The sequence below is a fragment of the Aeromonas sp. DNRA1 genome (assembly GCF_963888745.1).
Taxonomy (GTDB): Bacteria; Pseudomonadota; Gammaproteobacteria; order Enterobacterales; family Aeromonadaceae; genus Aeromonas; species Aeromonas hydrophila.
Genome location: NZ_CAWPKQ010000008.1, coordinates 56,611 through 111,762 on the forward strand (window position 1 = coordinate 56,611; position 55,152 = coordinate 111,762).

54 protein-coding genes (2 of these 54 cut by a window edge) are annotated in these 55,152 nt (G+C 61.6%); 31 read left to right on the top strand and 23 right to left on the bottom strand.

Annotated elements, in window-relative coordinates; all coding sequences use genetic code 11:
* The 5 genes from AACQ43_RS20120 to def form a co-directional block, all read right to left on the bottom strand.
* Positions 1 to 592 carry the 5' end (the start) of a TrkH family potassium uptake protein gene (locus AACQ43_RS20120; protein WP_024944658.1) on the bottom strand. The gene continues 851 nt to the left of window position 1, outside the view, so the window shows 592 of its 1,443 coding nt (coding positions 1-592); its start codon is at positions 590 to 592; its stop codon lies beyond the left edge, outside the window.
* 96 nt (positions 593 to 688) lie between these two features.
* A complete protein-coding gene (gene trkA, locus AACQ43_RS20125) occupies positions 689 to 2,065 on the bottom strand; it encodes a Trk system potassium transporter TrkA (protein ID WP_011704263.1) in 1,377 nt (458 codons plus the stop codon).
* Between the two features lie 147 nt (positions 2,066 to 2,212).
* Positions 2,213 to 3,505 (bottom strand): 16S rRNA (cytosine(967)-C(5))-methyltransferase RsmB, encoded by a 1,293-nt coding sequence (gene rsmB / locus AACQ43_RS20130; RefSeq protein WP_168968510.1) that lies wholly within the window; start codon positions 3,503 to 3,505, stop codon positions 2,213 to 2,215.
* A gap of 56 nt (positions 3,506 to 3,561) precedes the next feature.
* Entirely contained in the window at positions 3,562 to 4,506 is a 945-nt protein-coding gene (gene fmt / locus AACQ43_RS20135) for a methionyl-tRNA formyltransferase (protein ID WP_168968512.1), read from the bottom strand.
* 12 nt (positions 4,507 to 4,518) lie between these two features.
* Positions 4,519 to 5,031, bottom strand: a complete 513-nt coding sequence (def, locus tag AACQ43_RS20140) for a peptide deformylase (RefSeq protein WP_017766226.1) — start codon at positions 5,029 to 5,031, stop codon at positions 4,519 to 4,521.
* Positions 5,032 to 5,139: 108 nt separating this feature from the next.
* Here def and AACQ43_RS20145 point away from each other — a divergent pair, with 108 nt between their 5' ends.
* From AACQ43_RS20145 to AACQ43_RS20185, 9 genes are all read left to right on the top strand, one after another.
* Positions 5,140 to 6,228, top strand: a complete 1,089-nt coding sequence (locus AACQ43_RS20145) for a LysM peptidoglycan-binding domain-containing protein (RefSeq protein ID WP_168968514.1) — start codon at positions 5,140 to 5,142, stop codon at positions 6,226 to 6,228.
* A 1-nt stretch (position 6,229) separates the two neighbouring features.
* A complete protein-coding gene (gene dprA, locus AACQ43_RS20150; RefSeq protein WP_168968519.1) occupies positions 6,230 to 7,345 on the top strand; it encodes a DNA-processing protein DprA in 1,116 nt (371 codons plus the stop codon).
* A complete protein-coding gene (locus tag AACQ43_RS20155; protein WP_011704269.1) occupies positions 7,338 to 7,811 on the top strand; it encodes a DUF494 family protein in 474 nt (157 codons plus the stop codon). The genes dprA and AACQ43_RS20155 overlap by 8 nt, the downstream gene beginning before the upstream one ends.
* A gap of 55 nt (positions 7,812 to 7,866) precedes the next feature.
* A complete protein-coding gene (locus tag AACQ43_RS20160) occupies positions 7,867 to 8,424 on the top strand; it encodes a DNA topoisomerase family protein (protein WP_011704270.1) in 558 nt (185 codons plus the stop codon).
* A gap of 74 nt (positions 8,425 to 8,498) precedes the next feature.
* Positions 8,499 to 9,002, top strand: a complete 504-nt coding sequence (purE, locus tag AACQ43_RS20165; protein WP_011704271.1) for a 5-(carboxyamino)imidazole ribonucleotide mutase — start codon at positions 8,499 to 8,501, stop codon at positions 9,000 to 9,002.
* A gap of 133 nt (positions 9,003 to 9,135) precedes the next feature.
* On the top strand, positions 9,136 to 9,696 hold the full coding sequence (locus AACQ43_RS20170; protein WP_168968521.1) for a Sua5/YciO/YrdC/YwlC family protein: 561 nt from the start codon (positions 9,136 to 9,138) through the stop codon (positions 9,694 to 9,696).
* A 94-nt stretch (positions 9,697 to 9,790) separates the two neighbouring features.
* The gene (gene hemF / locus AACQ43_RS20175) at positions 9,791 to 10,699 is read left to right on the top strand and encodes an oxygen-dependent coproporphyrinogen oxidase (protein ID WP_168968523.1); all 909 of its coding nucleotides are present in this window, start codon (positions 9,791 to 9,793) and stop codon (positions 10,697 to 10,699) included.
* 103 nt (positions 10,700 to 10,802) lie between these two features.
* The gene (gene aroE / locus AACQ43_RS20180; RefSeq protein WP_076362595.1) at positions 10,803 to 11,624 is read left to right on the top strand and encodes a shikimate dehydrogenase; all 822 of its coding nucleotides are present in this window, start codon (positions 10,803 to 10,805) and stop codon (positions 11,622 to 11,624) included.
* On the top strand, positions 11,621 to 11,881 hold the full coding sequence (locus tag AACQ43_RS20185; protein WP_168968525.1) for a DUF1488 family protein: 261 nt from the start codon (positions 11,621 to 11,623) through the stop codon (positions 11,879 to 11,881). Before aroE ends, AACQ43_RS20185 begins: the two co-directional genes overlap by 4 nt.
* Before the next feature lie 790 nt (positions 11,882 to 12,671).
* Here AACQ43_RS20185 and yihA read toward each other — a convergent pair.
* Positions 12,672 to 13,322, bottom strand: a complete 651-nt coding sequence (yihA, locus tag AACQ43_RS20190; RefSeq protein ID WP_168968527.1) for a ribosome biogenesis GTP-binding protein YihA/YsxC — start codon at positions 13,320 to 13,322, stop codon at positions 12,672 to 12,674.
* 142 nt (positions 13,323 to 13,464) lie between these two features.
* On the opposite strand from yihA, the gene AACQ43_RS20195 reads away from it, so the two are divergent.
* The 4 genes from AACQ43_RS20195 (at position 13,465) to hemN (ending at position 17,337) form a co-directional block, all read left to right on the top strand.
* Positions 13,465 to 14,082, top strand: coding sequence for a c-type cytochrome (locus AACQ43_RS20195; protein ID WP_016349084.1), 618 nt, complete (start codon positions 13,465 to 13,467; stop codon positions 14,080 to 14,082).
* A gap of 824 nt (positions 14,083 to 14,906) precedes the next feature.
* Positions 14,907 to 15,485: a Der GTPase-activating protein YihI gene (yihI, locus tag AACQ43_RS20200; protein WP_168968529.1), complete on the top strand. Its 579-nt coding sequence runs from the start codon at positions 14,907 to 14,909 to the stop codon at positions 15,483 to 15,485.
* An 11-nt stretch (positions 15,486 to 15,496) separates the two neighbouring features.
* Entirely contained in the window at positions 15,497 to 15,937 is a 441-nt protein-coding gene (locus AACQ43_RS20205; protein WP_168968561.1) for a DUF2489 domain-containing protein, read from the top strand.
* 26 nt (positions 15,938 to 15,963) lie between these two features.
* Positions 15,964 to 17,337 carry an oxygen-independent coproporphyrinogen III oxidase gene (gene hemN / locus AACQ43_RS20210; protein WP_043126552.1) on the top strand — a complete coding sequence of 458 codons (1,374 nt, stop codon included), beginning with the start codon at positions 15,964 to 15,966 and terminating at the stop codon, positions 17,335 to 17,337.
* Between the two features lie 69 nt (positions 17,338 to 17,406).
* On the opposite strand, the gene add is transcribed toward hemN, so the two are convergent.
* The 5 genes from add to glnA form a co-directional block, all read right to left on the bottom strand.
* Positions 17,407 to 18,408, bottom strand: a complete 1,002-nt coding sequence (gene add / locus AACQ43_RS20215; RefSeq protein WP_168968530.1) for an adenosine deaminase — start codon at positions 18,406 to 18,408, stop codon at positions 17,407 to 17,409.
* 141 nt (positions 18,409 to 18,549) lie between these two features.
* Positions 18,550 to 19,968 carry a nitrogen regulation protein NR(I) gene (gene glnG / locus AACQ43_RS20220; protein WP_168968532.1) on the bottom strand — a complete coding sequence of 473 codons (1,419 nt, stop codon included), beginning with the start codon at positions 19,966 to 19,968 and terminating at the stop codon, positions 18,550 to 18,552.
* A gap of 9 nt (positions 19,969 to 19,977) precedes the next feature.
* Positions 19,978 to 21,033, bottom strand: coding sequence for a nitrogen regulation protein NR(II) (gene glnL / locus AACQ43_RS20225; protein WP_011704282.1), 1,056 nt, complete (start codon positions 21,031 to 21,033; stop codon positions 19,978 to 19,980).
* An 80-nt stretch (positions 21,034 to 21,113) separates the two neighbouring features.
* Entirely contained in the window at positions 21,114 to 21,695 is a 582-nt protein-coding gene (locus AACQ43_RS20230) for a DUF4124 domain-containing protein (RefSeq protein ID WP_168968534.1), read from the bottom strand.
* A gap of 91 nt (positions 21,696 to 21,786) precedes the next feature.
* A complete protein-coding gene (gene glnA, locus AACQ43_RS20235; protein ID WP_011704284.1) occupies positions 21,787 to 23,196 on the bottom strand; it encodes a glutamate--ammonia ligase in 1,410 nt (469 codons plus the stop codon).
* Between the two features lie 351 nt (positions 23,197 to 23,547).
* Between glnA and typA the strand changes: the two genes are divergently transcribed.
* The 4 genes from typA to dtd all read left to right on the top strand — a co-directional run bounded on the left by typA (position 23,548) and on the right by dtd (position 27,064).
* On the top strand, positions 23,548 to 25,359 hold the full coding sequence (typA, locus tag AACQ43_RS20240; RefSeq protein ID WP_011704285.1) for a translational GTPase TypA: 1,812 nt from the start codon (positions 23,548 to 23,550) through the stop codon (positions 25,357 to 25,359).
* A 173-nt stretch (positions 25,360 to 25,532) separates the two neighbouring features.
* Positions 25,533 to 26,405 carry a virulence factor BrkB family protein gene (locus tag AACQ43_RS20245; RefSeq protein WP_017410593.1) on the top strand — a complete coding sequence of 291 codons (873 nt, stop codon included), beginning with the start codon at positions 25,533 to 25,535 and terminating at the stop codon, positions 26,403 to 26,405.
* A gap of 3 nt (positions 26,406 to 26,408) precedes the next feature.
* Positions 26,409 to 26,546, top strand: a complete 138-nt coding sequence (locus AACQ43_RS20250) for a ribonuclease BN (protein WP_408756036.1) — start codon at positions 26,409 to 26,411, stop codon at positions 26,544 to 26,546.
* 80 nt (positions 26,547 to 26,626) lie between these two features.
* Positions 26,627 to 27,064 carry a D-aminoacyl-tRNA deacylase gene (gene dtd / locus AACQ43_RS20255; protein ID WP_168968536.1) on the top strand — a complete coding sequence of 146 codons (438 nt, stop codon included), beginning with the start codon at positions 26,627 to 26,629 and terminating at the stop codon, positions 27,062 to 27,064.
* Here dtd and AACQ43_RS20260 read toward each other — a convergent pair.
* Positions 27,053 to 27,730, bottom strand: a complete 678-nt coding sequence (locus AACQ43_RS20260) for a spermidine synthase (RefSeq protein ID WP_168968538.1) — start codon at positions 27,728 to 27,730, stop codon at positions 27,053 to 27,055. The genes dtd and AACQ43_RS20260 overlap by 12 nt on opposite strands.
* Before the next feature lie 417 nt (positions 27,731 to 28,147).
* On the opposite strand from AACQ43_RS20260, the gene AACQ43_RS20265 reads away from it, so the two are divergent.
* Positions 28,148 to 29,056: a bifunctional GNAT family N-acetyltransferase/hotdog fold thioesterase gene (locus AACQ43_RS20265; protein WP_043126567.1), complete on the top strand. Its 909-nt coding sequence runs from the start codon at positions 28,148 to 28,150 to the stop codon at positions 29,054 to 29,056.
* A 62-nt stretch (positions 29,057 to 29,118) separates the two neighbouring features.
* On the opposite strand, the gene AACQ43_RS20270 is transcribed toward AACQ43_RS20265, so the two are convergent.
* From AACQ43_RS20270 to gntU, 4 genes are all read right to left on the bottom strand, one after another.
* Positions 29,119 to 31,185 (bottom strand): AsmA-like C-terminal region-containing protein, encoded by a 2,067-nt coding sequence (locus tag AACQ43_RS20270; RefSeq protein ID WP_168968540.1) that lies wholly within the window; start codon positions 31,183 to 31,185, stop codon positions 29,119 to 29,121.
* Between the two features lie 30 nt (positions 31,186 to 31,215).
* Positions 31,216 to 33,285, bottom strand: a complete 2,070-nt coding sequence (gene recG, locus AACQ43_RS20275; RefSeq protein WP_168968542.1) for an ATP-dependent DNA helicase RecG — start codon at positions 33,283 to 33,285, stop codon at positions 31,216 to 31,218.
* A 179-nt stretch (positions 33,286 to 33,464) separates the two neighbouring features.
* On the bottom strand, positions 33,465 to 34,814 hold the full coding sequence (pssA, locus tag AACQ43_RS20280) for a CDP-diacylglycerol--serine O-phosphatidyltransferase (RefSeq protein WP_016349097.1): 1,350 nt from the start codon (positions 34,812 to 34,814) through the stop codon (positions 33,465 to 33,467).
* Between the two features lie 146 nt (positions 34,815 to 34,960).
* Positions 34,961 to 36,301: a gluconate transporter gene (gene gntU / locus AACQ43_RS20285; RefSeq protein ID WP_168968544.1), complete on the bottom strand. Its 1,341-nt coding sequence runs from the start codon at positions 36,299 to 36,301 to the stop codon at positions 34,961 to 34,963.
* A gap of 245 nt (positions 36,302 to 36,546) precedes the next feature.
* Between gntU and AACQ43_RS20290 the strand changes: the two genes are divergently transcribed.
* The 3 genes from AACQ43_RS20290 to AACQ43_RS20300 are packed head-to-tail and all read left to right on the top strand — an operon-like array spanning position 36,547 to position 39,511.
* The gene (locus AACQ43_RS20290; RefSeq protein ID WP_005307862.1) at positions 36,547 to 37,056 is read left to right on the top strand and encodes a gluconokinase; all 510 of its coding nucleotides are present in this window, start codon (positions 36,547 to 36,549) and stop codon (positions 37,054 to 37,056) included.
* Positions 37,053 to 38,849, top strand: a complete 1,797-nt coding sequence (gene edd / locus AACQ43_RS20295; RefSeq protein ID WP_168968546.1) for a phosphogluconate dehydratase — start codon at positions 37,053 to 37,055, stop codon at positions 38,847 to 38,849. Before AACQ43_RS20290 ends, edd begins: the two co-directional genes overlap by 4 nt.
* Before the next feature lie 20 nt (positions 38,850 to 38,869).
* Complete coding sequence (locus AACQ43_RS20300; RefSeq protein WP_102989663.1) at positions 38,870 to 39,511, top strand: bifunctional 4-hydroxy-2-oxoglutarate aldolase/2-dehydro-3-deoxy-phosphogluconate aldolase; 642 nt, start codon at positions 38,870 to 38,872, stop codon at positions 39,509 to 39,511.
* Between the two features lie 97 nt (positions 39,512 to 39,608).
* Here the strand turns inward: AACQ43_RS20300 and AACQ43_RS20305 are convergent, their stop codons facing one another.
* Positions 39,609 to 40,616, bottom strand: a complete 1,008-nt coding sequence (locus tag AACQ43_RS20305) for a substrate-binding domain-containing protein (RefSeq protein ID WP_168968563.1) — start codon at positions 40,614 to 40,616, stop codon at positions 39,609 to 39,611.
* Positions 40,617 to 40,705: 89 nt separating this feature from the next.
* On the opposite strand from AACQ43_RS20305, the gene AACQ43_RS20310 reads away from it, so the two are divergent.
* Entirely contained in the window at positions 40,706 to 41,356 is a 651-nt protein-coding gene (locus AACQ43_RS20310; protein WP_168968548.1) for a Qnr family pentapeptide repeat protein, read from the top strand.
* A 110-nt stretch (positions 41,357 to 41,466) separates the two neighbouring features.
* On the opposite strand, the gene envC is transcribed toward AACQ43_RS20310, so the two are convergent.
* Both envC and gpmM read right to left on the bottom strand, forming a co-directional pair.
* Positions 41,467 to 42,813 carry a murein hydrolase activator EnvC gene (gene envC, locus AACQ43_RS20315; RefSeq protein ID WP_168968550.1) on the bottom strand — a complete coding sequence of 449 codons (1,347 nt, stop codon included), beginning with the start codon at positions 42,811 to 42,813 and terminating at the stop codon, positions 41,467 to 41,469.
* Positions 42,814 to 42,822: 9 nt separating this feature from the next.
* Positions 42,823 to 44,352 carry a 2,3-bisphosphoglycerate-independent phosphoglycerate mutase gene (gene gpmM / locus AACQ43_RS20320; RefSeq protein WP_029305011.1) on the bottom strand — a complete coding sequence of 510 codons (1,530 nt, stop codon included), beginning with the start codon at positions 44,350 to 44,352 and terminating at the stop codon, positions 42,823 to 42,825.
* Positions 44,353 to 44,677: 325 nt separating this feature from the next.
* Here gpmM and AACQ43_RS20325 point away from each other — a divergent pair, with 325 nt between their 5' ends.
* Genes AACQ43_RS20325 through gpsA form a run of 3 tightly spaced genes read left to right on the top strand, consistent with a single transcriptional unit; the run spans position 44,678 to position 46,634 of the window.
* On the top strand, positions 44,678 to 45,109 hold the full coding sequence (locus AACQ43_RS20325) for a rhodanese-like domain-containing protein (protein ID WP_005307875.1): 432 nt from the start codon (positions 44,678 to 44,680) through the stop codon (positions 45,107 to 45,109).
* A gap of 47 nt (positions 45,110 to 45,156) precedes the next feature.
* Positions 45,157 to 45,627: a protein-export chaperone SecB gene (gene secB, locus AACQ43_RS20330; RefSeq protein ID WP_011704300.1), complete on the top strand. Its 471-nt coding sequence runs from the start codon at positions 45,157 to 45,159 to the stop codon at positions 45,625 to 45,627.
* Between the two features lie 2 nt (positions 45,628 to 45,629).
* Complete coding sequence (gene gpsA / locus AACQ43_RS20335; protein ID WP_039215255.1) at positions 45,630 to 46,634, top strand: NAD(P)H-dependent glycerol-3-phosphate dehydrogenase; 1,005 nt, start codon at positions 45,630 to 45,632, stop codon at positions 46,632 to 46,634.
* A gap of 83 nt (positions 46,635 to 46,717) precedes the next feature.
* Here gpsA and nfuA read toward each other — a convergent pair whose 3' ends face one another.
* Complete coding sequence (nfuA, locus tag AACQ43_RS20340) at positions 46,718 to 47,296, bottom strand: Fe-S biogenesis protein NfuA (protein ID WP_011704302.1); 579 nt, start codon at positions 47,294 to 47,296, stop codon at positions 46,718 to 46,720.
* An 80-nt stretch (positions 47,297 to 47,376) separates the two neighbouring features.
* A complete protein-coding gene (locus tag AACQ43_RS20345; protein WP_168968552.1) occupies positions 47,377 to 48,105 on the bottom strand; it encodes a ComF family protein in 729 nt (242 codons plus the stop codon).
* A 36-nt stretch (positions 48,106 to 48,141) separates the two neighbouring features.
* On the opposite strand from AACQ43_RS20345, the gene bioH reads away from it, so the two are divergent.
* The 4 genes from bioH to AACQ43_RS20365 all read left to right on the top strand — a co-directional run bounded on the left by bioH (position 48,142) and on the right by AACQ43_RS20365 (position 50,384).
* Positions 48,142 to 48,906 carry a pimeloyl-ACP methyl ester esterase BioH gene (gene bioH / locus AACQ43_RS20350; RefSeq protein WP_168968554.1) on the top strand — a complete coding sequence of 255 codons (765 nt, stop codon included), beginning with the start codon at positions 48,142 to 48,144 and terminating at the stop codon, positions 48,904 to 48,906.
* 71 nt (positions 48,907 to 48,977) lie between these two features.
* Positions 48,978 to 49,211 (top strand): flagellar basal body rod C-terminal domain-containing protein, encoded by a 234-nt coding sequence (locus tag AACQ43_RS20355; RefSeq protein WP_011704305.1) that lies wholly within the window; start codon positions 48,978 to 48,980, stop codon positions 49,209 to 49,211.
* A gap of 1 nt (position 49,212) precedes the next feature.
* The gene (locus AACQ43_RS20360) at positions 49,213 to 50,010 is read left to right on the top strand and encodes a putative metalloprotease CJM1_0395 family protein (protein WP_168968556.1); all 798 of its coding nucleotides are present in this window, start codon (positions 49,213 to 49,215) and stop codon (positions 50,008 to 50,010) included.
* Positions 50,011 to 50,105: 95 nt separating this feature from the next.
* On the top strand, positions 50,106 to 50,384 hold the full coding sequence (locus AACQ43_RS20365; RefSeq protein WP_016349110.1) for a hypothetical protein: 279 nt from the start codon (positions 50,106 to 50,108) through the stop codon (positions 50,382 to 50,384).
* A gap of 55 nt (positions 50,385 to 50,439) precedes the next feature.
* On the opposite strand, the gene AACQ43_RS20370 is transcribed toward AACQ43_RS20365, so the two are convergent.
* Both AACQ43_RS20370 and greB read right to left on the bottom strand, forming a co-directional pair.
* Positions 50,440 to 52,746, bottom strand: a complete 2,307-nt coding sequence (locus AACQ43_RS20370) for a Tex family protein (RefSeq protein WP_168968557.1) — start codon at positions 52,744 to 52,746, stop codon at positions 50,440 to 50,442.
* A gap of 269 nt (positions 52,747 to 53,015) precedes the next feature.
* Positions 53,016 to 53,489 carry a transcription elongation factor GreB gene (greB, locus tag AACQ43_RS20375; RefSeq protein WP_011704309.1) on the bottom strand — a complete coding sequence of 158 codons (474 nt, stop codon included), beginning with the start codon at positions 53,487 to 53,489 and terminating at the stop codon, positions 53,016 to 53,018.
* A gap of 236 nt (positions 53,490 to 53,725) precedes the next feature.
* Here greB and ompR point away from each other — a divergent pair, with 236 nt between their 5' ends.
* Together ompR and envZ are read left to right on the top strand one after the other, a co-directional pair.
* Complete coding sequence (gene ompR / locus AACQ43_RS20380; protein ID WP_005307934.1) at positions 53,726 to 54,445, top strand: osmolarity response regulator transcription factor OmpR; 720 nt, start codon at positions 53,726 to 53,728, stop codon at positions 54,443 to 54,445.
* Positions 54,442 to 55,152, top strand: the 5' portion of a protein-coding gene (gene envZ, locus AACQ43_RS20385) for a two-component system sensor histidine kinase EnvZ (protein WP_168968558.1). 600 nt of this gene lie beyond the right edge of the window; the window shows 711 of its 1,311 coding nt (coding positions 1-711); the start codon lies at positions 54,442 to 54,444; its stop codon lies beyond the right edge, outside the window. The genes ompR and envZ overlap by 4 nt, the downstream gene beginning before the upstream one ends.

Genomic DNA, 55,152 nt, shown 5'->3' on the forward strand with positions numbered 1-55,152 from the left:
AGTAGGCCAGGAAGCAGAGCATGGAGAGCACCAGGTAGACCAGCACTATGTTGTTGGCCACAGTCTTGGCACGCGGCGCACTCTTGTCGGACCAATCCGAGCTCTCGGTCTGGAACAGCTTCATGCCGCCCACGTTGAGGTAGGGCAGCACCGCCACCGCCATCACGATGAAGCCTACCCCGCCCAGCCACTGCAGGATGGAGCGCCACAGCAATATGCTGTGGGCCATGCCGTCGAGCCCCGACAGCACGGTGGAGCCGGTGGTGGTGACCCCCGACATGGTCTCGAAGTAGGCGTCGGTAAAGTCGATGTGGTTGATGAAGAAGAAGGGCAAGGCGCCGAAGATGCAGGCCACCACCCAGACCGAGGTAGTGAGCAGGAACATCTCCCGCACGCCGAGGTGGAACACCGCCTTGCGGCCGTAATGCAGGCAAAGCAGGGCCGCACCGTGAGTGATCAGCACCGACTTGAGAAACTCGACGAACCCCTCGGAGCCGGTCAGCAGGGCCAGCAGGGTGGGCAGCCACATGAACAGGGCCAGCTTGGAGAGCACCAGCCCGAGGGTGAAGATGATGGGACGCAGCTTGATCATGCAAGATAACCTGGTCGTTGATTGACAAAAGACCCGGACAATCCCTGGTAGAGGTTGTGCCGGGTCTGGGTTGTGCTGCCTGAATGCATGGGCAGATTACAGGAAGAAGGGACTGGGCTGGAACAGACGCTCCACTTCCGGAATGTACTTCTTGTCCACCAGGAACATCACCACGTGGTCATCCTGCTGGATCTGGGTCCGGTCGTGGGCGATCAGCACCTCGTCACCGCGCACGATGGCGCCGATGGTGGTGCCGGGCGGCAGCTTGAGCTCGCCCACCGTCTTGCCGACCACCTTGGAGGTGTTCTCGTCCCCGTGGGCGATCGCCTCGATGGCCTCGGCCGCGCCGCGGCGCAGGCTGTAGACGTTGGCGATGTCGGCCCGGCGCACGTGGGTCAGCAGGGCCGAGATGGTGGCCTGCTGCGGCGAGATGGCGATGTCGATGGAGCCGCCCTGCACCAGATCCACGTAGGCGCTGCGCTGGATCAGCACCATGGTCTTCTTGGCGCCCATCTTCTTGGCGAGCAGGGCCGACATGATGTTGGCCTCGTCCTCGTTGGTTACCGCGATGAAGACGTCGATCTGGTCGATGTGCTCCTCCGCCAGCAGCTCCTGATCCGCCGCGTCGCCGCAGAAGACGATGGTGTTTTCCAGCACCTCGGAGAGCTGCTCCGCCCGCTTCTGGTTGCGCTCGATAAGCTTCACGCTGTAGCGCTTCTCCAGCTGGCGGGCGAGGCCGGCACCGATGTTGCCGCCGCCGACGATCATGATGCGCCGGTAGGGGCTCTCGAGCCGCTGCAGCTCCGACATCACGGCGCGGATATGGCCCGCCGCCGCCACGAAGAACACCTCGTCATCGGCCTCGATGATGGTGGTGCCCTGCGGACGGATGGAGCGGCCCTGACGAAAGATCGCCGCTACCCGGGTCTCGATGTTGGGCATGTGATCGCGTAGGGTGGAGAGGGCGTTGCCCACCAGCGGGCCGCCGTAGTAGGCCTTGACCGCCACCAGACCCACCTTGCCGCCGGCGAAGTCCACCACCTGCAGGGCGCCCGGGTACTCGATCAGCCGGCGCACGTAGTCGGTCACCAGCTGCTCGGGGGCGATCAGGTGATCCACCGGCACGGATTCGGGCAGGAACAGCCGGTCACGCTCCACCAGATAGGCCGGCGAACGGATCCGCGCCACCTTGTTGGGGGTGTTGAACAGGGAGTAAGCCACCTGGCAGGCGACCATGTTGGTCTCGTCGCTGTTGGTGACCGCGACCAGCATGTCGGCATCCTGGGCGCCCGCTTCGCGCAGCACTTTCGGATGGGCGCCGTGGCCGTTGACCACCCGCAGGTCGAACTTGTCCTGCAGCTCGCGCAGGCGGTCACTGTCGGTGTCGACGATGGTGATGTCGTTGTTCTCACCGGCCAGGTTCTCGGCCAGGGTGCCGCCAACCTGACCGGCGCCCAGAATGATGATCTTCATAGAACGGTCTCATGAGCGTCGCCGTTGCAACGGCGGCCAGGGGGCGTGGGGGCTGTCATCAACAGGATGAATCTCATAGGAAAAGCGCGCTCGATATTGGGCAGTAATGGGTGCCGCAAGCGGCACCCGTCGTGATTATGATCCTGCTTACCGCTTGATCAGCTTGGCATAGTAGAAGCCGTCCATCTCGACCTCGCCCGGCAGGAACTGGCGACCCGGGCACTCCGGGGTGTCCTGCGCATGCAGCGGCACCAGAGTGGCATCCGGGGTGGCCGCGAGGAAGGCGCGGATCTGGTCGCGGTTCTCTTCCGGCAGCACGGAGCAGGTGGCATACAGCAGAGTACCGCCGCTTTTCAGTTTCGACCAGAGGGCGCCGAGGATGCGGTGTTGCAGCTCGGCCAGCTCGCGGATGTCCTGATCCCGGCGCAGCCACTTGATGTCGGGATGACGGCGGATGACGCCGGTGGCGGAGCAGGGGGCATCCAGCAGGATGCGGTCGAACTGACCCTCCGGCCACCACAGATCCGGGGTGCTGGCATCGCCGTGGATCACCTTGGCAGTGAGGCCGATGCGATCCAGGTTCTCCTGCACCCGCTTGAGGCGGTTGTCGTCGGCATCGACCGCCACTACGCCAGCCAGCGCGGGCTGGCGCTCCAGCAGATGGGCGGTCTTGCCACCGGGGGCGGCGCAGGCATCCAGCACCCACTCGCCCGGCTGCGGGTCGAGCAGCGCGGCGGCCTGTTGTGCTGCGCCATCCTGTACCGAACAGTCGCCGACCTCGAAGCCGGGCAGCTTGGTCACGTCGCAGGGACGTTCCAGCAGGATGCAATCCTCACCCTCTTCACCGGCCATCGCATTGATGCCGGCCTCGGCCATGCGGGCCAGCATCTGCTCGCGGCTCTGGCGCTGGCTGTTGTTGCGAATCCACATCGGCGGGCGCTGGTTGTTGGCCTCCATGATGAATTCCCACTCATCCGGATAGGCCTGGCGCAGCCGCTTGGTGAGCCACTCCGGGTGGCCGAGACGAATGCTGGGGACACGGTCGATGCGCAGCAGAATGACTTCGGCGCTGCGCTGGAAGTTGCGCAGTACACCGTTGATGAGGCCGCGCAATGAGGTGCCCTTGAGCAGCTTGACGGCATTGACGGTCTCGGCCACCGCGGCGTGAGCCGGAATGCGGGTGTAGATGAGCTGGTAGAGGCCGACCAGGATCAGGTAGTGGAAGATGCGGCTCTTGTTCTTGAGCGGCTTGTCCATCATCTCGCCGACCGCCGCATCGAGGCGGGGTAGCCAGCGCAGGGTGCCGTAGCAGAGTTCTTGCAGGAGGGCGCGATCGCGGGGCGCAACCTTCTCCTGGGCAGCAGGCAGAACGGCGGAGAGGGACTGGCCCTGATCCAGCACCTGTTGGATGACGAGAGCAGCCTGTGCGCGTGTTTTCATAGTGTTACCTTAGATGCACAAGTCGGGGCCTGGGCACCGCCTTGTGTCAATTCAGTTCAATTCAATTGCGTGCCGGGTTCAAACCAGTCGCGGCGAGAGTTGAGCAGGTCCGTCACGGACATGGCCTTCTTGCCGGGCGGCTGCAGGGTCAGCAGGCGCAGCACGCCCTTGCCGGTGGCGATGTCGATCCCCTGTTTGTCAGCCTTGAGCAGGGTACCGGCCGCCTGGCCGTGATCCTGTGCGACGACTTCGGCTTGCCATACCTTGACGGTCTGGCCGGCGACTTCAAACCAGCTGATGGGCCAGGGGTTGAAGGCGCGGATGCAGCGCTCGATGGCGACGGCTTCCATCGACCAGTCGATACGGGCCTCCTCCTTGGAGAGCTTCTCGGCGTAGTTGGCCTGTGCATCGTCCTGCGCTTCGGCGGCGGTGTTGCCGGCAGCCATGGCATTGACGGTGTCGACCAGCGCCTGCGGGCCCAGTCCGGCCAGCTTGTCATAGAGGCTGGCAGAGGTTTCGTTGGCGGCGATGGGGCAGCTCACCTTGCGGATAATGGCGCCGGTATCCAGCCCCACATCCATCTGCATGATGGTGACGCCGGTTTCGGCATCGCCCGCCCAGATGGAACGCTGGATCGGGGCGGCACCGCGCCAGCGCGGCAGCAGGGAGCCGTGCACGTTGATGCAACCCAGCCGCGGAGTGTCGAGCACGGCCTTGGGCAGGATCAGGCCGTAGGCCACCACCACCATCAGGTCGGCGCCAAGGGTGGCCAGCTCGGCCTGGGCCTCTTCCTTGCGCAGGGAGGCGGGTTGATAGACCGGCAGACTGTGGGCCAACGCCAGCTCCTTGACCGGGCTGGCGGTAAGCTTCTGGCCGCGGCCGGCAGGCTTGTCGGGCTGGGTATAAACGGCGACGACCTCGTGGTCGGAAGACAACAACGCCGCCAGGTGACGGGCGGCGAAGTCGGGAGTACCGGCAAAAATCAGTTTCAGCTTATTCAATGGGGCAGATCCTCAGAGGACTTTGCGATCTTCACGGGCCATCTTTTCCAGCTTCTGGCGAATGCGCTGGCGCTTGAGCGGGGACAAGTAATCCACAAACAGCTTGCCGACCAGATGGTCCATCTCATGCTGGATGCAGATGGCGAGCAGATCGTCTGCTTCCAGCTCGAATGTCTTGCCGTGGCGATCCAGGGCGCGCACCTTGACCCACTCGGCGCGGGGCACCAGGGCACGGCTGCCGGGCACGGAGAGGCACCCTTCCTCGATGCCGGTGCTGCCGGCCTGTTCGATGATCTCGGGGTTGATCAATACCAGAGGATCTTCACGGTTTTCAGAGACATCGATCACTATGATGCGCTGATGAATGTCGACCTGAGTGGCGGCGAGGCCGATGCCTTCCTCCGCGTACATGGTTTCGAACATATCATCTACAATGTGTTGTAACTCGGGTGTAAAGGTCTCGACAGGGGCTGCGACTGTACGCAGACGCTCATCGGGGAAACGCAATACATCTAGAATGGCCATAGTTTTTTCTTTAGTTTCGTATAAATGCAGTCAATATTGGCGTAATTCTAGTCATTTACGCCGACAAAAAACAGCAACACTTTGCGCGCAGAAGTAACAGGGAGTGTTATGTATCTGAAGCAAACCATCCTCGCCTGTATGTTGGCCACCCTGAGCCAGGGCGTGCTGGCCGACCAGCTGAAACTGAAAGCGGGTTATCCCGAGACCTATGTGGTGCAAAAAGGCGATACCCTCTGGGATATTTCCGGCCAGTATCTGGCGGAGCCCTGGCTATGGCCAAGGCTCTGGAACATCAACCCGCAGATCGCCAATCCGCACTGGATCTATCCGGGCGACGTGCTGCATCTGAGCTGGGTCAACGGCGAACCGCGGCTTGGCAAGGCGATGCAGGGCGGCAAGCAGGTTGTTCATCTCTCTCCCAAGAGCCGCTACGAGAACAAGGCCAACCCCATTCCTACCCTGCCGCTCAGCGAGATCGGCCCTTTCTTGCAAACCGACCATATTCTGGCTGACAGCCAGCAGGCAAAGCAGCTGCCTTATGTGCTGGGCAATGATGAGGCACACATCGGCATGCTGGAGGGGGATACCCTCTACGTACAGGGCTCGCTGATTCCGGGTCAGGACTATGGCATCTATCATCCGGGGACCATCTACAAAGACAAGAAGAGTGGCGAACAGCTGGGGCAAGAGGCGGTCTTCGTCGGCACGGCCAGGGCGGAAGCCCTGCTGCCGGACGGCCGCACCCGGGTTACCCTCAGCCACAACCAGCGCGAGGTGTATCAGGGCGACAAGCTGATGCCGTTCCCGCCGCAGGAGAGCCTCTCCGCCGTGTTCACTCCCAAGGCTGCCCCCGTCATCTCGCCCGGCTATATCGTCGATTTGCCGAGCAAGGCTCGCGGCGGTGGCAAGTTCGACGTCGTGCTCATCAACAAGGGCATGCGTGATCAGGTTGCCCCCGGCGATGTGCTGGAGATATTGCGGCCCGGTGCCCGGCTGGTGAGCAAGAATGGCAAGGTCGCCTATCGGGAGTACTCCTCCGTCTATGACAAGACCTTCTATTCGTCCGGCAAGCCACCCCTGCCGTCGGAGGCCGTGGCCCGGGTCATGTTGTTCAAGGTGTACGACAAGCTGAGTTATGGCCTGATCCTGCAGAGTCAGGACATGGTCAGCACCGGTTATCAGGTCAGCAACTTCTGACGTGCCTCTTCCATCCGGGCGACTCGCGCTGTGGTTGACGCTGGATGCCGTCACCGGTATCGGTCCGGTCACCGCCGCTCGCCTGCTGGCCCATTTTGGCGGTGACATTGTCACCCTGTTCGACGCCGACGACGGCACCTTGCGAGCTCTTGGTCTGCAGAGCGCTCAAATCCAGCAGTTGAGGTGGCCCCAGCCGGTTGCCGAGCAGGCGCTGAGCTGGGCCGCCGAGCCCGGCAATCACCTCCTGTGTCCGGATGACCCCGTCTATCCCGCTTTGCTCAAAGAGATCCCCGCCACCCCGCTGCTGCTCTACTGCCGTGGCAACCTGGCTGCCCTGTCTGTTCCTTCGCTGGCGATGGTTGGCACGCGCCATCCCACCTATGCCGGCAAGGACAATGCTGCCCGCCTCTGTGGTGAGCTGGTCGCCTGCGGGCTGGCCATTACCTCCGGACTGGCGCTTGGCATCGACGGGGTGTGTCATCAGCAGGCGCTGGCGGCAGGGGGGACTACCCTGGCCGTGCTGGGCTCAGGGCTCGACTGCCTATATCCGAAGCGCCATCAGGGGTTGGCTATGGAGATCCTGGCGCAAGGCGGCTTGCTTATCTCCGAGCTGGCGCCCGACAAGGGGCCGCTGGCCGAGCACTTTCCACGGCGCAATCGCATCATCAGTGGCTTGTCGCTGGGTACCCTGGTGGTAGAGGCGGCCGAGCAGAGTGGTTCGCTCATCACGGCCCGTTATGCATTGGAGCAGGGGCGAGAGGTCTTTGCTGTACCTGGTGCCCCGCAAAACGTGCAGGCACTGGGTTGCAACAAATTAATCCAGCAGGGGGCCAAACTTGTATTGAGCGCGGCCGATATAGTGGAAGAGCTGCCCGGATTTGTCGGTCTGCTGCAGCAAGTGGCTGACTTGTCTGAGCATTCGAATAATAGCGAATTGCCTTATGCCGATTTGTTGGATAACGTAGATTATGAGACCACGAGCGTGGATACCGTTGCCGAACGGTCCCAGCTTCCTGTCGAAGTGGTATTGGGCAGGTTGGTAGAGCTGGAGCTGGCCGGTGCAGTGATGGCGGTAGCCGGTGGATACGTCAGAGCGAGGAGGGCGAATCATGTTTGATGTATTGATGTACCTTTTCGAGACCTACATCCACAGCGATGCAGATGTGATGGTCGAGCAGAATGAACTCACCGACGAACTGAGCCGGGCAGGTTTCGACAAAGACGAGATCGAGAAGGCGCTCAACTGGCTGGAGAGACTGGCCAACCTGCATGACAGTGAGCGGGAGGTCTACGTGGCCGCCAGTGCGCAAGGCTCCATGCGTATCTACGCTCCACAAGAACTGGCACGCCTCAGTACCGAGTGCCGCGGTTTCCTGCTGTTTCTGGAACAAGCCCAGGTACTCAATGCCGAAACCCGCGAAATCTGCATCGAGCGCCTGCTCGAGCTTGATAAACCGGATATCGAGCTGGACGATCTGAAGTGGGTAGTCATGATGGTGCTGTTCAACGTACCGGGCAGTGAAAATGCCTACCAGCAGATGGAAGAGCTGGTGTTTGACGAGTCAGACGGTGTCATCCACTGACAGCCCGGTGCCGCGCTGGTAGAATTCAGGTCATCTGGATTTCAAGGCGCGGCCCATGTCAAAAATCGATCATCACCTCTTTTCAGCCCACGAACATGCCTTCGAGCGCGAACCGTGCCCGCAGTGTGGGGCCGAGCTGGTGATCCGCCAGGGCAAGCATGGTCCCTTCCTCGGTTGCTCCGCCTATCCTGTCTGCGATTACATCCGCTCCCTGACTCCATCCGGTCGTGATATCGAGAAGGTGCTTGAAGGCTCGGCCTGCCCGGATTGCGGCCAGCCACTGGCGATCAAGAAGGGGCGTTATGGTCTGTTTGTTGGTTGCACCCAGTATCCGGCTTGCCAGCACATCGAATCCCTGCAGGAGAGCGACGATACCCAGATCCTCTGCCCAGAGTGTGGCAAGGGGCACCTCATCAGCCGAACCTCCCGCTATGGCAAGCAGTTCTACTCTTGCGACGGCTACCCCCATTGCAAATATGTGGTGAATGACAAGCCGGTCCCCATGCCTTGTCCGCAATGTGGCTGGGGTATCATGGTCGAGAAAAAGGTGAGGGGAGCCCTGCGCTGGATCTGCCCGCAAAAGAAATGCGGCCACCAGAGCGAGCAGGTATAATCCGGCCGCCACAAGCGTATTGAAACGTTTTCGGCGAACTTCAACCCCCCACTTGGAGTAAGGAAATTCCCACCATGAATAAACCCTTTGTTGCCGTATTGATGGGCTCTGATTCTGATTTTCCGGTGATGCAGACCACTCTAGAGGTGCTCAAGTCATTCGATATCGCGGTAGAAGTGAAAGTGACCTCTGCACACCGTACCCCGGCTGCGACGCATCAGTACGTGACCGACGCCGAAGCCCGTGGCTGCAAGGTCTTTATCTGTGCCGCCGGTCTCGCCGCTCACTTGGCGGGCGCCGTGGCGGGTATCACGACTCGTCCCGTGATCGGTGTGCCCATCGATGGTGGCCCGCTCAAGGGGCTGGATGCACTGCTTTCCACCGTGCAGATGCCAGGTGGGGTGCCGGTGGCGACCGTGGCGATCGGCAAGGCCGGCGCCAAGAATGCAGGCTATCTGGCAGCTCAGATGCTGGCAGTGGCGGATGATGAACTGGCGGCCAAGGTGCAGGCAGAACGCCAGAAAAATGCCGACGAGGTACTGGCCAAGGACGCTGCCTTACAGGCCCTGCTCAAGTAAGCTCCGAGACGGCAACCACCAGCCCGTTCGTCATCAACTTCTCGCTGGTCAATGAAGGGGACCGTCAGGGTCGCCGTTTCGTAGGCTCAATATTAATCAATGATGAGGCGACAGCCCGGCTGTCGCATTTTTTATGCCCAATGAATTTGAACTTGCAGTTGCCGCCCTCCAGCGCGATGGGGTGATTGCCTATGCAACCGAGGCGGTATTTGGCCTGGGTTGTGATCCTGACTCCGAGTCGGCGGTACACCGTCTGCTGGCGATCAAGCAACGCCCGGTGGAGAAGGGGCTGATCCTGATCGCTGCCGATCTGGCTCAGTTGCAGGATTACATCGATCTGGACCAGCTTACTGACGAGCAGCTGGCCCGAGTGAAAGCGAGCTGGCCTGGTCCCTTCACCTGGATCATGCCGGCGCGCAGCAATACCCCGGCCTGGCTGACCGGTCAGTTTACCACCCTGGCGGTGCGTGTGACGGCCCATCCGCAGGTGCAGGCCTTGTGCCGCGCGTTTGGCAAGCCGCTGGTCTCTACCAGTGCCAACCTGACGGGTGAAGAGCCTGCCCGGCAGGTGGCGGACATCGGTGAATTGCTGGCGAGTCAGCTGGCCTATATCTTGCCCGGCGAAGTGGGGGGGCAAGCCAATCCGTCCGAGATCAAGGATGCCAGAACCGGCGCCATCATCCGCCCCTCTTGAACCGCTCGGAGAGCGGCAATGCGGATCGGCTTAGCCCATCCGGCGACATCACAATAATAGGGTCAGGCGACGATCCTGGCTGACTGGAGACAAGATGAGCAAACCGGATGTGGCCCAGGTCAAGGCCTTCCTGCTGCAGTTGCAGGACGAGATCTGCCGTGGTCTGGAACTGGCCGATGGCGGCGGACACTTTGTTGAAGATGCCTGGCGCCGCGAAGGAGGTGGCGGTGGCCGCACTCGCGTGCTGCGTCACGGTGCCGTGATCGAGCAGGGAGGGGTCAACTTCTCCCACGTTCATGGCGACGCCATGCCAGCCTCGGCGACGGCCCATCGGCCGGAACTGGCGGGCCGCCGGTTTGAGGCCATGGGGGTGTCGCTGGTGATCCACCCACACAATCCGTACGTGCCGACCAGCCACGCCAATGTGCGCTTCTTCATCGCCGAGAAAGAGGGGGAGGCGCCGATCTGGTGGTTTGGTGGCGGCTTCGATCTCACCCCGTTTTATCCGTTCGAAGAGGACGTGCGGCATTGGCATCAGGTCTCCTTCGATCTTTGTCAGCCGTTCGGCACCGATATTTATTCCGAGTTCAAATCCTGGTGCGATCGCTACTTCTTCCTCAAGCACCGGGACGAGACGCGTGGTGCCGGCGGCCTTTTCTTCGATGATCTGAATCGCTGGCCGTTTGCCGACTGTTTCGCCTTTATGCAGGCGGTCGGCAAGGGCTATCTCGATGCCTACCTGCCGATTGTCGAGCGCCGCAAGGCGCTGGCTTATGGCGAACGGGAGCGGGAATTCCAGCTCTATCGACGTGGCCGCTATGTGGAGTTCAATCTGGTGTATGACCGTGGCACCCTGTTTGGTTTGCAGACTGGCGGGCGTACCGAGTCGATTCTGATGTCGATGCCGCCGCTGGCGCGCTGGGAATATGACTGGCAGCCGCCAGCGGGCAGCCCGGAAGCATTGCTCTACAGCGACTACCTCAAACCACGCGAGTGGTTGTGACCTGAGGGGCCATGATGGCCCCTTCTTATTGGCCGATATTCGGCTTGTTCCTGAGTGCGAAAACCCGTTAAATCGGGAGATTGCCCTCTGAAGGAACTCTTTGATGGATCGTTATCTGGTTTTTGGCCACCCGGTGCGCCACAGCAAGTCTCCCTTTATTCATACCCTGTTTGCCAGGCAAACCCAGCAGGAGCTGGAATATGGTCTGGCTGAGCCGGCCGTCGAAGAGTTCGCCACCAGTCTGAGAGACTTCTTTGCCCAAGGTGGCAAGGGATGCAATGTCACCGTCCCCTTCAAGGAGCAGGCATTCGCCCTGGTCGATCGACTGAGCCCTCGGGCCCGGCGGGCGGGGGCAGTCAACACCATCAAGCTGACCGATGATGGCGTACTGCTCGGTGACAACACCGATGGTGCCGGGTTGGTGGCCGACCTCAAGGCGCATGGTGTGGCACTTGCCAGCAGCAGGATCCTGCTACTAGGGGCGGGTGGCGCTGCGCGCGGTGCGCTGGCTCCGCTGCTGGCCGAGCAACCCGAGGCATTGGTTATCGCCAACCGTACTCACGCCAGGGCGGAGCAGCTGGCTGCCGAGTTTCGTGATCTGGGGGCGGTCAGTGCCCAGACCTATGAACAGCTGGGTGGCCATTTCGATCTGATCATCAACTCCACCTCCGCCAGTCTGCAGGGGGAGTTGCCGCCGCTCCCTCCGGCGCTGATCCATACCGATATCGCCATCTACGACATGATGTATGGCGCGACCGATACCCCCTTTATCGCCTGGGCCAAGGGGCAGGGGGCTCGCCAGACCCTAGACGGTCTCGGCATGCTGGTGGAACAGGCGGCAGAAGCCTTTACCGTGTGGCGCGGAATCCGGCCAGGGACTAAACAGGTATTGAGAGAACTGAAACGAAATCTGGGGACCCTATGAACCAAGGCATCTTGTTTCCCGAGCTGGCCAACTGGCAAGCGCACGAACAGCGGATCCACTTTCCTGCCCAGCAGATGGGGGCGCTGGTGGATTGCTACATCAGTCGCCGGCGTCTGGAGAAAATGACCGGGCTCTCCCTCGCCAGAGAGGAAGACATCCTGCGAGCCTTCGAAAGCGTGCGTTTTGACATCGAAGAGATTGCTGAAAAACTCATTGAGGAACAGGAGTTTGCAGAAGATGGCGCCATCTACCTCTGATTTTTTCAAGTTTTTTCTCAAAGCAGCGGAACTTGCGCCAAGTTGTGCTGACTAACTAGATAGTTGAGGAAGTGCTAGCTAGTCACCTTTATAACTCCCCGGTATTCGTACTGGGGATTTTTTTATCTATATGAAAAATAACATGATTTATGTAATTCATTTTTCGTGAAACTTAATTACATAAATTACTTTCACTTTCTGCTGCTTTGCTATACAGTTAGCAACGTAGGGTACAGAGGTAAGATGTTCTATCTTTCAGACCTTTTATTTCACGTAATTGAATGTGGCTGAATAGCGACCCCGGTGAGTCATCATCGGGGTGTTTTTTTATGGCTTGCATTTAGAGTAAATGCTTTAATGTTGGCGAATGTTTGTTAGAATGAAGGGGCTTCTTGAGGAAAACCAGTCGTCTTTGTTCTCAAGATTTAGCTTCTTCCCAATTTTTGAACTGATTGTTTAAGGCCGGTACTGCGTTTGCAGAACCGGCCTCATTTTTATCCGTTCCATTGACTGTTTTGTAATAAAATTTCACTTTGGTACTTATTTGGTGAGGGAACGCCCCCGCCGGCATCTATTTTTGAAAACGTTGCCAATGGGATGAAAAGTTAATTGTTATATAGAATTAACTATTTATCCCATTGATAAAAATAGTGTTTCAAGAACTCATCGTAGGGAGTGGGCGATGTCACTGGCGAGAGGGGTTATGGCAAGCAGACTGAAAGCCTTTCAATCAGCGGAGGAGCTGCTCCGCCAATTGCAGGGGTTGGTTGTGGTGTATACAGGACGTAGCTTACTCCTCGAGCGGTGCTTGCTCACCGTCAGTCATGTCATCGGCGCCTGCGAGATACCAGCCAGTCAGCGTCTGTGCCAGTTTTTCGACCCCGATCTGGGTCAGTGAAGAGAAGGCTTCCACCTGGATCTGCGGACCCAGCTCGGCTACGGCCTGACGTACCTTGATGACCTGAGTGTTGCGCGGACCCGGGCTCAGCTTGTCGGCCTTGGTCAGCAGCAGCATGACTGGCAGTTTGCGGTGAGAGCTCCACTCCAGCATGTTCATATCGGTATCTTTGAGCGGATGGCGGATGTCCATCAGGATCACCAGACCTTTCAATGACTCACGACGCTGCAGATATTCCGCCAGCGACTTTTGCCACTTGAGCTTCATTTCCAGCGGAACCTGCGCATAACCGTAGCCCGGCAGGTCGACCAGACGCTTGCCCGGTTCCAGCTCAAACAGGTTGATCAGCTGGGTACGTCCCGGCGTCTTACTGGTGCGGGCCAGGTTCTTGTGCTTGGTCAAGGTATTCAATGCAGATGACTTACCGGCGTTGGAACGGCCGGCAAACGCAATCTCGACACCCCCATCATTTGGCAGGTGACGGATGTCGGGTGCGCTGGTCACAAAATGCACCTTATTGAAATTCAGAGTTTGTGTATCCAACGTAAATTCCCCATAGAGATAGAGGGTTATAGAGTTACTTTTTTGTGAAATCGTGTAAAATGGCGTCGCTTAAACGCGTTTATTTTAACATGCCTTCAGCGGCATGGGATCTGGAAGCCTAATAACGAGAAGTTGGAACGCCATGAAGAACCTAGTCATTACTCTTGCTCTGATGGTTGGCGTAACGGGGATGGCACAAGCCAAGGGCGATGCCGCTGCGGGACAAACCAAGGCTGCCGTTTGCGCGGCTTGTCATGGACCGGACGGCAACAGCCTAGTCGATATGTACCCCAAGATTGCTGGTCAGCACGCATCATATATCAAAAAGCAGTTAGTTGAACTGAAGGCTGCAGCTTCTGGTCAAACTGGCCGGGTTGCACCCATCATGGGGCCGATGGCGCTTCCTCTGTCTGAACAGGACATGGAAGACCTGGCAGCCTACTTCTCCAGTCAGAAGGTGACGCCGCTCGCGGTACCAGATGACGCCGTCGCTGCAGGCAAGGCGCTGTACATGGGAGGGGACATGAGCCGTGGTCTGGCTGCCTGTACTGCCTGCCATGGTCCGCGCGGTTCGGGCGTCGAGCAGGCCAAGTATCCGAGCCTGTCCGGCCAGCATCCTGCCTACATCAAGGCCCAGCTCACGGCTTTTAGGGCCGCAGCCCGTGACAACGACCCGAACAGCATGATGCGGGACGTTGCCAAGAAGCTGACCGATCAGGATATCGAAGTACTGTCCAAATATGTGGCAGGTCTGCACTGATCAAGCAGGATGATATTATCTCATTGATATTGACGAGGAGCCGCAGGCTCCTCGTTTCTTTTCGGCCTTTAACACCATTTGGCCAATTTTTTCTCGCATTGTTGTAAGAGATCTACCATTCCTCAGCCTGGCCAGGGCTTAAACATTTTTAGAAAAATGCTTAGTAATTCATTAATTTCAATATGTTAAATGACAATAAGTCGTTTATCTCCGTTTGAAAACGTTCCCGATGGATTGAGCCACTTTATTAAATTGATACAGTGGATGCATGGAATGACCCACGTGGTGGTTCACGACCGGGATGTCGTGAAGACAGGATGTCGATGAGGCGGGATGCCAAGGGCCACGTGAGTGGCCGGCAATGGATTGAAAGACCAGGATGGTGACCGTTCAGGAAGAGCGGGGCTGCGGGAAGCAACCACCCCAGAAGATGACCGGACGTCGTCTGCATGGGTCAGGCAAGCACACGCACATTCAGGATCGACCAATTAAGGTCAGGATGACCATACACAAAGATATGATGCGCAGAGGTATCACCACGGACAGGGTGATTTGCAGCCAGGGATGGGACTCGCATAAACATATCAAGGCAGCTTCGGCTGCCTTTTTTCTTTTGGGTCATTAACCCGCTTGGTCATTCTGTGTCAAAATACCAGCAACATGCCCAGAGGATGCCGATCCTGCGGTATTCGAAGGCCATTTATGGCCGGATTGGTGCAGAATCCCGCTCTGTTTCTAATCCATCGTTCCCCGTGTCAGCATCCTCTTCCGGACCTTTTCGAACCGGAAACGGGTTTCAATCCAGTTATTTGTCGGAGTCATTCATGTCGGCTAAACAACCCAATCGCAAACCTGCCGGTAAGCGCAAAGAATCAGATGCCAGTGCCCAGGAAGGCCGTGAGCGCAAACGCGCCGCCAAGCGCAAGGGCTTGAAGGCAGGATCCCGCCAGCAGGTCGAGCAGGCCGGCAAGAAGAGTGGAACCAAGCAGGCCAAGGATCCGCGCATCGGTTCCCGCAAGCCAGTTGTTCTTATCGTGGAAGAGAAGAGCAGCAAGCCGGTCGCGCCCAAGCAGGTCAAAGAGAAGAAGCTGGTGATGACGCCGGAGCAGGAGCTGGCCTCCATCGAGAATGATGATCGCCTGAATGACCTGCTGGATCGGCTCGATGCCGGTGAGACCCTGGAAGTAACCGAGCAGGCCTGGGTCGATCAGCGGGTTGACCGCTATCAGGAACTGATGGACGAGCTTGGCATCATCGACACTGATGATGACGAAGATGAAGCTGACTTTGATGAGGTCGACTTTGACGAGCCGGGGCAGCCAGCCTCCGAAGAGGAGCTGTGGGATCGTTTCACCCAGGTCGACTATCAGCCAGAGCCCAAGCCTGAGCCGAAGAAAAAGTGATGAGTGGATGGATGCTGGCCGCCTTGCTGGGCGGCCTGATTTTGTTGGGACTGGCCTGGTATGCCGGTACCCTGCTGGCACGTCTCAAGCGCCAGCACGACAGCCAGCAGCAGGCTATCGCGGCCCGCAATGAACGGATCCTCGAGAGTGTCAGGGTGATAGCCCATGCGGTACGGGATGGTCAGTGCGATTACTCCGAGGGTGCCATCCGGTTGACCAATCTGCTGGATGCGTTGCAGATCAAGGGCGGTCGCGCCTTTGCCGGCGAATTTCCGGGGTTGTACGGTCTCTACGAGAAGGTGAAGGAGATGCCGACTCATGAGGCGAGACGGGCCCTCAAACGCAATGAAGTCATGAAGATGGATCTCGAACGCAGTGGCTATGAGGCCGAGCTGGAGGCGCAGATCCTCGAGGATGTGGCCAGACTGAAGGATTTTCAGTTTAGCCGGTGAGCCGATAACAAAAAGAGGAAGCAAGCGTGCAAGCAGAACAGATTGTGTGGGATCAGGCCCTGATCGAAAAATATAACTACAGCGGTCCGCGTTACACCTCCTATCCCACTGCGCTGGAGTTCAACGAGGGTTTCGGTTATCCGGACTTCGTCCAGGCCGCGAGCCAGTATCCGGCGCGCAACCTGTCGCTCTACGTGCATATCCCCTTCTGTCACAAGCTCTGCTACTACTGCGGCTGCAACAAGGTGATCACCCGTCACCGCCACAAGGCCGATCAGTACCTCGATTTCCTCGAGCAGGAGATCAAGGCGCAGGCTCCGCTGTTCAAGCAGCGGCTGGTGACCCAGCTGCACTGGGGCGGCGGCACACCCACCTATCTGGATGAACCCCAGACTCGCCGACTGATGGCCATGTTGCGGGAGCATTTCCACTTCGCCGAAGAGGGCGAAATCAGCATCGAGGTGGATCCACGGGAGATCGAGCTCTCCATGCTGGACGTACTGCGGGAGATCGGCTTCAACCGCATCAGCCTCGGTGTGCAGGATTTCAACAAGGAGGTCCAGGTCGCGGTCAACCGCGAGCAGGACAACGACTTCATCCGCGCCATGCTGGAGCGGGCTCGCGAACTGGGCTTTCGTTCCACCAACCTGGATCTCATCTACGGTCTGCCGCACCAGAACCGGGAGAGCTTCCATCACACCTTGGAGGAGGTGCTCAAGACCGATCCGGCCCGCCTCTCCATCTTCAATTATGCCCACCTGCCGAGCCGTTTTGCCGCCCAGCACAAGCTGAAAGAGGCGGATATGCCGGCGCCGCAGGAAAAACTGGCCATGCTGCAGGACACCATTGCCTTCCTGACCGGCCGTGGTTATCAGTTCATCGGCATGGATCACTTCGCCAAGCCGGACGACGAGCTGGCGGTGGCCCAGCGTGAGGGCAAGCTGCACCGCAACTTCCAGGGCTATACCACCCAGGGGGATTGCGATCTGCTGGGGCTGGGGGTCTCCTCCATCAGCATGATCGGTGATGCCTATTCCCAGAACCAGAAAGAGCTCAAGGCCTACTATGGCCAGGTGGAAACGCTGGGGCATGCCCAGTGGAAGGGGTGCTCTCTCAATCAGGATGACCTGATCCGCCGCGAGGTGATCAAGCGCCTCATCTGCGATTTTCGCCTGAACTTTGCCGCCGTCGAGCAGGCCCATGGCCTGGTGTTCAGAGAGTACTTTGCGGAGGATCTCAAGCTGCTGCAGACCTTCATCGATGACGGCCTGGTGCGGATGACCGAAGAGGGGCTGGAAGTGGTCTCCACCGGTCAGCTGCTGATCCGCAACATCTGCATGTGCTTCGATGTCTACCTGCGCAACAAGGCGCGCCAGCAGCAGTTCTCCCGGGTGATCTGATGCCCTGAGTCGTGCAGACAATAAAAAACCGCCTCTCGGCGGTTTTTTATTGGGCGCGGAGCCAAGTGCTTAACGCTGGGCGGCGCGGGCGCTCAGCTCGGCCTTCTCGGCCTCGCTCAGGAAGGCCAGGGTCAGGCCATTCTGCTGGGCGGTGCAGATCTCGCTCACCGTCATGCCGGCAGCCGGGGCCGCCACCTCGTATTCGTGGGGCAGGTCGATGCCTTCCACCGCCGGGTCGTCGGTGTTGAGACAAGCCAGCACGTCGGCGGCCAGGAACTGGCGGATCGGGTGTTCGGTCAGGCTCGCCACCGTGGTGGTCTGAACGTTGGAGGTGAGGCAGGACTCGATGCCGATGCGGTGCTCGGCCAGATAGGCCATCAGGGCCGGATCCTGAATGGCTTTGACGCCGTGGCCGATACGTTCGGCACCCAGCTCGCGAATGGCCTGCCACATGCTCTCGGGGCCGGCGGCTTCACCGGCGTGCACGGTGACGCGCATGCCCGCATCACGCACCCGGCGGAAGTGGTCGGTGAACAGTTCGCCCGGGAAGCCCAGCTCGTCGCCGGCCAGATCGATGGCAACCAGCCGATCGCGATGGGCCAGACAGGCATCCAGCTCTTGCTTGCACTGTTCGGTGCCGAAGGTGCGGCTCATGATGCCGATCAGGTTGGTCTTGATGCCGAAGTGGCGGCTGCCGGCCGCCACGCCGTCGATGATAGCCTCTACCACACCCTGCGGGTGCAGCTTGTGGGCCATCGCCATGTAGGCCGGACTGAAACGCAGCTCGGCATAGTCAATGCCGGCGCGCAGCAGATCTTCCACGTTTTCGTAGGCGACCCGGCGGCAGGCGTCATAGTCGGCCAGCACGGCCACGCCCCAGTCCAGCTTCTTGAGGAAGGCGACTAGGCTCGGCTCATTCTCGACGATCTGCACATGGGGGCGCAGCGCCTCCAGCTCGAAGGCGGGCAGTTGAATGTTGTGCTGACGGCCCAGCTCGAGGATGGTCTGCGGGCGGATGTTGCCGTCCAGATGGCGGTGCAGGTCGGTCAGGGGAAGAGATCTGTCAATCATGATGGCGCCTTCTTCGAGTCGGGTGTGAAAGCCTGCCATTCTAGGCAGGGATCTCAAAAAAGATACCCCGTTTGAAATCAAACGGGGTCTTATTGGTCGGTGATTTGCCAAGGCGTGATGGGAATCGTTTTTCCCAAGGACTCAGGAGAGGTCGAGTTCCTTCAGCTTGCGGGTGAGGGTGTTGCGCCCCCAACCGAGCAGCCGTGCCGCCTCCTGTTTGTGACCATGGGTATGGTCCAGTGCGGTTTCCAGCATGATCCGCTCGAACTGGGGCAGGGCATCGGCCAGGATGTCGGTCTCCCCCAGCGCCAGTTTGGCGGCGACCCAGTCCTGCAACTGCTGCTGCCAGCCGCCGGACAGGGCCGGCTGACCCGGTTCGGCGCTGCTGGTGATGGGGGTGAGCAGCTCGGTGGGCAGATCGCTCACCAGCACCTCCTGGCCCGAAGCCATCACGGTAAGCCAGCGGCAGACGTTTTCCAGCTGGCGTACGTTGCCAGGCCAGGGCAGGCGGCTGATGTAGGCCTGGGTATCCGGATGCAGGCTCTTGGCCTCCACGTTCAGTTCCTTGGCTGCCCGCAGCAGGAAGTGCTGGGCCAGCTGGGGAATGTCCTCACGCCGCTCCTTGAGAGCAGGAATATGAATCCGTATGACGTTGAGGCGGTGGAACAGGTCTTCCCGAAATTCACCGTCGGCCACCCGCTTCTCCAGATTCTGGTGGGTGGCGGCGATGATCCGCACATCCACCTGCACCGGCTGATGGCCACCGACCCGGTAGAACTGGCCATCGGCCAGTACCCGCAGCAGCCGGGTCTGCACATCCAGCGGCATGTCGCCGATCTCGTCGAGAAACAGGGTACCGCCGTCGGCCTGTTCGAAGCGGCCGTGGCGAATGTTGTTGGCGCCGGTGAAGGCCCCTTTCTCATGGCCGAACAGTTCCGATTCGATGAGATCTTTCGGGATGGCGGCCATGTTGAGGGCGATGAAGTTCTTGTGGGCGCGCGGGCTGTGCTTGTGCAGGGCGTGGGCGACCAGCTCCTTGCCGGTACCGCTTTGGCCGTTGATCAGCACCGAGATGCTGGAGCGCGACAGCCGGCCGATGGCGCGGAACACCTCCTGCATGGCTGGTGCCTCGCCGATGATCTCCGGGCTGCTGGCCGGATTCTGCTGGCGTGCCTTGCGTTTGGTGCGCTGCTCCTTGAGGTGATTCTCGGCGCGGCGCACCAGGGTGACCGCCTCGTCGATGTCGAACGGTTTGGGCAGGTATTCGAAGGCACCGCGCTGGTAGGCATTGACCGCGCTGTCGAGATCCGAGTGGGCGGTCATGATGATGATGGGCAGATCGGCCTGGCGGCGATGGATCTGCTCAAGCAGGCTGAGGCCGTCGATGCCGGGCATGCGGATATCGGAGAGGATCACGTCCGGTGAGCGCATTTCCAGCGAGCTCAGCAGCGCCTCGCCATCGGCGAAACTCTCGCACTCGAAACCTTCACTGCCGAGGGTGCGCTCCAGCACCCAGCGGATAGAACTGTCGTCATCGACGATCCACACTTTTGCTGTCATGACGTTCCCTTATTTGCGAAGCGGTAAAAAGATGGTGAATTCGGTGTGGCCTGGCCAGCTGATGCAGTCGATCCGCCCCTTGTGCTGGTCGATCAGGTTCTGGGCGATGGAGAGGCCGAGCCCGGTGCCCCCCTCCTTGCCAGTGATCATGGGATAGAACAGGGTGTCGCGGATGGCATCCGGGATGCCGGGGCCGTTGTCGATGATCTTGATCTCGGCCGCCAGCCGGTAGCGCTGGCCGTGGATGGTGATCTGGAAGGCCGTGCGGGTCTTGATGCGGATTAGGCCGGTCTGCTCGCCGATGGCCTCGGCGGCGTTGCGCACCATGTTGAGAAAGGCCTGCTGCAGCTGGTCCGGTTCCATCTCGAATTCCGGGATGCTGGGATCGTAATCCCGCTCGATGCGCACCGTCGGTGGCAGCTCCAGCTCTACCAGCCGACGCACCTGCTCCAGTACCGAGTGGACGTTGTGCATCTGGTGACGACCTGGGCGCTGAGGGCCGAGCAGGCGATCGACCAGCACTCGCAGCCGGTCGGCCTGTTCGATGATGATGCCGGTATATTCGCGCAGGGCGGGGTCGGGCAGCTCCTTTTGCAGCAGCTGGGCCGCGCCGCGCAGACCGCCGAGGGGATTCTTGATCTCGTGGGCCAGGCCGCGTACCAGCTCCTTGGCCGCCTGCTGCTGGGCATGCTGCTGCAGCTCCTGGCTGATCTTCTTCTGCTGGTCGATCTTGCGCAGCTCCACCACCATCAGCCGCTGCTCATGATCGGCCAGCGGGCTGACGCTCATCTCCACCAGTCTGGGCTCTCCTTCCACCACCAGGGTGACTTCACTGTCGGTAAAACCCTGCCCCGAGCTGAGGCACTGCTTCAGCCGCTGCAGATCGAGGGAGATGTGTTCCAGCAGGTGGGGCAGTTCGATACCGATCAGCCGGCGCTGACTGAGGGAGAGCAACTGCTCGGCGGCCGGGTTGACGAATTGTATGCAGAGCCGCTCATCCATCAGGATGACGGCGGTCAGCAAGTTATCGAGCAGTATCTTGGCTTGATCCGGGCGGGTTGGCACAGGTTTCTCCCTAAAACGGTGCTACACACCAGCAATGCACCAATGTGGTGCATCTAGTCTACCCGTATCGAGGCACAGGATCACCCCTTGTTGTTGAGGGGGGTCACTTTGGGTGCAGGATTGATGCTGGCCCGGTGCAGGTAGAAGGTGACTGGCTTGGATTTAGCAAGGATCGTACCGTCTTTGGCGAGCAGCTCGAGCTGGGCCTCATGGGCACCGCGATCGAGGTTTTCGACCCGGATGGCGAGCGAGTTTTTAACGATGGGGGCTGCCTTGCCGTCCAGGGTCAGGCGCACATCGTACTGGGTTGGCGGTTGCGGGCTGATCTGACCCTGAAACACCACGTTGCCGGTGTTGTCACGCAGGGTGCTGCCCTGTTCCGGGGAGAGTAGTTCGATCACCAGCTTGGCCGCCTCCTTCTCTTTCTTGGCATCGACGCCGGTGAGGCTGTTGAAGTTGTCCACTTGCACCGAGCGGGGTGAACTGCCGATGAAGGGGGCGACGCGCAGATCGACCTCTTTGGCTTTCTGGCCGGGGGGAGGGGCATCCGTGTAGTGAACGACTCCCTGGCTGTCGGTCCAGGAGTATACCTTTGCAGCCTGGGCGCCGGTGGCGGCCAGCAGCAACAGGCTCAGCATCCATACTGGGTCGGCGTTTTTCATCCATCTCTCCTTGACGGGATTTTGCTTAATCCTATCAGAGAAAAAACCCGCCTGTCGGCGGGTTTGGTCAAGTTCTGAGCTGGCTTCCGGATTAAACGGAGTAGTACAGTTCGAACTCCAGCGGGTGCGGGGTCATGCGCACGCGGTCAACGTCCTGCTGCTTCAGCTCCAGGTAGGAGTTGATGAAGTCGTCGCTGAACACGCCACCGCGGGTCAGGAACTCGCGATCCGCATCCAGCGCGGCCAGGGCTTCATCCAGAGAGCCGGCCACGGTCGGCACTTCGGCAGCTTCTTCCGGCGGCAGGTCATACAGGTTCTTGTCCATGGCATCGCCCGGATGGATCTTGTTGATGATGCCGTCCAGACCGGCCATCAGCTGGGCTGCGAAGGCCAGGTACGGGTTGGCAGCCGGATCCGGGAAGCGCACTTCGATGCGGCGAGCTTTCGGGCTCGGCACGACCGGGATACGGATGGAGGCAGAACGGTTGCGGGCAGAGTAGGCCAGCATGACCGGTGCTTCATAACCCGGTACCAGACGCTTGTAGGAGTTGGTGGTCGGGTTGGCGAAGGCGTTGATGGCCTTGGCATGCTTGATGATGCCGCCGATGTAGTGCAGCGCCATCTCGGACAGACCGCCGTACAGGTCACCGGCGAACAGGTTGACGCCGTTCTTGGCCAGGGACTGGTGGCAGTGCATGCCGGAGCCGTTGTCACCGAACATGGGTTTCGGCATGAAGGTGACGGTCTTGTTGTAGGCGTGGGCCACGTTGTGGATCACGTACTTCAGCACCTGCACTTCATCCGCTTTCAGGGTGAGGGTGTTGAAACGGGTCGCGATCTCGTTCTGGCCTGCAGTCGCCACTTCGTGGTGGTGAGCTTCAACGACCTGGCCCATCTCTTCCAGCACCAGACACATGGCGGCACGGATATCCTGAGAGGAGTCAACCGGTGCAACCGGGAAGTAGCCACCCTTGACGAAAGGACGGTGACCCTTGTTGCCGTGCTCGTAATCGGTACCGGAGTTCCAGGCGGCTTCTTCGGATTCGATCTTCACGAAGCTGTGGCCCATGGTGTTCGAGAAGGTGATGTTGTCGAACATGAAGAATTCCGGCTCCGGCCCGAACAGCACGGTGTCGGCGATGCCGCTGGACTTCAGGAAGTCTTCGGCACGCTTGGCGATGGAGCGCGGATCGCGGTCGTAGCCCTGCATGGTGGCCGGTTCCAGCACGTCACAGACGATGTTCAGGGTGGTCTCTTCAGTGAACGGATCCAGTTTGGCGGAGGCCGCATCCGGCATCAACACCATGTCTGATTCGTTGATACCCTTCCAGCCGCCGATGGAGGAACCATCGAACATCTTGCCGTCTTCGAAGAAATCTTCGTCAACCTGATGGGAAGGGATGGATACGTGCTGCTCTTTACCCTTGGTGTCGGTAAAGCGCAGGTCGACAAACTTGACTTCGTGTTCCTGGATCAGGGCCAAAACGTTCTGGGCTGACATGCTAAGTAACCTCCGGTGTTAAAACTCTTAGGGTGAATGCGTCATCGCATTCACATAAGCCAGTATCGTGCCAAGTTTGTGACAGCTTGATTTCAGGGCATTTGGGGCTATAAGCCAGCCCTGAGACCCGCCATCTCAGCGCGTTACGCCTCAAAGTAGTGCATCCATGGATCGTTTTGGTGCACTAAAATGGTGCGCGTTATACGGTCAGCCCCCATCTAAGCAGGCTTTGATCGGAAGGTCTATGATCCTGATCCCCTGTTGTGCGCGAATGTACTGCAATTCTGCTAGGCAGATCACAAAGGCGAGAGTACAATTAGCGCCCAATTTTACCCGGTGATTGAGGCGAGAATGTTAGAGAATTTACGCAATATTGCGATTATTGCGCACGTTGACCACGGCAAAACGACTCTGGTTGATAAGCTGCTGCAGCAGTCCGGCACCCTGGACCGCTCCACGGAAGGCCAGGAACGGATCATGGACTCCAATGATCTGGAACGGGAACGTGGCATCACCATTCTCGCCAAGAACACTGCGATCCGCTGGAACGACTACCGCATCAACATCGTTGATACCCCGGGTCACGCCGACTTCGGTGGTGAGGTAGAGCGCGTACTGTCCATGGTTGACTCCGTGCTGCTGCTGGTTGACGCCGTTGACGGCCCGATGCCGCAAACCCGTTTCGTGACCCAGAAGGCATTCGCCCAGGGTCTGAAGCCGATCGTGGTCATCAACAAGATCGACCGTCCGGGTGCTCGTCCTGACTGGGTAATGGATCAGGTATTCGATCTGTTCGACAACCTGGGTGCCACCGACGAACAGCTGGACTTCAAAGTTGTTTACGCCTCTGCACTGAACGGTTGGGCCACCATGGATCAGGACGTTGAGTCCGATAACATGGAACCCCTGTTCCAGGCCATCGTCGATAACGTGGAAGCGCCCAAGGCTGATGCCGACGGTGGTTTCCAGATGCAGATCTCCCAGCTGGACTACAACTCCTATGTTGGCGTCATCGGTATCGGCCGCATCACCCGTGGTCGCGTCAAGACCAACCAGCAGGTCACCATCGTCGGTGCCGACGGCAAGTCCCGTACCGGCAAGGTCGGTCAGGTGCTGGGTTATCTGGGTCTGTCCCGTACCGAAGTGGCCGATGCGCAAGCTGGCGACATCATCGCCATCACCGGTCTGGGCGAGCTGAAGATCTCCGACACCATCTGTGACAACGGCGCCGTTGAAGCGCTGCCGCCGCTCTCCGTTGACGAGCCGACCGTGAACATGACCTTCCAGGTCAACACCTCACCGTTCGCCGGCAAAGAGGGCAAGTTCGTGACCTCCCGCAACATCCTGGAGCGTCTGAACCAGGAGCTGGTCCACAACGTGGCCCTGCGCGTGGAAGAGACCGATGATCCGGACAAGTTCCGTGTCTCCGGCCGTGGTGAACTGCACCTGTCCATCCTGATCGAAAACATGCGTCGCGAAGGTTACGAGCTGGCGGTATCCCGTCCGGAAGTTATCCTGCGCACCGTAGACGGCGTTTTGCAAGAACCGTTCGAAACTGTAACCGTGGACGTGGAAGAAGCACACCAGGGTTCCGTGATGGAGCAACTCGGCCTGCGCAAGGGCGAGATGACCAACATGACTCCGGATGGCAAAGGCCGTGTTCGCCTGGACTTCATGATCCCGAGCCGTGGCCTGATCGGCTTCCAGACCGAGTTCATGACCCTGACCTCCGGTACCGGTCTGCTGTACCACACCTTCGACCACTACGGTCCGCACAAGGGTGGCAGCATCGGCGAGCGTCAGAACGGCGTGCTGATCTCCAACGCTACCGGCAAGGCGCTGACCTATGCCCTGTTCGGTCTGCAAGACCGCGGTCGTCTGTTCATCGGTCACGCGACCGAAGTGTACGAAGGCCAGGTGATCGGTATTCACTCCCGTTCCAACGACCTGACCGTAAACTGCCTGAAGGGCAAGCAGCTGACCAACATGCGTGCCTCCGGTACCGACGAAGCCCAGGTGCTGACTCCGCCGATCCGCATGTCGCTGGAACAGGCTCTGGAGTTCATCGACAACGACGAACTCGTTGAAGTCACTCCGAAGAGCATCCGTATCCGCAAGAAACTGCTGACCGAGATGGATCGCAAGCGCGCCGGTCGTGCTTGATATCTGTTCATCGACAGACAGAGAGAGGCCTTCGGGCCTCTTTTTTTATGCCTGCTCGCCGCGGGCAGGCGGCTGCAGGTGCCGGTGCGAGTCGCACCCGGCTGGCCCATGGGTGGTCAAATGACCATGCTATCTGACACAATGTCTGCACTATGAAGACGTTGGGAGCGACAATGCAGCAGAAATTCGGCGGCCGTCTTGGCCATGCCCTCTCTTTTTTACGCCACGATGGCGGCCACTTCGCCCAGTTTGTCTGGGGCCGTTTCCAGCAAGACAGGTTGACGGTCACTGCCGGCTATCTGGCCTATGTGACCCTGCTCTCCTTGGTGCCGATGATCGCTGTGGTATTCGGCATGATGTCGGCCTTTCCGGTATTCCAGAGCTTGAAGCAGGCGATGGAGCAGTTCGTCTATCACAACTTCGTGCCTACCGCCGGCGAGATGCTCAAGGAGTACATCGACGGCTTCGTGGCCAACGCCACCAACACCACGGCAGTCGGTATCGGCGCTCTGATCGTGGTGGCACTGATGCTGATCTCGGCCATCGACAAGAACCTCAACTATATCTGGCGCTCCACCCAGAGCCGGCCGCTGGCCCAAGCATTCGCCATGTACTGGATGATCCTGACACTGGGGCCGGTGCTCATCGGGGCCAGCATCGCCATCTCCTCCTACATTTTCTCGCTGCGGCTGTTCGGGGCCGAGAGCCTGTTCGGCATCGGCTATCTGTTGCTGCGCGGCTTGCCGTTCCTGTTCTCGGTGCTCACCTTTCTGCTGGTCTATACCGTGGTGCCCAACTGCAAGGTGCGGCTGATGCATGCCTTCATCGGCGCCCTGGTGGCGGCCACCCTGTTCGAGCTGGCCAAGCGTGGCTTTGCCATTTACATCACCAACTTCCCCTCCTATCAGGCCATCTATGGTGCCCTGGCGACCATCCCCATCCTGTTTGTCTGGGTCTACCTGAGCTGGTTGGTGGTCTTGCTTGGCGCCGAGACCACTGCCTGCCTTGGTGAATATGAGCGGCCTGCCTCAGAAGAGTTGGCTTGAACGTTGTTGTTGGCATTGGCGACCATGCTGTTTGTCTGGGCCTATGTGGACTGCCTGAGCTGGCTGGTGGTCTTGCTTGGCGCGGAAACCACCGCCTGCCTCGGCGAATATGAGCGACCGGGCGCCTATGAGTTGGCCTGACCCGGCCCCTTGCTGTTAGCATCGACGACCGCCCCCGTCAGCAGATGGGGGCGGTCGTTTCGTTTTGAGAGGAGAGGGATGTGATTGCACTGATTCAGCGGGTCAGCGAGGCCAGCGTAACGGTAGAGGGCGAGGTGACCGGGGCCATCGGTCAGGGTCTACTGGTGCTGCTCGGGGTGGAGCAAGGGGATGACGAGGCCAAGGCCGACAAGCTGCTGCACAAGGTGAGCGGTTACCGCATCTTCTCCGATGAGAATGGCAAGATGAACCTCAATGTAAGCCAGGCCGGCGGCAGCCTGCTAGTAGTCTCTCAGTTCACCCTGGCTGCGGATACCAACAAGGGGATGAGGCCCAGCTTCTCCGGCGGCGCCCATCCGGTCGAGGCCGAGCGGCTATACGACTACTTCGTGGCGCAGGCCGCTGCCAGCAGCATACCGACCGCCACCGGCCGCTTCGCCGCCGACATGAAGGTGGCGCTGGTCAATGACGGGCCGGTTACCTTCTGGCTACAGGTCTGACGCCAGCTCGTAGCGGGGGGCCGTGTGCAGCAGGACGTTGCGCAGCCCCGGCACCGGGTAGGGGGTGGTGGGGCCGACCCACTGTTCCAGCAGCATCAGCACCCGGGTCAGCTCGAGGCGGGTGCGCGGCAGCAGGTTGATGATGAGCTCACCGTTCAGGCGGGGGGCCAGCGCCTGATAGATCCGCTCCTGGAACAGCAGCGGCGGATTGCCGTCCTGGCTGAACAGGTCGAGCAGGATAAGGTCGTACTGCGCCTCGCTCTGTTCCAGAAAGGCGAGGGCATCGGCCTGGTGCAGGATCGGCGCACGCTGCGGGTGTTGGTCAGGCTGAAAGAACAGCTGATAGAGGGTGATCACCTCTTCATCGAGGTCGACGCACTCGTGACGGGCATCTGGCCAGCGCTGGTGCAGATGGCGGGTGAGATCGCCGCCCCCCAGCCCCAGCTCGAGGATGTTGCCGGCCTGCTCGGGCAGCAGACAGGCGATCACCTGCTGGTGTGGCAGGCAGAGGGTGGCGGGTTCGGCCAGGGACATGGCCGACTGCACCACGCCGTCGATCTCCAGCCAGCGGTGATGGGCATTTTCCTGCACGGTGAGCCGGCGCTGGGGCTTGGCGCTGAGGTGCAATAAGTGGTCGGCTTGGTACGCTTGCAGATTGAAGTCCATGAATTTGCACGGCAAGATGGTTTTCGACCAGTGTAACTCAAGGATGGAACTATGTACCGGGTGGTCACCCCCCAGACGGCAGCCGAACCGGATGCCCATTATCAGTTGAGCTGGGAGGCATGGGTGCGCAAGCCCTTCCGTCTGTCCGTCGGCGCTAACTCAAGGATCGCTTTATGTACCGGGTAGTCACTCCTCGAACCGCAGCCGAATTGGACTCTTACTACCAGCTGAGTTGGGAGGCATGGGTGCGCAAGCCCTTCAATGTGCCCGTCGGCGCTAACTCAAGGATCGCTTTATGTACCGGGTAGTCACTCCTCGAACCGCAGCCGAGTTGGACTCTTACTACCAGCTGAGTTGGGAGGCATGGGTGCGCAAGCCCTTCAATGTGCCCGTCGGCGCTAACTCAAGGATCGTTTTATGTACCGGGTAGTCACTCCTCAAACGGCTGCCGAGCTGGACGCTTACTACCAGTTGCGCTGGGAACTACTGCGTAAACCCTTCAATCTGCCCGTCGGTTCCGAGCGGGATGAATACGATACCGTCGCCATTCACCGGCTGATGCTGGCCCCCGACGGGACGCCCATCGCGGTGGGGCGGCTGTTTGTCGGCGGTGACGAGGCCCAGATCCGTTTCATGGCGCTGCGCCCCGAATTTCGTGGTCAGGGGCTGGGTGCCCGCATGGTGGAAGATCTCGAACAGCTGGCCCGCAGCGAGAAGGTGAAGCGGCTGGTGATGAATGCCCGCCAGGAGGCGGTGGAGTTCTACCGCAAGTGCGGTTTTCTGGAGGTGGGGGAAGGCCCCGTCTCCTTCGGCCGCATTCCGCACCGCCAGATGATCAAGTCCCTGAGCCCGCTGCAGACCATCCAGTACCGGTCGGAGTGGTGCCAGGATCTCACCACCCGCTGGTCACGCGGCATTCCCATCAGCGAGAAGATGGGGGTGCACATCACCCACTACGACGGCCAGACCTTCCACCTCAAGGCCAATCTGGCGGCCAATCTCAACGTGCATGACACCATGTTCGCCGGCAGCATCTACAGCCAGTGCGTGCTGGCGGGCTGGGGCCTGATCTGGCTGCAGCTCAAGGAGGCGGGGCTGGTGGGGGATACCGTTCTGGCGGAGGGCAACATCAAGTACTACCGGCCGGTCAAGGAGGAGCCGGAGGCGCGGGTGGCGCGCGAAGGCATGCCTGCCGTGCTCGAGCCGCTCAAGGCCGGCGAATCCGCCAAGTTCAGCCTCAAGATCAAACTGTTCAGCGGTGACAAGCTGGCGGCCGAGTTCCTCGGTCACTACGTGGTGCAGCCGGTGAAGCGGCCGGGCCAGTAGCCCCGCACGGGATCCCATCAAGCAACAAGGCCTCATCACGAGGCCTTGTTGTTTTCTGTCGGCTAGCCGTTGGCCGCCTGTGCGGCCGGGGCCTGCGGCGCCGGTCGCCAGAGCGGGCTGCTGTTGCCCTGGGGTGGGTAGCGTACGCCGGTTTCCCAGCCGCAGCCGTCCGGTTTTTGCTGGAAGCCCCAGCTGAGGGTCGGCTCGGCGAGCGGCCCGCGCCACTGGCCGAGCAGCTCGGCACAGTGCTGACCGTTGAGGACGCCCAGATCCAGCTGCCACTGCTCATTGACCAGATCGACGCTGCCCTGCACTCCCAGCAGGTGGGTAATGGTGGAAGCGCCGGCCTGTTCGATCTTCAGCTGGCCTTGCGCCACCTTGCCCTGCAGCTTGATGCGATAGAAGGGGGTGTCGCCCTCCTGCATCGCCTGCCAGAGCTCGGCCGGGCTGAGGGTTGGCGCCGCTGCCTGCTTGAACCACTGATCCAGCAGCGGATCTATCTTCACCTTGTCCCAGAACGGCTCGGTGGCATCGAGGGCAATGTTCCCCTGCAGGGAGCTGCGCCAGGCGCCCGGGGTGCCGGGGTGCAGCGCCTGCAGATCGGCGCTCAGGTCCATCTTGCCAGAGAAGGAGACGGGGGAGTGGAGGATCTTGCCCCACTGCACCAGATCCAGTTTCTCGCCCTTGAGCTGCAACCGGCTGGTCTGGCCCGGCTCGCGTCCCCACTGGCCGCTCAGGCTGAGGCTGCCCTCATCCGGCAGCGAGCTGGTGAGCTTGTTGAGCTGCCAGGAGCCGGCCGTCAGCTCGCCATCCAGCTCGCCGTTGCGGGCACTGAGGCCGTCCCACACCAGTTCGAACCAGGCGCTCTCGAGCCGGGCCCGGCCCAGCAGCGGGCCCGGCTGGTTGCCGCGCAGGCTGAGATCGGTGAGATAGAACTGCCAGCCGGTCAGCGACAGGGGCAGGGTATCGTCGAAGGAGAGCACCTTGAGCTTGTCGAAGGCCAGCTTGCGGATGTCGATCTGCTGCGGGCGCCAGCTCTGCCAATCCTGCCACCACCCTTCCGGCAGACTGATGTCCATGCCGCTCAGCGCCATGTCCTTGAGGGTCAGCTTCTGCTGCAGGGGATCGAGAGAGAGTTCCAGGTTGAACTCTCCTTCATAGGCCTTGCCCTGCAACTCGGCATCCAGCTGCTGGGGCGAGAAGGCGACCTTGCCCTGGATGGATTCCAGCTGGAACAGGCCACGGCCGAGATCGCCGAGGGTCCCCGAGAAGTAGCCGCTGGGCGTGCTGCCAGCCTGCCAGTTGAAGGCGGTCAGCTGGCCGCTGAGGTTGTTGAGGGCCAGCTCCTGCTCGATGTCATTGAAGCTGAGATCCCGGATCTGGCCGAGATCCAGGCTGACCTGGCGCAGGGGGGATTCGGCTTTGGCGAGGGTGCCCCACTCGATGCGCATGCCCTGGCTCTTGAGGTTGTTCAGCCGCAGACTGCGGGCGGGCCAGTCGAGCACCATGCCGGTTTCGAGCAGACCGTCGAACAGGTTGGCGGTCAGCTTGTCGGTACTCAGCACCTGCCCCTCCAGCCGGCCGGCCAGGTTGAGACGGGAGAGGGCCCAGGCCGGGGTTGCCAGCTCAGTGATGTTGAGGGTCAGGTTGGCCTGGGGCGGGCGCACCGGATTGAGCAGCTGCCAGTCGCTCAGGGTGGCGTTGAGGCCGCGCAGGGTCAGCCCGTCGCTCTCAAGGCTGAGCCGGTCTATGGTGCTGTCGGCGATGGTGAGGGAGTGCACCGGCAGGCTTGGCAGCTGGTTGGGCAGTGGCAGCTTGATGGCCGGGCGAATGAGATCGAGATGGGCGATGCGCACATCGCGGCTCAGCCAGTCGATGCTCTCTATTTCGAGATAGATCTTGTCGAGGGTCACGGCGTGGCCGTAACTCACCTGCTCTGCCAGCAGGGTGTAGGGGTGAAGCGGGTTGAACACCAGCCGGCCTATGGTGACCGGCACGCCGGTCTGCTGGCTGAGCCAGCCGGCGATGGGCCCCTTGGCCCGCTCGGCATCGAACAGGCCAAGCCCGACCCAGACAAAGAGCAACAGGAAGGCAAGGGTGTAGAGCAGGCCGCGCAGCCAGGAATTCATCAGTGCTTTCCTCCTGTTTCTGTTGCTTGGTCAGGCATTGGAGTAGTGATCCCGCAGACCGAGCCAGCGCCGTATCAAGGGTTCGACATGGCTTGGATGGCGGTCCATCAAGAAGCGCGCCATCTTCTGCACCTGCGGGATGAGCGATTGGTCGCGTACCAGATCGGCGATCTTGAGGTCAGCCAGGCCGGTCTGGCGGGTGCCGAGCAGCTCACCCGGGCCGCGCAGCTCCAGATCCCGCTGGGCGATGAGAAAGCCGTCGTTGGTCTCCCGCAGCACCCCGAGCCGGCTCTGGGCCGTCTTGGACAAGGGGGCATGATAGAGCAGCACGCAGTGGGAGGCCACCGAGCCGCGCCCGACCCGGCCGCGCAGCTGGTGCAGCTGCGCCAGCCCCAGTCGCTCCGGGTTTTCGATGATCATCAGGCTGGCGTTGGGCACGTCCACCCCCACCTCGATGACGGTGGTGGCGACCAGCAGTTGCAGTATGCCCGCCTTGAACTCTTCCATCACCCGCTGTTTCTCGACCGGCCGCATCCGGCCGTGCACCAGCCCGATGTGCAGGCCGGGCAGCAGGTTCTGCAGCTCTGCGGCGGTATCCTCGGCGGCCTGGCACTCCAGCACCTCCGACTCCTCGATCAGAGTGCAGACCCAGTAGGCCTGCTTGCCCTCCTCGCAGGCCAGTCTGACCCGTTCGATCACGTCCTGGCGGCGGCTGTCCGGCAGCGCCACCGTGGTGATAGGGGTGCGGCCCGGTGGCAGCTCGTCGATGATGGAGGTGTCGAGGTCGGCATAGGCGGTCATCGCCAGGGTGCGGGGGATGGGGGTGGCGGTCATGATCAGCTGATGGGGGTGTACCCCTTCCCGCTCCCCTTTTTCCCGCAGGGCGAGCCGCTGATGCACGCCGAATCTGTGCTGTTCGTCGATGATGACCAGGGCGAGGCGCTGGAACACCACCTGCTCCTGAAAGATGGCGTGGGTGCCCACCACCATCTTGACGCTGCCATCGGCGATGGCGGCCAGCGCTTCTTCTCGTGCCTTGCCCTTCTGCTTGCCCGCCAGCCAGCCGACCCCGATACCGAGCGGTTCCAGCCACTTGGCGAAGTTGATGGCGTGCTGTTCGGCCAGCAGTTCGGTCGGCGCCATCAGCCCCACCTGACAGCCGTTGCCGATGGCCTGCAGGGCGGCCAGCGCCGCGACCAGCGTTTTACCTGAGCCCACGTCCCCCTGTACCAGTCGCATCATGGGATGGCTCTGTTGCAGATCCCGGCCGATCTCCGCCACCACCCGGTTCTGGGCACCGGTGGGGGTGAACGGCAGGGCATCGAGCAGCTGTTCGACCAGCGCAGGTGCCGGTTTGAGGGCGCGGGCCAGCTGGGTTTGTGCCTGGGCCCGCACCTTCAAGACCGAGAGGTTGTGAGCCAGCAGTTCTTCCAGCACCAGCCGCTGCTGGGCCGGGTGCTGGCCGCTCTCGAGCAGGGCCAGCGCCACCGAGGGGGGCGGACGGTGCAGCAGTTTCAGGGCCGCGGCCAGATCGATCTGCTGGGGATAGAGGCCGGCGGGCAGCAGCTCCTCTACCCCGTAGAGGTCGAGCTGGGCCAGCGCCTGATCGGTGAGGCTGCGCAGGGTGAGCTGGCGCAGCCCCTCGGTGGTCGGGTAGACGGGGGTGAGCGCCTCTTCGGTCTGGCCGGCCTGCTCCTCGCCGAGCAGCTTGTACTCGGGGTGGGCCATCTCCAGCCCGTACTTGCCGGGGCGCACTTCGCCGAAGCAGCGCATCAGCCGGCCCGGGCTCAGGCTGTTCTTCTGGGCGGCGGTGAAGTTGAAGAAGCGCAGGGTGAGGGTGCCGGTGCCGTCGCTGATGCGGCAGACCAGCATGCGGCGACGCCCCATCACCAGCTGAGTGTCCTGGATCTCCCCTTCGACGGCGCCGTGCAGGCCGGGCGGCAGATCGCCGATGGGCCACACCTGGGTGCGGTCCTCGTAGCGCAGGGGGAGGTGGAACAGCAGATCCTGCACCGTGGCCAGCCCCAGCCGCTCGAGCTTTTCCTGCATCTTGCTGCCGACGCCCTTGAGGCTGTCGAGGGAGATTTTATCCAATTTCATCAATTAGATGCCCGAAAACACTGTAAATATGTCCAGATGATAGGGTTTATTGCTGTCTCGACGCAAGCCGCGTCGTGCGGTTGGGGCTCGGTTGGTGGGCAGCGGAGCCCCCAATGACAAGGGCCTGCCGATGTGCGGCAGGCCCTTGTGAGGATCCCCGAGGGCGCGATGCGCGCCGGTCAGATGATGCGCTTGAGCAGGATATGGGCCTTGACCCTGTGGATCCGGGCCAGCAGCTTGCGCACCTGATCCGGGTAGTCCTGGATCTGCTCGATCTGATCGAAGTGGCTGATGCGCTTGGTGTTGGCCAGGATGTTCTCGCGCTCGGCGTTGAACTGGGGCCGCAGCAGGTGACGGCGATCGTAGACCAGCAGGCCGTTCTCCAGATCCAGCGCCCAGGCGCGGGGATTGAGGTTGTTGCCGGTGAGCAGGGCCCACTCGTCATCCACGAAGATCCCCTTGAGGTGGTAGGAGTTGCGCTCGCAGCACCAGAGCATCAGGTTGAGACGGCCGGCATCGATGTGATGCTGGTTGCGCTCGGCGAACTTGCGCAGGTTGGTCTCGTACAGATAGGGCAGGCCGCCGATGGTGGAGAATTTCTCCTCCGGCGGAATGAAGAAGTCGTTGGCGGTCTTGTCGCCCACCACGATCGTCACCTTGCAGCCGCGCTTGAGCAGGGCCTCGATATCCTTGTTCAACTCCTTGGGCGGGTTGAAGTAGGGGGTGCAGATGAAGATCTCCCGCTCGGTGGCCCGCACCAGGGTACGGATCATCTTGTTGAGCTGGTTGCCGCGCTTGCCCAGGCCGCTCATCGGGGTGATGGCGACCTCCTGGCTGTTGACCGGCATGGTGTCGAAGCGATACTGGCCGAGGCGCAGGTTGTGCTTGAAGCGGCGGATCGGCCCCTTCAGCTGCTTGGCGCTGGGGATGTCGGTGCGATCCAGTCGCTGCACCGCCTCGCTGCGCAGGAACAGGTCATCCACGTAGTTGACCATGCTGCGGGTCAGCTCCGGGCTGGTGATCTGGTGATAGCGGTCGAAACGGTAGCGATCCTGCTGGTGCAGGTAGATGTCGTTGAGACTGGCACCGGAGTAGAGCAGGGTGTCATCGAAGATGAAGCCCTTGAGGTGCAGCACCCCGAGCAGTTCACGCCCCTTCACCGGCACGCCGTAGATGGCGATCTGGTGCTCGTGGCGGGCAGCCATCTCCTGATACATCAGGTGGTTGCCGCCTTGCTTGCCCTTGCCGATCAGGCCGCGCTGGGCACGGTGGAAGTCGACGAAGACCTTGACATCGAGGGCCGGGTTGCGCTGCTTGGCGGCGTAGAGGGCGGAGAGGATCTCCCGTCCCGCCTCGTCATCCTGCAGATAGAGCGCCACCAGATAGATGCGCTGACGCGCGCTGGCGATGAGCGAAAGGATCCGGCTCTTGAAGTCCTTGGCGCTGTTGAGCACTTCAAACTGGTCTGCGGCGACGGCGATCTGGGGCAGGCGCGCCAGCAGCTGTCGATAATGTGCCGATGAATGCATAGAGAAACCTGAAATCACTGCGTTAAGCGTTCCACTCGGAGCGATGGATAGGCGATTCTAGCAATCTCGCCCTGTTAGCCAAAGAAAGAATCGTCATAAAGATGAAAAAGGCCTCACATTGGAGGCCTTTTTCCGCACGGTTGCGATCAGAGGAAGCTGTAGATGATCATCGCCATCACGCCGCCGGTGGTGCCTATGATGGTCTCCATCACGGTCCAGGTCTGCAGAGTCTGCTTCTCGGTGAGACCGAGGTAGCGGTTGGCCAGCCAGAAGCCGGAGTCATTGACGTGGGAGAGCACGATGGCCCCGCCGCCGATGGCGATGGTGACCGCCGCCAGCTGGGCGCCGCTGAGGCCGAGCGGTTCCAGCATCGGCAGCACCAGACCGCAGGCGGTCAGCATGGCGACGGTGGCGGAGCCCTGAATGACCCGCACCGCGGCCGCCAAAATGAAGGCCAGCGCGACGATGGGCAGGCCGGAGTCCGCCAGCATGTTGCCAAGGGCGGCACCCACGCCGGAATCAACCAGCACCTGCTTGAACACGCCACCGGCACCGGTCACCAGGATGATGACGCCGGCCGGCTGGATGGCGCTGTTGCAGACGTTCATCACCTCGTCACGGGACATGCCGCGACGGATCCCCAGCAGGTAGAAGGCGGCCAGGCAGGCGACCATGATGGCGGTGAAGGGGTGGCCGATGAACTCCAGCCAGCCGTGCAGGGGCGTGCCGGCCTCGACGAAGCGTCCAACGATGGTCTTGAGACCGATCAGCAGCAGCGGCAGGCCGATGAGGCCCATGGCCAGCCCGAAGGAGGGCAGGTTCTGGCCGTCGTCGTGGGCGCTGCTCTGGGCGTCGGCCGGCAGCGGCACGTCCACTACCTTGCTGATCAGCTCACCAAACAGCGGGCCGGCCAGGATCAGGGCCGGAACGGCGGCGATCAGGCCGAACAGGATCATGTAGCCGAAGTCGGCACCCAGCTGGGATGCCACCAGGATGGGGCCCGGCGCCGGGATCAGGAAGGCCTGGCAGGTGGCGATGCCCGCCAGCAGGGCGATGCCGATCTTCACCACGCTGCCGCCACCACGGCGGACGATGGCGAAGGCGACGCCGATCAGCAGCACCACGGCCACGTCGAAGAACAGCGGCAGTGCGCAGACGAAGCCGGTCAGCGCCATGGCCCAGTTGGCGCGCTTGACGCCGAACTTGCCGAGCAGGGTATGGGCCACCCGGTCGAGGGCGCCGGTGACTTCCATCACCTTGCCGAACATGGCGCCCAGTGCCACCACCACGGCGACGAAGCCGAGGGTGCCGCCCATCCCTTTCTGGATGGTGGCGGCGATGTCGGCCGGGTTCATGCCGGCGGCGAGCCCCGCCACCATGGAGACCAGGATGAGGGAGACGACCGCGTGCAGGCGGGCCTTCATCACCAGAAAGAGCAGCAGCACGATGGAGCCGGCGGCCGTCATGATCAGGGAGAGGTCAGACATTGTTGTGCATTCCTTGTTCCAAGTTCAGTGTCGACACCCTGCCGATCCGTCGGCAGACCATATCTTTATGATTTATTTAGATTTATGGCCAGGGCTCAAACTCGATTGCCCAGGTGACTATGAGTGCGATCAGTCTGTGGCAGACTTCACAATTCTTGTTGTTACCGGTAACATGTTACCGGTAACGTGCTAAGTTAGAACCCATCGGCAGCACGTTTTTTGAAAAATGAGATAGAGGTCAAACAATGGCGGGTAAGAGCATTATCGTGATGGGTGTATGTGGTAGCGGCAAGTCCAGCGTGGGCCTCAAGGTGGCTAGCGTGCTGGGCGCCAAGTTCATCGACGGTGATGATCTGCACCCCAGGGCCAACATTCAGAAGATGGCTGGCGGCAACCCGCTCAACGATGAGGATCGCGCCCCCTGGCTAGAGCGGATCCGCGACGCGGCCTACAGCCTGGAGCAGAAGAACGAGGTGGGCGTCATCGTCTGCTCGGCCCTCAAGAAGCAGTATCGCGACCAGATCCGTGAAGGCAACGAGTCGGTCAGCTTCCTCTTCCTCGACGGCAGCCAGCCGCTGATCCTCGAGCGGATGCGGGCCCGCAAGGGCCACTTCATGCGCGAAAGCATGGTACAAAGTCAGTTCGATACCCTGGAGCGCCCGGACGGCGAAGCCGGTGTATTCCACATCGATATCGACGGCACCTTCGAACAGGTGGTTGACCGCGCCGTCACAGCATTGGAGCAAGCCCAATGATTCATCAGGTAATTTCCGACGTCACTGCCCGCATCCGCGAGCGCAGTGCCGCCCGTCGCCAGGCCTTTATGGCCCGCATCCAGCGTCAGGCCGATCAGGGCAAGACCCGCGCCGCGCTGGCCTGTGGCAACCTGGCCCACGCCGTGGCCGCCTCCAGCTGTGACGAGAAGGGGCGCATCCTCGACATGACCCGCGCCAACGTCGGCATCGTCACCGCCTACAACGACATGCTGAGCGCCCATCAGCCCTATCAGGGCTATCCGGACATCATCAAGGCCGCGCTGGCCGAGCTGGGCCACAGCGCCCAGGTGGCCGGCGGCGTGCCCGCCATGTGCGATGGCGTGACCCAGGGGCAGCCGGGGATGGATATGTCCCTGTTCTCCCGCGATCTGATCGCCCAGGCGACTGCGTTGTCGCTCTCCCACAACACCTTTGACGCCACCCTGCTGCTCGGCATCTGCGACAAGATAGCGCCGGGCCAGATCATGGGGGCGCTCTCCCACGCCCACCTGCCCACTGCCTTCGTGCCGGCCGGTCCGATGGCGAGCGGCATCAGCAACGACGAGAAGGTGAAGGTGCGCCAGCAGTACGCCGCCGGCGAAGTGGGCCGCGACGCCCTGCTGCAGATGGAGTGTGGCGCCTACCACGCGGCGGGCACCTGCACCTTCTACGGCACCGCCAACACCAACCAGCTGGTGTTCGAGGCCATGGGCCTGATGCTGCCTGGCTCCGCCTTCGTGCACCCGCACAGCGAGCTGCGCCGCGCCCTCACCGAGGAGGCGGCCCGCCGCATCAGCGCCATGATCCCGGGTTCCCCGGCCTATCGCCCGCTGAGTGCGGTGATCGACGAGCGCTCGCTGGTCAATGGGCTGGTGGCCCTGCTCGCCTCCGGCGGCAGCACCAACCACAGTATCCACATGGTGGCGCTGGCCCGCGCCGCCGGTCTGCACCTGACCTGGGATGACATCAGCGATCTCTCCGACGTGGTGCCGCTGCTGGTACGCATGTACCCGAACGGCCCGGCCGATGTGAACGCCTTCGAACAGGCGGGCGGCGTGCCCGGCCTGATGCGCCGTCTGGCGCAAGAAGGGCTGATCCACATGGACGCCACCCCGGTGTTTGGCGAGATGCAGGATTACCTCAGCCGTCCGGCACTGGTGGATGGCCAGCTGGTATGGCAGCCGGTGGGTGAGAGCGGCGATGCGAGCGTATTGTCCCCCTCCGGCAGCGTATTCCAGGCCACTGGCGGCACCAAGCTGCTGGCAGGCAATCTGGGCCGCGCCGTGGTCAAGGTCTCCGCCGTCGCCCCCGAGTATCGGGTGATTGAAGCCCCGGCGCGGGTCTTCTCCTCCCAGCACGCGGTGGAGGCGGCCTACAAGGCGGGCGATCTCAATCAGGATGCTGTCATCGTGGTGCGCCACAATGGCCCGGCCGCCAATGGCATGCCGGAGCTGCACAAGCTGATGCCGGTGCTCGGCAACCTGCAAAAAGCCGGTTACAAGGTGGCGCTGGTCACCGACGGCCGTCTCTCCGGTGCCTCCGGCAAGATCCCTGCCGCCATCCACGTCACCCCGGAAGCGCTGCATGGCGGGGCCATCGGTCTGCTTGCCGATGGCGACCTGCTGCGGGTGGACGCGGTAAACGGCAGCCTCGATTGCCTGACCGATTTGAGTGGCCGACCCCAGGCCGAGACCGACCTCACCCTGGAACAAGAGGGGTGGGGCCGTGAACTGTTCAGCGTGATGCGTCGCGCGGTATCGAGCGCCGAGTGCGGCGCCACCATCTTTGATTAAGAGCTGACTAAGGAAGAGCTATGCAGAACTGGAAAGTGACCCCGGCCGAGGTGTTTGCCGCCTCCCCCCTGGTACCCGTGATGGTTATCAACGAACTGGATCAGGCCCTGCCGATGGCCAAGGCGCTGCTGGACGGCGGCATCTCGGTGTTCGAGATCACCCTGCGCACCCCGGTGGCGCTGGAGGCCATCGCCCTCATCGCCAAGGCGATGCCGGATGCCATGGTCGGTGCCGGTACCGTGCTCAACTGCGCGCAGTTTGATGCCGCCGTGGCTGCCGGTGCCCGCTTCGTCATCTCCCCGGGGATGACCCCGGCCCTGCTGGCCCACGCGGCCAACAGCACGGCGCCGCTGATCCCGGGCGTGGCCACCCCGTCCGAGGTGATGCAGGCGCTGGAAGCAGGCTATGACCACCTCAAGTTCTTCCCGGCCGAAGCGAACGGCGGTACCAAGGCGCTGGCCGCCATCGCCGCGCCGCTGCCCCAGGTGAAGTTCTGCCCCACCGGCGGCATCGGCCCGAAAAACGTGGCCGACTACCTGGCGCTGAAATGTGTGGCCACCGTCGGCGGCTCCTGGATGCTACCGGCCGAGGCCGTCAAGAACGGTAACTGGGAAGAGGTGACCCGCCTCTCCCGCGAAGCCGTCGCTCTGGTCGCATCCTGATTTAACGCCGGCGTGAGCCGGACCTTCCGTTTGCCAAGCAAGCAGGCCACCCTCGGGTGGCCTGCTCTGTTTTAGCTGCATGGTGGGGAGCTGGGCCTCAGCCCAGGCTGTCCCCTTCGTACAGGGAGAAGCCCATGTCGAGCTGGGTGTCGGCCAGCGGCTGGCCGTTGAGGCGGGCCAGCAGCATGGTGGCGGCCGCACGGCCGATCTCTTTGCGCGGCGTGACGATACTGGCCAGCTTGGGGGTCATGGCGTGGCCGATGTCGAGGGCGTTGCTGCCGGCGATGGCGATCTGCTGGGGCACGGGTATCCACTTGGCCTGACACTGCAGCAGGGCGCCCACCGCCAGGTCATCGTTGGTGCAGAACAGGCCGTCCAGATCGGGATAACGCACCAGCGCCTGCTCCAGCAGCTGGCCGCCGAGGGTGAAGCTGGAGGATTGCTCGGTCAGCAGGTGCTGGCCGCTCAGGCCGAAATCCTGCATCGCCTGGTAGTAGCCTTCCATCCGCAGCTGGGTGCGCACGTCGAGCCGCGCGCCGAGGTAGACCAGCTTGCGTCGGCCCCGGCGCAGCATCTCTGTTACCATGGCCCGGGCGGCTGCCCGGTGATCCATACCGACCACCATGTCGATGGGGTTCTGCGGCAGATCCATGGTCTCCACCACCGGGATGCCGGCGGTGGCGATCATCTTGCGAGTGCGCTCGGTGTGCTGGCTGTCGGAGAGGATCAGCCCATCCACGTGATAGGAGAGCAGGGAAGCGACCTGCTCCTCTTCCCGATCCGGGCTGTAGCCGTAGTGGGCCAGCAGGGTCTGGTAGCCGGCGGGCCGGGTCACCGACTCGATGCCGTGCACCACGGCGGAGAAGACCTGGTTGGAGAGGGAGGGGATCAGGATACCGATCGCTTTGCTGGTGGCGTTGGAGAGAATGTCAGGCGCCCGGTTGGGGATGTAACCGAGCTCCTCCACCGCGGCGGCGATCCGCTCGCGGGTGCCCTCGGCCACGGCCTGTGGGTCGCGCAGGTAGCGGCTGACGGTCATCTTGGTGACCCCGGTCAGGTCGGCTATGTCCTGCAGGGTGGGGCGGCGCTTGCGGGTGTCGTTCATCTCGGGATCCGGCAGAAATGTTACACGTAACATTACCGTTTTTGTTTAACAAAGTCAGCATATGACGCCATCAACAGGGGAGTCGCGGGATGATCAAGGACAAGTGCTTCAAGGGCGTGCGCTTCGAGCAGCAAGACCTGGAGGGGGAGCAGTTCCAGGGTTGCCGTTTCATCGGCTGCAACTTCTCCTGGCTCGATCTGGCCGAATGCCGCTTCGTCGACTGCAGCTTCTATGACAGGGAGAGCGAGCAGAGCTGTTTGCTGCAGGGTTGCGACCTGCGCGAGGCCAGCTTTCTGCGCTGCGATCTCACCATGGCCGACTGCAGCCAAAGCCAATGTCTGGGGCTGGAGCTGCGCGACTGTCAGGCGCTGGGGATCAACTTCTCCCGTGCCAGCTTTGCCAACCAGATCACTGCCAAGAGCTACTTCTGCGAGGCGCACCTGACCGGCAACAACTTCAGTTACGCCAATTTCGAAGGGTGCCTGCTGGAGCAATGCGAATTGAGCGGCAATCGCTGGCAGGGGGCCAACCTGTTCGGTGCCTCGCTGGCGGGCTCCGATCTCAGCGGTTCCGAGTTTGGCCAAATAGACTGGGCCAGCGTCAACCTGCAGGGTTGTGACCTGCGCCAGTGCGATCTGCCGGGGCTGGATCTGCGGCGGGTCAATCTGGACGGGGTGCAGATCAACGAAGATCAGCAACAGGCCTTGCTGGAGCAGATCGGGCTGATCGTCTTCCCCTGAGCCGGCAGGAAAAGAGGTAAGTTTTCGTCATCTGCCATCATGCCCGCTGCCAGCGGTGATGAAAAAAGCCTGCATGATGCAGGCTTTTCTGGATGGCAGGGTGGCGGTGATCAGCGCTTGGCCAGCCACTTGGTGGGGTTGATCGCCTCGCCCTGATAACGGATCTCGAAGTAGAGGCCGGGCCTGTCCTGGCCGCCGCTGTCGCCGACCAGCGCCACCGGTTCACCCTGTTCCACGTTCTGGCCCACCTGGCGCAGCAGCGACTGGTTGTGACCGTAGAGGCTCATGTAGCCGCGGCCGTGATCGATCACCAGCAGCATGCCGAAGCCGTCGAGCCAGTCGGCATAGACCACCTGGCCCGGCGCCACCGCCTTGACCTGGGTACCTTCACTGGCGCCGATCAGGGTGCCTTTCCACTTCAGTTCGGCGGTGCGCGGCGAGCCGTAGGCGATGAGAATGGGGCCCTGCACCGGCCAGCGCAGGCTGCCGTTGGTCTTGAGCCCGCTGTAATAGCCGGCGCTGCTGATCCCCGAACCTCGCTCGGGTTTGCTGCTGGCCACTTCCTCGGTCGGCTGCTGTTGCTGGGCTGCCTTGTTTTGGGCTGCGAGCCGCTGTTGTTCGGCACGGCGCTGCTCTGCCAGCTTGCGCTGCCGCTCCTGCTCTGCCTTCAGCTTGGCGAGGCGTTCCCGTTCGGCCCGTTCGCGCCGCTCCTGTTCTTCCCGCTGACGGCGCAGCTCTTCCAGCCGGGCCTTCAAAGTTTTTTCCGCCTTGACCAGTTTGCTCAGCTTCTGTTCGTCATCCTGAACTGATTGCTGCAGCTGGTTGCGCACTTTGGCGCGGCTCTGCTGGCTGGCCAGCAGGCTCTGATGATGTTGCTGCTGTTCGCTCAGCAGGCTTTGCAGCCGGCTTTCAGTCTCTTTGGTTGCCTGCTGGTTTTTGGCCAGCTTGGTGCGGGTGGCACGCAGCGCCTCGATGGCTTCGATACGAGCCTTGTTGAGGTAGTCGTAGTAGTCGAGTGAGCGGCTCAGTTTGGCCGGATCCTGCTGATTGAGCAGCAGTTTGAGGTAATCGTGGTTGCCGGCGGTGAAGGCGCTCTCGGCCTGCTTGGCCAGCAACTGCTTCTGATGCCTGGCCTGCTGTTCCAGATCCAGCTTGTCCTGCTGCAGCCCCACCAGTTTCTGCTGGTTTTCTCTGAGCTGCTGTTTGGTCTGCTCGAGCTTGGCGGCGGCGGCCGAGATGGCCTGCTCATCAGCCTTGAGCTGGGTGTTGAGCTTGGCAAGCTCCTGCTTGCTGAGCTTGATGGTCTGCTGTTGTTCCTTGATCTGGGACTGCATGGCACCGAGCTGCTGGTTGGCAGCCCGGGCCGTGGTCGGCCCGAACGACAGACAAAAAAACAGCGCGCCGGCCAACAGGCCGACGCGACTGGTTTTGGTTGAAATAACTTCGCATCCCCGCATGGGGAAGGATTATTTCAGAATCATCAGGGGCTTGCCAGTCATTTCCGGCGGTACCGGCAGACCCATCAGGGTCAGCATGGTGGGGGCCAGATCGGACAATTTGCCGCCTTCAGCCACCTCGGCCTTGCGACCGAAATAGATGAGCGGAACCGGCAGGTTGGTGTGGGCGGTGTGGGCCTGACCGGTCTCTTCGTCCAGCATCTTCTCGGCGTTGCCGTGGTCGGCGGTGATCAGGCACTCGCCACCCACTTCGGCCAGCGCGTCAGTGACGCGACCGATGCAGTGGTCGACCGCTTCACAGGCCTTGACCGCGGCGTCGAACACGCCGGTGTGGCCGACCATGTCTCCGTTCGGGTAGTTGCAGATGATGACGTCGTACTTGCCGCTCTTGATGGCGCCGACCAGCTTGTCGGTCAGCTCTTCGGAGCTCATCTCCGGCTGCAGGTCATAGGTGGCCACTTTCGGGCTGGCGACGATCTCGCGATCTTCGCCAGTGAAGCAGGCCTCTTCGCCGCCGTTGAAGAAGAAGGTGACGTGGGCGTACTTCTCGGTTTCGGAAATGCGCAGCTGGGTCTTGCCCTGCTTGGCCAGCCATTCACCCAGGGTGTTGACCAGCGCGGTCGGCGGGTAGGCGCAGGCGGTTTTGATGTCGGCCGCATACTCGGTCAGCATCACGAAGTTCAGCGCCGGGGTGGCGGTGCGGGCGAAGCCGGTGAAGTCGCTGTCGACGAAGGCGCGGGTGATCTCGCGGGCACGGTCGGCACGGAAGTTCATGAAGATCAGCGCATCGCCATCCTGCATGGGGGCTGCGGCACCGATGCGGGTGGCTTTGACGAATTCGTCGTTCTCGTCGCGAGCGTAGGCGGCGGCCAGGGCTTCGCTGGCGCTGTCGGCGGTGAACTCGCCCTTGCCCTGGGTCATCAGGTCATAGGCTTGCTGCACGCGATCCCAGCGGTTGTCACGGTCCATGGCGTAGTAACGGCCGATCATGGAGGCGAAGCGACCCTTGCCCAGGCGGGCGAACAGGGCATCGAACTGCTCGATGGAGGACTGGGCGGAGCGCGGCGGCACGTCACGGCCATCCAGGAAGGCGTGGAAGTAGATCTGCTCGGCGCCACGCTTGGCGGCCATTTCGATCATGCCCATGATGTGCTCTTCGTGGCTGTGCACGCCACCCGGGGACATCAGGCCCATGATGTGTACGGCCTTGCCCTTGGTCACGGCAGCATCGACAGCCTTGGCCAGCTCGACGTTCTGGAAGAAGTCGCCGTCCTGAATGTCTTTGGAGATGCGGGTCAGTTCCTGATAGACGATGCGACCGGCGCCGATGTTGACGTGGCCCACTTCGGAGTTCCCCATCTGACCATCCGGCAGACCCACGTCCAGGCCGGAGCCGGAGATCAGGGTGCTGGTGTAGTCACGGGCGAGACGGTCGAGGTTGGGAGTCTTGGCGGCAGCGACGGCGTTGTGCTCTTGCTTGGTGCTGTAGCCCCAACCGTCCATGATGACCAGAACCAAAGGTTTCTTAGCTGTTGACATAAGGCTATGTCCTCTCGGATAGGAATGAATTGCGGGAAGTGAAACTAGCGTAATATTACTACATCTGCCGAAATAGTCACCTGATAGCCAAGCCCCGTCCGGCGGGGGGCGCACGCTGTTGCCGAGCTGTTTCTTCTTTGTCGCCGGCTTGTCGCACCACTCGACGAATCCTCGTCGCAGCGGGCCGAATGCCACTTTTTATGCCGCCGCTTTCCCCCGTCCCCGTCTGGTGGGAGCCCGCTCCCGCTTTGCCGCCAAGATGGCTGATCTTGGCTGGGTCCCCATGTATACTCGGGCACTTGTCTTGGTCCCTGGATAGTAGAAGATGCAAGAGTATTTGGATTTTGCGGCCCGCAACCCGCTGCTGACCGCAGCCTGGTTCGGCCTGGCAGGCACCCTGGTTTACACCACGGTGCGTGCTCGTTTTTCTCCGGTGAAGTCGGTGAACAACCACACCGCAACCCTGCTGATCAACCGTGAAAACGCCACCGTGGTGGACATTCGCAGTCAGGAAGAGTTTGCCAAGGGCCATCTGGCCGGTGCCCAGCACCTGCCGCTCAGCCAGATCCAGAGCAATAATCTGGGCCCGGTTGAAAAGCATAAAGATGCCCCCATCATAGTGGTGTGCGAGTCGGGGATGACCGCTGGTGGCGCGGGTCGCCAATTGAGCAAAGCCGGCTTCAAGCAGGTGTATGTGCTCAGTGGTGGCATGGCCCAGTGGCGTGCAGAGAATCTGCCGGTGACCAAAAAACGCTGATTTAAGGGCCTGCGCCCACCTATTTTCATAAAAAGGAATCAAACAAAATGGCTGAAGAGATCAACAACCAGGAAGTACAACCGGAATTCCACATCCAGCGCGTCTACACCAAGGACGTCTCCTTCGAAGCGCCGAATACCCCGCACATCTTCCAGAAAGAGTGGCAGCCGGACGTCAAGCTGGACATGGACACCAAGACCAACATCCTGGCCGACAGCGTCTATGAAGTGGTACTGACCCTGACCGTGACCTGCAAGCTGGAAACCGAAACTGCCTTCCTGTGTGAAGTTCAGCAAGCCGGTATCTTCACCATCGGCAACCTGCCGGAGCCGCAACTGGCTCACTGCCTGGCTGCCTTCTGCCCGAACATCCTGTTCCCGTATGCCCGCGAAGCGGTGTCCAACCTGGTGAGCAAGGGTTCCTTCCCGCAGCTGAACCTGGCACCGGTCAACTTCGATGCCCTGTTTGCCCAGCACATGGCGCAGGCACAGGCCCAGCAGGCGACTGCGGAAGCCTGATAATGGCCGACCAGATCGCTATCTCGGTCTTGGGGGCGGGGTCTTATGGCTCCGCCCTTGCCATTTCTCTGGCGCGCAACGGTCATCCGACCCTGCTGTGGGGTCACGACCCTGCCCATGTCGCCGAGCTGGAACAAGACCGCTGCAACAAGGCTTTTCTGCCGGATGTCCCTTTTCCTGCCGATCTGCAGCTGACCGCCGATCTGCAACAGGCGGTACAAGCCGCTCCTGTGCTGTTGCTGGTGGTGCCGAGCCATGTGTTCGGCCAGGTACTGGCCCAGGTCAAACCCTTCCTGCGCCCGGATACCCGTATCGCCTGGGCCACCAAGGGGCTGGAGCCGGACAGCGGCCGCCTGCTGCAAGACGTGGCACGCGAGGTGCTGGGTGACGAGATGCCGCTGGCGGTCATCTCCGGCCCTACCTTCGCCAAGGAGCTGGCCGCCGGTCTGCCGACCGCCATCTCGGTGGCGTCGACCCACGACGACTTCGCCGACGATCTCTCCCTGCTGCTGCACTGTGGCCGTTCGTTCCGGGTCTATACCAATCCGGACTTCATCGGTCTGCAACTGGGCGGGGCGGTCAAGAACGTCATCGCCATCGGTGCCGGTCTCTCCGACGGGCTGGGTTTTGGTGCCAATGCCAGGACCGCGCTCATCACCCGGGGCCTGGTAGAGATGCAGCGCCTGGGCGCCGCGCTCGGGGCCGACGCCAAGACCTTCATGGGGATGGCGGGGCTCGGGGATCTGGTGCTGACCTGTACCGACAACCAGTCGCGCAACCGTCGTTTCGGGCTGGCCCTCGGGGCCGGCAAGGATGTGAACACCGCCATGACCGAGATCGGCCAGGTGGTGGAAGGCTATCGCAACACCAAGGAGGTGCATCTGCTGGCGGCCCGCTGTGGCGTCGAGATGCCCATCTGCGAGCAGATCTTCAAGGTGCTGTACGAAGGCAAGAATCCGAAAGAGGCTGCTATCGCCCTGCTGTCGCGAGACAAGAAGGACGAGTGATCCGCTCGCTGCAGAATGCAAAAGGCCCCGCCAGCTGGCGGGGCCTTTTCTTTGCTGCATGTCTTTGCGACAAGGGCAGCAAATCAGTAGTAGGAGTGATCGCCGCGCTGGTGCTCGGTGGCATCCTTGACGCCGTTGAGCTCGCCCGGGAATTTCTCCAGCAGCTGCTTCTCGATCCCCTCTTTCAGGGTGTAGTCGACCATGGAGCAACCGTTGCAACCGCCGCCAAACTGCAGGATGGCCAGCTTGTCCTCGGTCAGCTCGACCAGGGTGACCTTGCCGCCGTGACCTGCCAGCATGGGGTTCACCTCGGACATCAACACGTACTCGATACGGTCGATCAGCGGCGCGTCGTCGGCCACTTTGCGCATCTTGGCGTTCGGGGCTTTCAGGGTGAGCTGGGAGCCCATCTGATCGGTGACGAAATCGATGGTGGCATCCACCAGGAAGGGGGCGCTCAGGGGATCGACCAGGCAGTCGAAGCCGCTGAAGGGCAGGTGTTGATCTTCCGGATCGACCGCGTCGGGTGGGCAATATGATACGCCGCACTCGGCATTCTGGGTTCCCGGATTGACCACAAACACCCGGATATTGGTGCCATCAGGCTGTTTTTCCAGCAGTTTACGGAAATGGGCCTGGGCGGTGTCGGAAATGCTGATCATCACTATCCTCATAAACCTGAGTGTACGACTAGGGTATTCATGATAACTCTCTTGGCAAGGCTTGGGTAGCATGCCGATGGTTACTTGAGATGCTTGAGGGTACGACAGACGGCCCACACTTCCACCTTTGTGACTCCGCTCTCATGGAGCAAACGGGTGAGATGGCCGGCGGTCGCACCCGTGGTGACCACATCATCGAGCAGCGCCACGTGCTGGTAGGCGTGAAGCCTGATCTGGAAGGCGCCGCGCAGATTGCGCCGCCGCTGGCCGGCACTGAGCCTGGTTTGCTGCGGGGTTGCCCTGACCCGGCGCAGCAGGCGCTTGTCACAAGGAATGCCGGTCAGCTCACTAAGAGTGAGGGCTATCTCTTCCGCCTGATTGAAGCCGCGCCACCACTGGCGCCACCAGTGCAGCGGCACCGGAATGATGGCCTCTGGCGGATCGCTGAGATCCAGATGATCGGCCAGCAGCCGGGCGAGCAACGGGGCCAGCAGGATCTGGCCGGAATACTTCAGCCGGGGGATCAGCATGGGGTAGGGTGGCCGGTAGTCACCGATGACCTGCAGCCGCTCCCAGGGCGGCGGCCTGCGCTGGCAACGGCCGCAGATCGGCAGGCGCTCTTCATGCAATGTTGGCAAGGGAGCGGCACACAAGCGGCAGGTGTGCTCAGCCTGCTGCAGGGCCTGTCGGCACCAGCTGCACAGCAAGGGGTCAACATCGCAAGGCTGCTGACAGAGCAGGCAGTTGCCCTGCCAGTCGGCATGGCGGCCGAGGATCGGACTTGCTTTGACGAGCAACCGCTTTAACATGCTGACCCCAACAGAGTGAACAGGATCTGAGTCTAGATGAGCGTGTCGGTTGAGCGGTTTGGTCAGGGGCCCGATCTGGTGCTGTTGCACGGATGGGGAATGAATGGCGCGGTCTGGCATGGCATTGTGCCGGCCCTGGCGTCTCGCTATCGCGTCCATCTGGTGGATCTGCCCGGCTTTGGCAACAGTCCGCTGGCAGGCGAGGTGGAGTACAGTCTGCCTTGGCTGGCTGAACAGGTGGCAGCCATCCTGCCGGAGCAGTGCCATTTGCTGGGGTGGTCCCTCGGTGGCCTGGTGGCAAGCCAGTTGGCCTTGAGCCATCCCGAGCGACTGCACTCCCTCATCACGGTGGCCAGCTCCCCCTGTTTCATGGCCCAGGGCGACTGGCCGGGGATCGCGCCCAAGGTGCTGACCGGTTTTAACCAGATGCTGGCAGGGGACTTCAAGCAGACCATAGAACGCTTCCTGGCGATCCAGGCGATGGGTAGCGAACATGCCAGGGATGACATCCGCCAGTTGCGCCACTGGCTGGCGGAGCGACCCGCTCCCCAGCTGGCCGCGCTGGAGGCCGGACTCGGTTTGTTGGCCGAGGTTGATTTGCGCGATGAGCTGACACCATTGAGCCTGCCTTGGCTGCGGGTCTACGGTAGGCTGGATTCGCTGGTGCCCAAGGCGTCCATCCCTCTGCTGGACGAGCGTTACCCAAGCAGCCGCAGTGTGGTGCTGGAAAAGGCCTCACACGCGCCCTTTATTTCCCATCCACAACAGTTCATTGAAATCATTGAACATTTTGTAGGTTGAAAAATAGCCAATTTGCTTCATTAATCCTCTGGCGTGGCGGATAATTAATCCAGTGTCAGAGGAGAGTTGTCATGCGTATAGATTCAGCATTGAACAGCGGTGTGCAAGGCTTTCAGCGTGCGGAGCAGATCGCCGACAAGGCGTCCAGCCAGATCGCCAGGCTCAACACCCCGAGCGGTGACAAGGTGCAGTTGCCCGAAGAACTGGTGAACCTCAAGAGTGCCGAGGTGCAGGCCGGCGCCTCTGCCAAGGTGATCCAGACCGCCAGCGACATGATGGGAACCCTGATCGACATCCGGGTGTGACATGAACATCAATGTCAGTCTGCCGACCATCATTCCCAACCAGCTGCAACCGCAGACGGAATCGGCACGCACTGACAATCGTCGCGCGGCACTCATCCCCCAGAGCCGCCAGAGCGAGGCTTTCAACGCCGAGTCCGAAGTCGGCTCCCAGAAAGAGAAGTCCAGAGCCAGCCAGGCCAATCCCAATCAGACTTCCCAGCAGGCCCGAGACGGCTCCCAGACCGGCAACCCGCAGGCGGCGATCGACAATCGCTTCGTCGAGGCCGCCGGTGAGGACGGTCAGCGCAACAAGCAGCAGGATCCCAAGCAGCAGGAGCAACAGCAGAAGCAGGAGTTGCAGGTCAAGGAGCTGGCCGACAGGGATCAGGAGGTGCGCACTCACGAGCAGGCGCACCAGAGCACCGGTGGTCAGTATGCCGGCAGCCCTACCTATGAGTTTGCCATGGGGCCGGATGGCAAGCGTTACGCGACCGGCGGTGGCGTCTCCATCGACATCGGAATCATCCCCGGCGATCCCAGAGCCACCATCGCCAAGATGCAACAGGTGCGCGCCGCCGCACTGGCGCCTGCCGAGCCCTCCTCTCAGGATCTGAGCGTAGCCAGAAGTGCTGCGGCCAAGGAGGCACAGGCCCGCAAGGCGCTGCTCTCATCCGACCCTGATACCGCCCTGGCTGCCGACGGCAGCGCCAAGACGGGCGTGCTGAACGGCTACATGGAGCAGCGCAACCAGGTCATCGCCCAGCGCTATCAGCAGGCAGTCAAACCTGCTGCCCAGCAGAACCTGAGCCTGAGTGTCTGAGGTTTCCACCGTATTTCCGCCCGGTTTTTTCCCTCGCGAGCAGCCATTTGCAACTAATCTGAGGGGTAATCCCATCCACGCTCACAGGAGTCGTCATGCACTTTGATGAAGTCAAACCGGAAGATTTTGCCACCTTCTCCCGTGTACCTCCGCCGCACCTCCAGATGGAGCAGTTCTTGATGCAGCTCGGCGGGGGCGGTACCGAAGGCACCCATTTCAAGAAGAAGGTGATGCTGGCGGCAGGCTGGAGCCATACCGGCGTGGTTTCCTATGGCAAGTATCCGCAAGAGGCCTGCAAGGCATTCAACCGGCTGCGGGAAGTACTGGCAGCCCATCAGGAGGCTGACGCCATTCTGGCTGCGCTGGCCCAATGAGGCTGAGCAACAGCGACAAAAAAGCCCCTCGCGGGGCTTTTTGCATTCTGGAGGCTTATTTCTTCAGCTTCGACAGGGCGGCCGCGAAGGCGTTGCCCATGGCGCCATCGGTTGGAGCACTCTGCCGGGGGGCTTGCTTCGGCTTGGCATTGCCGGTGTGGCGTGGCTCGGCCGGCTTGCGGGCTGGCTGGCCGGCTTTTTCATCCAGACGCATGGTCAGACTGATGCGTTTGCGCGGGACGTCGACTTCCAGCACCTTGACCCGGACGATGTCACCGGCCTTGACCACCTCGCGGGGATCCTTGACGAAGCGATCGGTGAGGGAGCTGATGTGCACCAGCCCGTCCTGATGGACACCGATGTCGACGAAGGCGCCGAAGTTGGTGACGTTGGTGACCACCCCCTCCAGCACCATCTCGGGCACCAGATCGCTGATTTTCTCCACCCCTTCCTTGAAGGTGGCGGTCTTGAACTCGGGGCGCGGGTCGCGGCCGGGCTTGTCCAGCTCGCCGATGATGTCGGTGACGGTGGGCACCCCGAACTGCTCGTCGGTGTAGTCGGCGGGCTTGAGGGTGCGCAGCAGGCTGCTGTTGCCGAGCAGGCTGTCGACGGTCTGCTCCAGCTTGGCTAGGATCCGCTCCACCACAGGGTAGGATTCCGGGTGTACCGCCGAGCCGTCCAGCGGGTTGCTGCCGCCCCGAATGCGCAGGAAGCCGGCACACTGCTCGAATGCCTTGGGTCCGAGTCGGCTCACTTTCAGCAACTGCTGACGATGTTGGAAGGCGCCGTTCTCATCCCGGTAGGCGACGATGTTCTGGGCCAGGGTCTGGGAGAGGCCGGAAACCCGGTTGAGCAGGGCGACCGAGGCGGTATTCACATCCACCCCGACCGCGTTTACGCAATCCTCGACAACCGCATCGAGCCGGCGGGCCAGCTGGCTCTGGCCGACGTCGTGCTGGTACTGGCCCACACCTATGCTCTTGGGATCGATCTTGACCAGCTCTGCCAGCGGATCCTGCAGCCGGCGAGCGATGGAGACGGCGCCGCGAATGGAGACGTCGAGATCCGGGAATTCCTGGGAAGCGAGCTCGGAGGCGGAGTAGACCGATGCCCCCGCTTCACTGACCACGATTTTCTGCGCCTTGGCGGCCGGGTAGCGTTCGAACAGATCGCTCACCAGGCGGTCGGTTTCCCGCGAGGCAGTGCCGTTGCCGATGCTGATGAGTTCAACCTTGTGCTTCTGGCACAGCTCGTTCAGGGTCTTGAGGCTCTGATCTACCTGGCGCTTGGGTTCGAACGGATAGATGGTCGCGTGATCGACCAGCTTGCCGGTGGCATCCACCACCGCCACCTTGACCCCGGTGCGGATACCGGGATCCAGCCCCATGGTGCAGCGCATGCCGGCCGGCGCCGCCATCAGCAGATCCTTGAGGTTCATGGCGAATACCTTGATCGCCTCGTCTTCTGCTGACTCGCGGATGCGGCCGATCAGCTCGGTCTCCATCTGCAAGGAGAGCTTGATCTTCCAGGTCCAGCTCACCACCCCTTGCAGCCACTTGTCGGCCGGACGATTTTGCAGGTTGAGCCTGAGGTGATGGGCAATGATCCCTTCGCAGGGGCTGGCACCCTCATCATCGCCGGCAACCAGCGCCAGATTGAGTACTCCCTCGTTACGGCCGCGCAACATGGCCAGCACCCGGTGGGAAGGGGCCTTGTGCAGCGGTTCGTCGTGTTCGAAGTAGTCCTTGAACTTGGCCCCTTCCTGCTCCTTGCCGGCCACTACGCGGGCACGCAGGGTGGCGTTGTGCCACAAGTAGTCGCGCAGCTTTTCCAGCAGATCGGCCTGCTCGGCGAAGCGCTCCATCAGGATGTAGCGGGCACTGTCGAGGGCGGCCTTGCCGTCGGTGATCCCCTGCTCGGCATTGAGGAAGCGAACCGCCTCCTGCTCGGGATCCTTCAGCGGGTCGTTCAGCAGCAGGTCGGCCAGTGGCTCCAACCCCGCTTCGATGGCCATCTGCCCCTTGGTGCGGCGCTTGGGCTTGTAGGGGAGGTAGAGGTCTTCCAGCCGGGTCTTGCTGTCGGCATCGTTCAGCTCGCGGGCCAGCTCGGGGGTCAGTTTGCCCTGCTCTTCGATGGAGCGCAGGATCACCTGGCGGCGATCCGCCAGTTCACGCAGGTAGCCGAGGCGGCTCTCTAGGGTACGCAGCTGGCTGTCGTCCAGACCGCCGGTCACCTCTTTGCGGTAACGGGCGATGAAGGGGACGGTGGCGCCTTCGTCCAGCAGGCGAACGGCGGCCTGCACCTGCTCCGGGCGGGCATTCAGCTCACCGGCGATCTGATGTTCTATTACGTGGCTTTGCATCGAGGGTCTCTTGGTCGGGTCCTGTCTAACTGGCCAGCGTGGGGCTATGTCGCCGAACAGGGGGTCTGTCCTGGCGATACTTTAGATACCTGCCAGGCCACTGCCGCGCGGGCCGGTTGGCGCCGCAAGGCGCCGGGTGTGAGCACTATATGGGGTCGGGCAGCGGGATGCCACCCCGGCAAAAACTATGCTTGTCATACCCGGTGGGTGGGCATGCTCCGTCTCTCCTGGCCTCGTCAGCCGATTTGGCAGCCTGAGCCGGCGCTGGCTTATTTGGGATAGCTGATCTCATTGATGTACCAGCAGGCGTCACCGACTGGCGTACGCACTATGGCCTCGTCGCCCACCTCTTTCTTGAGCAGGGCGCGGGCCATGGGGGAGTCGATGGAGATGTAATCCTTGCGCTCGAAGATCTCGTCATAGCCGACGATGCGAAAGCGCTTGGTCTCTCCCTCTTCGTTTTCCACCTCGACCCAGGCACCGAAAAAGACCTTGCCCTCCTGGGCGGGGGAGTAGTCGACGATCCCCAGCTCCTCGAGGCACTTGCGCAGGTAACGGACCCGCCGGTCGATCTCCCGCAGCCGTTTCTTGTTGTACTGGTAATCGGCATTCTCGCTGCGATCACCGAGGCTGGCCGCCCAGGCCACTTTGCGGGTGGTCTCGGGGCGCTCCTCGCGCCAGAGGAAATCGAGCTCCTGTTTGAGCTTGTTGTAGCCTTCACGGGTGATCAGCTTGGTCTTCATCGGTCGTTACCTGTGTCAGTGGGGCTGATGAGCCTCTTATGGCTCGGCAGATCTTATCCGTTGTCGCCTTGCTGTCGAGCAAAAACTGGGGCGTCTGAGGGGATGTCTGAGTGATGAGACGCGGGGTGAAGGGGCGCAAAATCGGCTGAATGGGCAATAACCGGTAACATATTTAGGCTTGGCCGTTACGAGCCCGAGCTCTAGTATTGGCAGCATATATAGAGGAGAGGCAAGCAATGAGTCAGCAATACAAGGTTCTGGTCGTCGACGATGATTTGAAATTACGTTCCCTGCTGGAGCGCTACCTGACCGAACAGGGGTTCGTGGTTCGGGGCGTCGCCAATGGTGAACAGGCCGACCGCCTGCTGACCCGTGAGAACTTCAGCCTGATGGTGCTGGATTTGATGCTGCCGGGGGAAGACGGCCTCTCCATCTGCCGCCGCCTGCGCGAGGCTGGCAACCAGATCCCGGTGCTGATGCTGACCGCCAAGGGGGATGAGGTAGATCGCATCGTCGGGCTCGAGATGGGTGCCGATGATTACCTGCCCAAGCCATTCAATCCCCGTGAGCTGCTGGCCCGGATCCGCGCCGTGCTGCGCCGGCACACCGTCGAGTTGCCGGGCGCCCCCTCTACCGCCGAGAAGGTGGTGAGCTTTGGCAGCTATCAGCTCAATCTGGCGACCCGCGAGCTGAGCCGCGATGGTGATCCGGTTGCGCTGACCAGCGGTGAATTCGCCGTGCTCAAAGTGCTGGTGAGTCATCCGCGCGAGCCTCTCTCCCGGGACAAGCTGATGAACCTGGCCCGCGGTCGCGAATATACCGCCACCGAGCGCAGCATCGATGTGCAGGTCTCCCGTCTGCGTCGCCTGCTGGAGCAGGACCCGGCGCAGCCCCGTTATCTGCAGACCGTCTGGGGTCTGGGTTATGTGTTCGTGCCGGACGGTGATGGCGAATGAAGAAAGTGAGCAGCATGTTCTCCCGCATGCTCTGGTTTTTGGCCGCCGTGCTGGTGGTCTATCAGTTTGTCTCTTATGCCACCTTCTACAACTATCTGCTGGCGCCGACCGTCAAGCAGATCAGTCACCTGCTGGCCAACCAGGTCAAGCTCATCTTCCCGGTCGAGAGCAACCAGCTGGCGCTGAGTGAAGACGCCGAGGCGCTGGTCTATGTGGCGACCGGCAGCGACATCTATACCCAGACCGAGGCGGAGCAGCACGGGCTCAACGAGTCCAAGCCCTACACCTATCTGGAGGAGAGCATCAGCCGCGAGCTGGGAGGCAAGACCAAGGTCAGGGTCGAGATCCAGGATCACTACATCATCTGGATCCAGCCGCCCCAGGCCAACAAGGTGTGGGTGCGCATCCCGCTGACCGAGATCGAGGACGACGACATCGAGCCGCTGATCCTCTACATGAGCGTGCTGCTGGTGGTGACCCTGTTCGCGGCCTGGCGCTTTGCCCGTCAGCTGGTGCGGCCGCTGGAGGATCTGGAGGCGGGGGCCGTGGCGGTGGCGCGTGGCAATTTCCCCGATGCGTTGGGGGAGCAGGGCTCGCGGGAGGTGCGTCGGCTGACCCGTACCTTCAATCACATGTCGAGCTCCATCAAGGGCCTGATCGAGGAGCGAAATCTGATGATGGCGGGTGTCTCCCACGATCTGCGTACC

What these genes read in the sequence shown, in the direction of transcription:
- trkA (WP_011704263.1), bottom strand. Translation starts at nt 2,065, where the DNA reads ATGAAGATCATCATTCTGGGCGCCGGTCAGGTTGGCGGCACCCTGGCC.
- rsmB (WP_168968510.1), bottom strand. Translation starts at nt 3,505, where the DNA reads ATGAAAACACGCGCACAGGCTGCTCTCGTCATCCAACAGGTGCTGGAT.
- def (WP_017766226.1), bottom strand. Translation starts at nt 5,031, where the DNA reads ATGGCCATTCTAGATGTATTGCGTTTCCCCGATGAGCGTCTGCGTACA.
- AACQ43_RS20145 (WP_168968514.1), top strand. Translation starts at nt 5,140, where the DNA reads ATGTATCTGAAGCAAACCATCCTCGCCTGTATGTTGGCCACCCTGAGC.
- AACQ43_RS20155 (WP_011704269.1), top strand. Translation starts at nt 7,338, where the DNA reads ATGTTTGATGTATTGATGTACCTTTTCGAGACCTACATCCACAGCGAT.
- AACQ43_RS20160 (WP_011704270.1), top strand. Translation starts at nt 7,867, where the DNA reads ATGTCAAAAATCGATCATCACCTCTTTTCAGCCCACGAACATGCCTTC.
- purE (WP_011704271.1), top strand. Translation starts at nt 8,499, where the DNA reads ATGAATAAACCCTTTGTTGCCGTATTGATGGGCTCTGATTCTGATTTT.
- AACQ43_RS20170 (WP_168968521.1), top strand. Translation starts at nt 9,136, where the DNA reads ATGCCCAATGAATTTGAACTTGCAGTTGCCGCCCTCCAGCGCGATGGG.
- hemF (WP_168968523.1), top strand. Translation starts at nt 9,791, where the DNA reads ATGAGCAAACCGGATGTGGCCCAGGTCAAGGCCTTCCTGCTGCAGTTG.
- aroE (WP_076362595.1), top strand. Translation starts at nt 10,803, where the DNA reads ATGGATCGTTATCTGGTTTTTGGCCACCCGGTGCGCCACAGCAAGTCT.
- AACQ43_RS20185 (WP_168968525.1), top strand. Translation starts at nt 11,621, where the DNA reads ATGAACCAAGGCATCTTGTTTCCCGAGCTGGCCAACTGGCAAGCGCAC.
- AACQ43_RS20195 (WP_016349084.1), top strand. Translation starts at nt 13,465, where the DNA reads ATGAAGAACCTAGTCATTACTCTTGCTCTGATGGTTGGCGTAACGGGG.
- yihI (WP_168968529.1), top strand. Translation starts at nt 14,907, where the DNA reads ATGTCGGCTAAACAACCCAATCGCAAACCTGCCGGTAAGCGCAAAGAA.
- AACQ43_RS20205 (WP_168968561.1), top strand. Translation starts at nt 15,497, where the DNA reads ATGCTGGCCGCCTTGCTGGGCGGCCTGATTTTGTTGGGACTGGCCTGG.
- add (WP_168968530.1), bottom strand. Translation starts at nt 18,408, where the DNA reads ATGATTGACAGATCTCTTCCCCTGACCGACCTGCACCGCCATCTGGAC.
- glnG (WP_168968532.1), bottom strand. Translation starts at nt 19,968, where the DNA reads ATGACAGCAAAAGTGTGGATCGTCGATGACGACAGTTCTATCCGCTGG.
- AACQ43_RS20230 (WP_168968534.1), bottom strand. Translation starts at nt 21,695, where the DNA reads ATGAAAAACGCCGACCCAGTATGGATGCTGAGCCTGTTGCTGCTGGCC.
- glnA (WP_011704284.1), bottom strand. Translation starts at nt 23,196, where the DNA reads ATGTCAGCCCAGAACGTTTTGGCCCTGATCCAGGAACACGAAGTCAAG.
- typA (WP_011704285.1), top strand. Translation starts at nt 23,548, where the DNA reads ATGTTAGAGAATTTACGCAATATTGCGATTATTGCGCACGTTGACCAC.
- AACQ43_RS20245 (WP_017410593.1), top strand. Translation starts at nt 25,533, where the DNA reads ATGCAGCAGAAATTCGGCGGCCGTCTTGGCCATGCCCTCTCTTTTTTA.
- AACQ43_RS20260 (WP_168968538.1), bottom strand. Translation starts at nt 27,730, where the DNA reads ATGGACTTCAATCTGCAAGCGTACCAAGCCGACCACTTATTGCACCTC.
- AACQ43_RS20265 (WP_043126567.1), top strand. Translation starts at nt 28,148, where the DNA reads ATGTACCGGGTAGTCACTCCTCAAACGGCTGCCGAGCTGGACGCTTAC.
- AACQ43_RS20270 (WP_168968540.1), bottom strand. Translation starts at nt 31,185, where the DNA reads ATGAATTCCTGGCTGCGCGGCCTGCTCTACACCCTTGCCTTCCTGTTG.
- recG (WP_168968542.1), bottom strand. Translation starts at nt 33,285, where the DNA reads ATGAAATTGGATAAAATCTCCCTCGACAGCCTCAAGGGCGTCGGCAGC.
- pssA (WP_016349097.1), bottom strand. Translation starts at nt 34,814, where the DNA reads ATGCATTCATCGGCACATTATCGACAGCTGCTGGCGCGCCTGCCCCAG.
- gntU (WP_168968544.1), bottom strand. Translation starts at nt 36,301, where the DNA reads ATGTCTGACCTCTCCCTGATCATGACGGCCGCCGGCTCCATCGTGCTG.
- AACQ43_RS20290 (WP_005307862.1), top strand. Translation starts at nt 36,547, where the DNA reads ATGGCGGGTAAGAGCATTATCGTGATGGGTGTATGTGGTAGCGGCAAG.
- edd (WP_168968546.1), top strand. Translation starts at nt 37,053, where the DNA reads ATGATTCATCAGGTAATTTCCGACGTCACTGCCCGCATCCGCGAGCGC.
- AACQ43_RS20300 (WP_102989663.1), top strand. Translation starts at nt 38,870, where the DNA reads ATGCAGAACTGGAAAGTGACCCCGGCCGAGGTGTTTGCCGCCTCCCCC.
- AACQ43_RS20305 (WP_168968563.1), bottom strand. Translation starts at nt 40,616, where the DNA reads ATGAACGACACCCGCAAGCGCCGCCCCACCCTGCAGGACATAGCCGAC.
- AACQ43_RS20310 (WP_168968548.1), top strand. Translation starts at nt 40,706, where the DNA reads ATGATCAAGGACAAGTGCTTCAAGGGCGTGCGCTTCGAGCAGCAAGAC.
- envC (WP_168968550.1), bottom strand. Translation starts at nt 42,813, where the DNA reads ATGCGGGGATGCGAAGTTATTTCAACCAAAACCAGTCGCGTCGGCCTG.
- gpmM (WP_029305011.1), bottom strand. Translation starts at nt 44,352, where the DNA reads ATGTCAACAGCTAAGAAACCTTTGGTTCTGGTCATCATGGACGGTTGG.
- AACQ43_RS20325 (WP_005307875.1), top strand. Translation starts at nt 44,678, where the DNA reads ATGCAAGAGTATTTGGATTTTGCGGCCCGCAACCCGCTGCTGACCGCA.
- secB (WP_011704300.1), top strand. Translation starts at nt 45,157, where the DNA reads ATGGCTGAAGAGATCAACAACCAGGAAGTACAACCGGAATTCCACATC.
- gpsA (WP_039215255.1), top strand. Translation starts at nt 45,630, where the DNA reads ATGGCCGACCAGATCGCTATCTCGGTCTTGGGGGCGGGGTCTTATGGC.
- nfuA (WP_011704302.1), bottom strand. Translation starts at nt 47,296, where the DNA reads ATGATCAGCATTTCCGACACCGCCCAGGCCCATTTCCGTAAACTGCTG.
- AACQ43_RS20345 (WP_168968552.1), bottom strand. Translation starts at nt 48,105, where the DNA reads ATGTTAAAGCGGTTGCTCGTCAAAGCAAGTCCGATCCTCGGCCGCCAT.
- bioH (WP_168968554.1), top strand. Translation starts at nt 48,142, where the DNA reads ATGAGCGTGTCGGTTGAGCGGTTTGGTCAGGGGCCCGATCTGGTGCTG.
- AACQ43_RS20355 (WP_011704305.1), top strand. Translation starts at nt 48,978, where the DNA reads ATGCGTATAGATTCAGCATTGAACAGCGGTGTGCAAGGCTTTCAGCGT.
- AACQ43_RS20360 (WP_168968556.1), top strand. Translation starts at nt 49,213, where the DNA reads ATGAACATCAATGTCAGTCTGCCGACCATCATTCCCAACCAGCTGCAA.
- AACQ43_RS20365 (WP_016349110.1), top strand. Translation starts at nt 50,106, where the DNA reads ATGCACTTTGATGAAGTCAAACCGGAAGATTTTGCCACCTTCTCCCGT.
- AACQ43_RS20370 (WP_168968557.1), bottom strand. Translation starts at nt 52,746, where the DNA reads ATGCAAAGCCACGTAATAGAACATCAGATCGCCGGTGAGCTGAATGCC.
- greB (WP_011704309.1), bottom strand. Translation starts at nt 53,489, where the DNA reads ATGAAGACCAAGCTGATCACCCGTGAAGGCTACAACAAGCTCAAACAG.
- ompR (WP_005307934.1), top strand. Translation starts at nt 53,726, where the DNA reads ATGAGTCAGCAATACAAGGTTCTGGTCGTCGACGATGATTTGAAATTA.